The following is a 57,671-nucleotide window of genomic DNA, read 5'->3' on the forward strand; positions in this document are numbered from 1 at the left end:
CCCTAAGCCGAAGCGGCTCCTATCGCCCCGTCGATAGCAGCGCAAGGCCGGCCGGCGTGCCCGCGGCGCGATCCCGCCCGGACAGGGGCCCCTTGCCCGGAGTGTTGAAGCCGGTCGACACGATACAGTCGACGGTGCTCGCGATCGTCACGCCCTTGATGGCGCTGAATAATCCTATTTGCATTGGTTCCTCCGATGTGGAGCGACTCAAGTGTCAGACGAAATCCAACATTTCCAATGGTTTATTGTTGGATTTCTCCAACAGGCGATTAGCCGCCCGCCGATCGGCGCCGTCGTCGGCTTCTTAGGCGTCGGCCCAACCATTCGAATGCGCTCAATGCTTCAAGAACGATTTGAGCAAGGCGCCGCCGCTCGGGCCGCCGGCTCGGCGCCAGGCGCAAGCACTTGCCCCCTCCCTCACCCCACGCTACAGCCGCGATCAATCCGACATCGGGATTAACTTGTCGTCCGAGCCCTTCACGGGACCGGGCGGCGGGCCTATGTCCGGAACCGATCGATACAACGAACAGGTATTCCCGTGGCCAGAACCTCTCCCGTCGAGTTCATCCGGCAAGTCCAGGCCGAGACCAGGAAGGTTGCCTGGCCGTCACGGCGCCAGACGATCATGACCGCGGTGATGGTGATGATCATGACGCTGATCCTGGCGGTGTTCTTCTTCGTGATCGATTCGGGGTTCGAAGCGATCGTGAAGGCTCTCCTCGGCCTCGCGGCGAAATAAGGGTTCTTTGCAAGTGGCACGCTGGTACATCATCCACGCTTATTCGGGTTTCGAGGGCAAGGTCCGCGACGCGATCATGTCCGAGGCGACCCGCATGGGGCTCGAGCAACTGGTCGAGGCGATCGAGGTCCCGACCGAGACCGTGACCGAGGCGCGCCGCGGCAAGAAGGTGTCGGTCGAGCGCAAGTTCATGCCCGGCTACGTGCTCGCCAAGCTCTCGATGAATGACGACGTCTATCACCTCGTCAAGAACACCCCGAAGGTGACCGGCTTCCTCGGCCCGAACGGCAAGCCGCAGGCGATCAGCGACACCGAAGCCGCGCGGATGCTCAATTCGAAGGACGAAGCCGCCGCCAACGCGCCCAAGCAGCAGATCAAGGTCGACTATGAGATCGGCGACAGCGTCAAGGTGCTCGACGGCCCGTTCGCGAGCTTCACCGGCATCGTCGAGGAACTCGATTTCGACAAGGCCAAGGTCAAGGTGTCGGTGTCGATCTTCGGCCGAGCGACCCCCGTCGAACTGGATTTCGAGCAAGTCGAGCGAAGCAAGTAAGCCGGAGGCGCACAGGATTAGCTTCAGCTAATCCTGAGACGCCGAACGGCCGGCCGGCGGGAGCGCAAAGCGCACCCGTCCGACGAGAACGCGGGATTTACTCCCGCGTCGCACGGCCGCGCGAGGCAATCAGAACTTGAAGCTCACCTCGCCGCCGAACGTCCGCGGCGGGTTGAAGTTGGCATAGTCGCCAAGCACCACGTCATTGGCCCCCGAGCGGCGATAGATGTGCTGCTCGTTGAGCAGATTGCGGCTCCAGGCCGACACGGTGAACGCGTTGCCGTTGTTGCCGATCCGGATGTCGGCCAGCGCGATCCGGCCGTTGACGACGAAGCTCGGTTCCGTCTTCACGCTCTCCGACTGGAAGCTGTACTGCGAGTCGGCATAATTGGCGTCGAGGTGGAAGCGAAGCCGGGTGTCGCCACTGCCGACCGGCACGTCGTAATCGATGAAGCCCGACGCAGCGTTGCGCGGCGTGTAGACCACGTACACCTGGGTGAGCACGCCAAAGGTCGGCCCCGGGTTGGGGTTCGCGGTCCTGGGGATGTTGGTATAGGTGTACGCGTACGATGCCCCGAGCGTCAGGTTCTGGACCGGGCGGATCGTCAGGTCGGCTTCGAACCCGCGAATTTTCGAGATGCCCGGCGCATTGGCCGTATTCTCGGTATGCAGGTTGAAGTTGGGGTTCGGAATCGTCGTGCCCGGCAGGAACTGGTTGGTATCGACATTGTCGAAGTCGATCTGCGTTCCCGACCGGTCCATGATATAGGCCGCCAGATTGAGGCGCACCTTGCGGTCGAGGAATTCGGTCTTCGCGCCGATTTCATACGCCTTGACCGATTCAGGCCCGAACGCGCCGAAGTTCGACGAGCGGTCGTTCGCGCCGCCTGCGCGGAAACCGCTCGAATACTTCGCGTAGAGGTCGATCCCGGGCGCCGGATCGAACGCCAGCGTGACCAGCGGATCGAAGCGGCCCTGATCATAGTTGAACAGGTAGTTGGTCGGGATATTGGAGACCAGGTACAGGACGCCGTTGCGCTTGTCCTTGGTGTAACGGCCACCGACCGTCAGGTGCAGCGCATCGTTCGCCCAGTCGGGCGAGTAGGTGAACTGGCCGAACACCGCGTAGCTCCGCGCCTTTGCGAAGCTGGCGCGCTGGAGGAAGCGCGAGCCATATTCCCAGCCCTGGTTGGCCGAGGTGATCGGGCCGGTCACGGTCGGGCTCAGGATGGTGTAGCCCGTGCCGTCGACGTTCCATCGGTTCGACGACGGCGTTGCGGCCGATTCGCGGGCCTGCTCGGTGAAGTAATAAAGCCCCGCGACGTAGCTGAACTGCGGGACGCTGCCGACCGCCTGGAATTCCTGACTGAACTGGCTCTGGTAGAGGTCCGACAGGCTGTACCGGCTGAACAGCCCGTTGGGCGAGAACGCTACTCGCTCCGGCCCGCCCGAATTGTCCCACTGGTTGGTCGAGACTCGGCGCCACGCGGTGATCGAGCGCAGCTCGAGCTCGGGGGCGACCTTGTACGAGAGCTTGGCGCTGAACCCCTCGGTCTGGTCGACGCTATATTGCTGCGGCACGCCGACATCGGCGACGTCCTGGCGGTTCGCGTGAACCTTCACCAGCGGCGGCAGCGGCGCGATGCACGTCGTCGCCGACACCGTGCTCGAAATGCAGGTCGTCGAACCTGCCGGAGCGCCGGGGAAGATGATCCGGCCGGTGGTCGTGTCGACCACCCCGACCGGGCGGTTGAGCGGGTTGTAGTTGACGAGCTGGCTGAAGAACGGCGTGTTCTCGTCCTTGGCCTTGTCGTACGAGAAATCGGCGGTGAAGCCCTCGGACGGGGTCCAGCGCGCCGAGGCCCGGCCGCCGACGCGGTTATACGCGTTCCAGCCGACCGCCGAAGCGAGCGGATCCCTGGTCGTCGCGCCCTGGTGCTGGATCACGCCGTCGAGCTTGACCGCGATATTGGCGAATGCCGGCAGGTTGAGGTGCAGCTGGCCGTCATAGGCGCCTTCATTGCCGAAGCCCGCGGTCGCGCTGCCGCCCCACACGCCGGTCGGTGCCTTGGTCACGATGCTGACCGCACCGCCTTCGGTGTTGCGGCCGAACAACGTGCCCTGCGGCCCGCGCAGCACTTCGATCCGTTCGACGTCGAACAAAGCGGCGTTGAGCCCCTGCGACCGGCCGAGATAGACGCCGTCGAGATAGACGCCGACACCGGTGTCGCGCGCGGTCTGGTTCTGGTCGAACGGCACGATGCCGCGGATACCGACGGTCAACGCCGACTGGCGCGCTTCGAAGGTCGCGATGCGCAACGACGGCACCGTGCCGTCCGCCAGGTCGATGATGCTCTGGACGTGGCGGTCGGTCAGCATCACCGGGTCGAGCACCGACACGGCGATCGGCGTTTTTTGCAGGTTGGTTTCGACCTTGGTCGCGGTGATGACGATGTCGCTCAGGCCGGTCGACTGATCGTTGGCGGCCTGGGGCGCAGCCGGGCCCGGCGCCGCGGGACCGGCGGGTGCGGTTTGCGCGAGCGCGGGGGTCGCGGTGATCGCCAGAATCGCCCCGCCAAGCAGCAGGTGCGCGCGAGCGCGTCGTAGAGCGTGCATGTTGTCCCCATCTCCCCGGCAGCAAGCTTGAGCCGGCCTGCCGGTCGAATTGCCGACGATCGATCCGCGAATCGGGTCCCCCGAGCGGCCTCGTCGAGAGGCGGCCTAGGAGCGCGGCGCGACTCTTCGGCGTCGGTTGCGTGACTCCCCGATGACAGCGGCAATGCAGTTTTGTGGCGCCTATCGCCGACTGCCCGTTTCGGTGCACAAGCGCCCCGCCTTCAAACGATGCGAGACCCCGAGTCGATGCGCGAGCCGACCATCACCAGCCTTATCGAGGCGTTTCGCGAGCCCGCTTTGCTGGTCTGCGACGGTGTGGTCGGCACCAGCAACGCAGCGGCCCGCAGGCTGCTCGGCGACGATGTCGACGGCCGGGAGGTCGCCGCCGCGATTCCGCACCCGGCGGCGGTCGAGCGGCTGCTCGGCCGCGGCGAGGATGCCGCCGACGAAGCCGAACTGGTCGGGCTCGGCGAATCGCGCCGCCGCTGGCTGATGCGCACCGCGCCGCTCGATCGTGGCGTCATCTTCGTCCGCTTCCTCGATCGCAGCGAGGCGCACGCCGCCGAGCAGATGCGAGTCGATTTCGTCGCGAACGCCAGCCACGAATTACGCACCCCGCTTGCGACCTTGCTGGGTTACGCCGAGACGTTGCGCGAGAATGCCGATGCGCTCGACGTCGAGACTCGCGAGCGCTTCACCGGCGTCGTCCACGACGAGGCGCGCCGGATGCAGCGACTGGTGGAAGACCTCATCTCGCTATCGCGGATCGAGGCCGAGCGGTTCAGCCGCCCGCGCGACACGCTGTCGCTCCACGCGCTGGTGCGCGAGGCGCAGGAGGCGAGCGCCGGCCAGGCCGCCGAACGCGACAGCGATATCGAGGTCGTCGCGCCGCTCGACCTTCCCCCAATCGCCGGCGCGCGCAGCGAAATCCTCCAGCTGCTCGACAATCTGATCGGCAACGCGCTGCGCTACGGGCGCCCCGGAACGCCGGTCCGCATCGTGCTGGGCCACGAACGCGGAATGGTCCATCTCAGCGTTTCCGACGAGGGCGAGGGAATCGCCGCCGAGCATATCCCGCGGATCACCGAACGCTTCTATCGAGTCGATCCCGCGCGCAGCCGCGCATTGAACGGCACCGGGCTCGGCCTTGCGATCGTCAAGCACATCGTCGAGCGGCATCGCGGGCGGATGAAGATCGACAGCGAGCCCGGCAAGGGCAGCACATTCCATGTCTTCCTACCGGTGGCGAAGACGAGTCACGAGACTGTCACCGAACTGCCATAACGGCGCGGACGACGACAGCGATCGGAGCATGCGGGTGACCAAGGCAAGACTGCTTCTCGTCGAGGACGATCAGGCGCTGATCGAATTGCTCCGCTGGCATTTCGAGCGCGAGGGGTTCGAGGTCGTCCAGACCGCCGACGGCGAGGAAGCGCTGATGCTCGCCGAGGAGCGCCCGCCCGACGTCGTCATCCTCGACTGGATGATCGAGGGGATCCCCGGAATCGAGGTGTGCCGCCGGCTGCGGCGCCGGCCACAGACCGCCAATGTGCCGATCCTGATGCTGACCGCGCGCGGCGAGGAAGCCGACCGCGTGCGCGGGCTCGAGACCGGTGCCGACGACTACATCACCAAGCCGTTCAGCCCCAAGGAGGTGATCGCGCGAGTCGCCGCGGTGCTGCGCCGGGTCCGCCCCGCGCTCGCCGGCGAGACCTTGTCGTTCGCCGATGTCGAGATGGACACCACGGCGCACCGCGTGCGGCGCGGCGGGACGACGGTCCCGCTCGGTCCCACCGAGTTCCGGCTGCTCCGCCATTTCCTCGAGCATCCGCGCCACGTCTTTTCGCGCGAACGGCTGATCGCCGCGGTGTGGGAGCATGACAGCGAGATCGATGCACGCACCGTCGACGTCCATATCCGCCGGCTGCGCAAGGCGATGAACCAGGCCGGGCCGGACCTCATCCGCACCGTGCGCTCGGCCGGCTATTCGATCGACGAGGCCGGCTGACGCCCGCTTAATATCGCGCAAAATCAAGCTTATCCGTTGCGGGCGCGGAACAGACAGGCGCGATCGTCGTTTACGTTCGAATATTCGAGCGTAAAGCGGGGGACATGACGGACGCGGAACACCCGGGAGGCGGCAGCAAGTTCGAGCTGCTGGTCCAAAGCGTTACCGATTACGCGATCTACATGCTCGACCCGACCGGACGGGTGACGAGCTGGAATCCCGGCGCGCGCCGCTTCAAGGGGTACGAAGCCGACGAGATTATCGGCGAGCATTTCTCGCGCTTCTACACGCCGGAAGAGCGCGCCAAGGGAATCCCCAAGATCGCGCTCGAGACCGCCGAGCGCGAAGGGCGGTTCGAAGCCGACGGCTGGCGCGTGCGCAAGGACGGCACGCGATTCTGGGCCAACGTCGTGATCGACCCGGTCCGCGATCCCGCGGGCAACCTGGTCGGGTTCGCCAAGATCACCCGCGACCTGACGCACCGCAAGGCCGCGGAGGAAGAGCTTCGCCAAAGCGAGGAACGCTTCCGCCTGCTGGTCCAGAGCGTGACCGATTACGCGATCTACATGCTCGACCCCGATGGGCATGTCAGCAGCTGGAACGCGGGCGCCGAGCGCTTCAAGGGCTACACCACCGACGAAATCCTGGGCGAACATTTCTCGCGCTTCTATTCGGAGGAGGACCGCGCCGCCGGCATTCCCTGGAAGGCGCTCGAGACCGCCCGGCGCGAAGGCCGGTTCGAGGCCGAGGGCTGGCGGATGCGCAAGGACGGCTCGCGCTTCTGGGCGAGCGTCATCATCGACCCGATCCGCAACGACGACGGCGAGTTGCTCGGCTTCGCCAAGGTCACCCGCGACCTGACCGAAAAGCGCGCCGCCGAGGAAGAGCTTCGCCAGTCGCAAAAGATGGAAGCCGTCGGCCAGCTTACGGGTGGCCTCGCGCACGATTTCAACAACCTCCTGACCGGCATCAGCGGCAGCCTGGAGATGATGCAGGTGCGGATGGCGCAAGGCCGCACCGCCGAATTCGACCGCTATTTCATGGCGGCACAGGGGGCGGTGAAGCGCGCCGCGGCGCTCACCCACCGCCTCCTCGCTTTCTCGCGGCGCCAGACGCTCGACCCCCAGCCGACCAACGCCAACCGGCTGATCAGCGACCTCGAAGACCTCGTCCGCCGCACCGTCGGGCCGGCGATCGAAGTCGAGGTGGTCGGCGCAAGCGGGTTATGGCCGACTTTGGTCGATCCCAACCAGCTCGAAAACGCCATTCTCAACCTCTGCATCAACGGGCGCGACGCGATGCCCGACGGCGGCAAGCTGACGATCGAGACCGCCAACAAATGGCTCGACGAGCGCGCCGCGCGCAAGCACGACATCCCGGTCGGCCAATATATCTCGGTCTGCGTCACCGACACCGGCACCGGTATGACACCCGATGTCGCGGCCAAGGCGTTCGACCCGTTCTTCACCACCAAGCCGATGGGCGAAGGCACCGGGCTCGGCCTGTCAATGATCTACGGCTTCGCGCGGCAATCGGGCGGGCAGGTCCGCATTTATACCGAGCTCGGCCAGGGCACGACGATGTGCCTGTACCTGCCGCGCCACACCGAGGAAGCGCCGGCGGAAGACGAGCCGATCCTGTCGCCGCCGGTCGAGGCGGCGGGGGACGGCGAAGTCGTGCTGGTGATCGACGACGAGCCGACGATCCGCATGCTGATCGCCGAGGTGCTCGCCGAATCAGGCTATGCGGTGATCGAGGCGCCCGACGGCCATGCCGGCTTGCGCGTGCTCGAATCGAACGCGCGGATCGACTTGCTGATCACCGATGTCGGGCTGCCCGAGGGGCTCAACGGCCGCCAGGTCGCCGACGCCGCACGCGTCAACCGCCCCGACCTCAAGATCCTGTTCATCACCGGCTATGCCGAAAACGCCGTGGTCGGCAACGCCCGGCTCGAAAAGGGCATGTTCGTCATGACCAAGCCGTTTCAGATGGACATCCTGGCAGCGCGGATTCGCGAGATCATCGAGTATTGAGGCGAAGACGCACGCGATCAGCGCCAGCTAATCGCGAGACGCCGAACGCCCGGCCCGCGGGTCGGCAAATCCGATCCCGTCCGACGAAGACGCGGGATTTATTCCCGCGTCGAGGGATCGGGCCCACCACTAACCGGGGCCTCGTGGGTTCAGTCGGCGACCCAAACCCGGACCGCACGTTTTCTGATTTCCCCACGGAACGTGCATTCCTTAGACCGCCAGAATTCCGCAATCCTCCCAACTGTGGTCGAAGCTCGTGCTAGTTCTGGAATTGCTGTGAGCGGGATTGCCAACTCCTCTTTGCATGATGCGCAAGAAATCGACATCTGAACGGCGCCCGTCCGGCCGGCGGGCCGCGTAGCGGACCCGTCCGACGAACGCGGCTTGGCCGCCTTCGGCCACTTGAGCCCGATCTTGTTCAACCGCGCCTGCGCAAACGCGAGCGCCGCCGCCCAGGCATGCGCGAACGCCGGATGATGCGCACGGCGATGCTGGATCGTGCCGTAGCGAAGCCCGACCTCGCGCGCGGCGAGCCGCACGTTGCCGGTGCAGCGTAGGGCTTTCAGAAACGCTTGGTTCTGGAGCGCCTAGGTGCGAGTCAGGGGACGAGTCATGGCCAAGCAGTCTGCCTTGAAATCCTACATTTCAAGGCAGACGCCGCACAGGATTAGCGGCCGCTAATCCTGAGACGGCGAAAGCCCGGCCGGCGAGCCACCAGGCTCGACCGACGAGCGCGGGATTTACTCCCGCGCCGGGCTCGATTGAGGCAGGACGACGCGGAGTGAATCCGCGTCGTCGGACGGGTTCGCTGCGCGACCCGCCGGCGGGCCGGGCATCGTTTCACGAATAGCTGGCGCTATTCGTGTGCGATTTCGACCCACACCGGCACATGGTCGCTGGTCTTCTCCCACCCCCGCACCCGCCGCTCGACCCCCGCATCCTGCAGCTGCCCCGCGATCGCCGGGCTGAGCAGCACGTGATCGATCCGAAGCCCCGCATTTCGCGCGAAGGCGTTCCGGAAATAGTCGAAGAAGGTGTAGATCGTCTCGTCGGGGTGGATCGTGCGCAGCGCGTCGGTCCAGCCCTGGCGGGTCAACCGGAAGAACGCCTCGCGCACTTCGGGCGCGAACAGCGCGTCGTCGAGCCAGCGTTCGGGCTTGTAGACGTCGCGCTCGGTCGGCATCACGTTGAAATCGCCGGCGATGACGACCGGGGCGCCGGTGTCGATCAATCCTTGCGCGTGCGCGATCAGGCGGTCGAACCAGCGCAATTTATACTCGAACTTGGGCCCCGGGCGCGGGTTGCCGTTGGGCAGATAGAGGCACGCGATCAGCACGCCGTTGACCGCAGCCTCGATATAGCGGCTGTGGCTGTCTTGCGCGTCGCCGGGCAGCCCGCGGCGAGTCTCGTGGATCGCGCCGACGCGGCTGAGGATCGCAACGCCGTTCCAGCTCTTTTGCCCGTGCCAGATCGCGTCATAGCCGAGCTCGCGGATCGCGGCTTCGGGAAAACGCTCGTCGGGCGCCTTCAATTCCTGGAGGCAGACGATATCGGGCTGGTCCTCGGCGAGCCAGCGCGTGAGCACCGGGAGCCGCCCGTTGACGCCGTTGACGTTGTAGGTCGCAATCCGCATGCCCGCTCAACCCGCGCGCGGGGCGGTTGTTTCCGCAGGCGCACCCTTGCCGCATCGCCGCTTGCCCAACCTCTTGCAATCCCTACCCGAATCGGGTCTCTTGCCCATGGGCCGGTGCCGCGAGTCGCGAAAACAACGGGGAGTCGCGCGTGCATCGGAAACGCATTTACATCGTCGCAACCGCCGGCATCCTCGCCATCGGCGGGGCAGCAATGGCGCAAGAGACGACAAGTTACACTTATGACGCGCTCGGCCGCCTGACCGGCAGCACGATTAGCGGCGGTCCGAACGACACGCGCAAGACCGGCACCTGTTTCGACGCCGCGGGCAACCGCACGCGGTACGATGTCGCGACGAGCGCCCCAGCGGCATGTCCGACACCCACCCCAACGCCCACGCCCTAGGCGGCGGTTTTTCTGAATTGTTGGAATCGTTGGATCAGGGGGCAGGGGTGCCAAAGAACACACATTCAAGAATAGCCGACAAGGTAGCGTGTGCGGCGCTTTGCATCGCGGCGGCTGCGCCGGCCGAGGCTCAGGATATCGTTCCTCCCAAGGTCGATCTGTCAACGCCAGGCGGGGTAAACATATCGGACGGCTATTTCGGGGGGCAGGTAACCGACCTGGCAATCGGAACGCTGACCTTGCAGCGGTTTTCGCTCCCGCCATCCAAACTGCCAATCGACGATCCCTATTTTGGGTCGGGCATTACAAACAATTTTGACATCTATGTCGCGCCGAACCCCGTAAAGGCGATAGGGCAACCCTATCCGAGAGCGGCGCAATATCACCCAATTGTGCATCTCGGCGCGGGCGCAAGCGGGGTGTATTACCAGTCTGGGCCGACCAGTACGGCGATCTCGAGCTTTAGTATCGAAGCGCAAAACGGCATTCTTGCCATGGTGGGCGGCGCGTACGTTTTTACCGACAGCAGCGGCACGATCTACACGTTCAACCCAGCGGTCCAGGCCGGCGGCGGGTCAGGCATTTATTCTCAGCGGATCGACAACATCCTCTATCCGGATGGCCGCCGCGAAACGTTCAGTTACAATGCCAGCAAGCAGCTGAAGATGGTCAGCGACTCGGCCGGTTACGCGATTATTTTCGACTATAATTCGGATGGCGACGTCGCCGCCGCGTGCGGTTTCAATCTGTCGCAGGATTATGTCACAGCGTCATCGACCTGTTCCGGGGCGCTGATCAAGACGACCTATACCTACACATCGAAATTGCTGACTGGCGTCATCGACGTTTTGGGCCAGACGACGACGTATGCCCGCACCGGCACCACGTACGGTTCGCCGATAAGTTGCATCACGCCGCCCGGATACATGACATGCAAGGTCGCCAATGCCGGTGTCCAGCGGATCACTACGCAGACGATGGCCGACGGGAGCGTGTGGCAACTCGACTACGACGTCATCTGCGCTCCCGACCCGGACTTTCCCGAAGCTTCGAACGATGGCTCGTGCGCGGTCGACATGACCGATCCGAACGGCAAAGTGTCGCATTACGGGTTCACCAAATCGTCGCCGGGGTCGGTCATCGACGCGAACGGCAAGACGACCACGTACAGGTGGATGGGGTCTAACCTCCAGGATCCCAATTACGACCAGACTCCCAACGGCCCCTATATGATTGAGGCCGATTTTCCCGAAGGCGACAAGTATCTCGCGGAATATAATGGGGCATGGAACGCGATCAGCAAAGCCACGCGGATAGCCAAACCCGGCAGCGGTCTCGCCGACCTGGTCGAAACATGGGGCTATGGCCCATGCTATTCGCCCGGCACCTTGCAGAATTGCGGCAAGCCGATCTGGAAGAAGGATGCCAAGGGCAACCAGGCTGATTATGCCTATACCACTTTCGGGGCGATCCAGTCGGAGATGTTGCCGGCCCCAAGCACCGGCGCGGCGCGGCCGCTCAAGCTCTACACCTACGTGCAGAAGTACGCCTACATCAAGAACTCGGGCGGATCGCTGGTCGCGGCGGCGACGCAGATCTGGGTGCCCGACACGATGACCGAATGCCAGACCGTGGCTGGCAGCGGCAACAGCACTCCGACGTGCGACGCCGTCGCACCGCAACGTGTGACGAGCTACGAATATGGCGCGAACGGCACGGCCAACAACCTGCTGGTGCGGGGCATGGTGGTGACGGCGAACGGCACCAGCCTCAGAACCTGCATGAGTTACGACGCACGCGGGCGAAAGATCAGTACCACCGCACCCCGCGCCGGCCTGGCGGTGTGCCCGTGAGCGGCCGGTTGCTCCGCGCGCTTGCCGCTTTGGTCGTGATAGCCGCGCCGCTGGCGGCGCACGCGCAATCATCGGCGTCGGATTACACCGCGGCGGTGCGCTACGACGACATGAACCGGGCCGTGGGGACGATCGCGCCTGACCCCGACGGGAGTGGGCCGCTGCATTATGCAGCGACGCGCACGACATATGATATCGACGGCCGGGCGACTCGGGTCGAGACCGGCGAGCTGGCGGCGTGGCAGCCGGAAAGCGTAGCGCCATCGGCATGGAGCGGGTTCACCGTCTTCAGCCAGGTCGATACCGGGTATGACGCGCTCGACCGCAAGGTGAAGGTGACGCTCTCGTCGGGCGGCACGGCGTACAGCGTCACGCAGTACAGCTATGACGCGGTGGGGCGCTCGGATTGCACTGCGGTGCGCATGAACCCGGCGACGTGGAGCGCGCTTCCCGCTTCGGCCTGTACGCTGGCGACCACCAGCACTACCTATGGCCCCGACCGCATCTCCAGAAACGTCTACGACGATGCCGGGCAAGTGCTCAGGGTGGTCAAGGCGTATGGCATCACGCCGGCCAACGGCTTTGCCAATCTGCAGCAGGATTACGTCACCTACACCTATAGCGACAACCGCAAGCCCCTGACCGTCAAGGACGCCGACGGCAACGTGGCGCAATACACCTATGACGGGTTCGACCGGCAGGTGCAGTGGAACTTTCCCGACAAGGTGACCACCGGCGCCGTCAGCACGACGGATTATGAGGCGTATGCCTACGATGCCAACGGCAATCGCACGAGTCTGCGCAAGCGGGACGGGCGGACGTTCGGCTATACCTATGACAACCTCAATCGCGTCACCGTCAAGACCGTCCCGGGCACCTGCGTGTCGGGCTACGCCTGCACGACGCCGCCGTCCTCGGCGGTACGCAATGTCTATTACGGTTACGACCTGCGCGGTCAGCAGCTCTACGCGCGGTTCGACAGCGCCACGGGGAGCGACACGGTCGACAGCGCGTGGGACGGGTTCGGACGGCTGACGTCGCAGACGGTGGTAATGGGCGGGGCCAGCCGGACGGTGAGCTATCAATATGACGCCGACGGTAACCGCGCCCGCGTAACGTATCCGGACAGCGTCTACTTCAGCTATGCGTATGACGGGCTCGACCGGATGAGCGGGGTGAGCCTGTCGGGCACCACCGCGGTCGCGGCGATGACCTACGACGCGCAGGCTCGTCCCTCGAGCGAGACCCGTAATAACGTGTCGACGACGTTCGGCTACGACGCGGTGTCACGGCTGGCGAGCCTGGCGGACGATCTCCCCGGCACCACCGGTGACGTGACGAGCACTTTTGCGTACAATCCTGCAAGCCAGCTCACCAGCAAGACTCGCTCGAACAACGCTTACGCATTCACCGGCTATGTCAGCGTCAGCCGATCATACGGCATCAACGGGCTCAACCAGTACACCGCCGCGGGCAGCGCAACGTTCGGCTACGACTCGAACGGCAACCTCGTGTCGGACGGGACCAGCGGGTTCACCTACGATGCCGAGAACCGGCTGGTGGCGACCGCAAGCGGGGCGACTTTGACCTATGATCCAGCGGGGCGGCTGTACTCGGTCGCCACCACCAGCGGCACCGAGAGCTACGCTTATGCCGGCGACCAACGGATCGCCGAGTACACCGCCGCCGGCATGACCGCGCGCTACGTGTTCGGGGGCGGCGAAGACAACCCGCTGATCTGGTACGACGGCGCCACCACCACCGCCCCCCGTGCGCTCCAGGGCGACGCGCAAGGCTCGATCGTGTCGGTGGTGGACGCCAGCGGCACGATCCTCGCCTATAACTCTTACGACGAGTACGGCATCCCCGGTGCGGGCAACCTCGGACGGTTCCAGTACACTGGCCAGGTGTGGTTGCCGCAGGTCGGGCTCTATTATTACAAGGCGCGCATCTACTCGCCCACGCTCGGCCGGTTCCTTCAGACTGATCCGATCGGGTACGCCGATCAGAACGACCTCTACTCGTACGCAGGCAACGATCCGGTTGACGGGAGTGATCCAACGGGACTCGAGACGGATACGACGGAGACGCACTCCGGGCCAGACTGCGCGGGCGCAACCGGCAGCATTAGCTGCCATGGATCGGCGAGCCAAGGAGGGGGTGGAATCTGGTCTAGGGGCGCTTCGTCTAATCAAACCGCGCCATCCAGCGGGACAGGGCGTACTGCCCCAGGGAGAGGCTCTACATTTTCTGAATGGGATAAATACCTCGGGGGCAAGGTCAAAGCAGCAGGAGATGCTATAAGTCCGTTTAAGCTTATAGATCGCGTTATAGGCTGGTTTGCAGACGAAGATCCAGCGAATGTCCAAAAGGACATTGACTACGCGGTTATGCATCCATTGCAGGTAATCGGTGAGGTCGCGCCCGCGTTTCCGGTAACAGCAGGCGCTTCAACGTTTGTTAGCTTTGGGCAGGAAGCGAATTCATTTTCCCACGCTTTCCGACATGTTGAAGACATGGGCTTGGACGCGGGAAGAGTGGGCGCCGCTATACTTCGCGATTTGAGAGGCGTCAGCGTCCCGTACGGAAGGGCGGTTACTCGAGCTTTGACCGTAGAGGGACAGCAATTATATTATCGCGTTTTTCGGCGCTCTAGGAATTTAATAAATGTCGGACGAATCACTGGTAAGTAACAAAAGTCTCAGATATTCATTGATAAGCTGCCTACTTTTACGTTGCGGCAGTAACAATAATACGATCTTAGAAAGGCTATCATTATGCGATTTTGAATCTTTGCCAGATGGCGGCATGGGTAGCTTCATAGTAGTCGGTCTATGCAATAAAGGTAGATCGAGGTTGAAAGCAGAAGCTGTCTACATTGACAGTGACGGCGTAGAAGTGAATATCGGACTCTACGTTGATGGCGACGGATTTCCTCGAGATGTCGACTTCTGGAAGGTAGATTTTAATCCTCTTGCTAAATTTCCAACTGACAATGAGCTAATCGATATAAAGTGCTACTAGAATAGCGTTTTTCTGAATAAGAAAGAATTACGGAATTACCAAGACAGTTCGCTAAATGCCCTAATTGCAGGCGCCGCTCTTTGACATTCTGAATATCCTTCAACGGCAACCGCACGAGCTTGCGCAAGCGCGACGGGCGGACGTTCGGCTACACGTACGACGCGCTCGACCGCGTAACGATCAAGACCGTGCCGGGCGCCTGCGTGTCGGGCTATGCCTGCACCACGCCGCCGGCGAGCGCGGTGCGCGACGTCTATTACGGGTACGACGCGCGCGGGCAGCAACTCTAGAATTACGGTGACAGTTTACTAAATGCACCAAATTCTCGTTCACTGCGGCGGCACCGATGCACCGGCATAAGGATCATACGGCGCCCCGCGCGCTTCAGGGCGACGAGCGCGGGTCGATCGTGTCGGTGGCGGATAGCACAGGCGCGCTGATCGCGATCAACTCTTACGACGAATACGGCATCCCGGGCGCGGGCAATGTAGGGCGCTACGGCTACACCGGCCAACAATGGGTGCCCCAGCTCGGTCTGTGGTATTACAAGGCGCGGTTCTACTCGCCCACGCTAGGGCGGTTCCTGCAGACCGATCCGATCGGTTATGCGGATCAGAACAACCTCTACGCGTATGTCGGCAACGATCCGATGGATGGGACGGACGCGAGTGGGAGCTGCACGGTCGTACACGTTATTTGTGAAGTCGCGCTCGAGGCTGGACAAACGACTGCAACACCGACTTCTCGTAACGTACCGGTCACGCTTCCGCATCCAGGCGCATCATCGAAAACTCGGGGCACTACCACTACCATAGATCATGCGGACGGCACGATCGAGATTCGCACTGGAACACCGGCATATAGAGATAACAATCCGGGAAACCTGGTGCCCAGCGATAACACTGCAGCTAACGGTGCAATTGGAGTGGATAAGACTAGAAATGGTCCAAGAGCCGTCTTTGAATACACCGCAGTTGGTAGGGCCGCACTGAACTCGTTATTACGCTCAAGAAGCGTTGGTAATCGAACAATACTCGAAGAGATGTCAAGATACGCCCCGATGGCGCAAGATAATCCGCGAGACTACGCGAATCAAATAGCACGTAGTCTCGGTGCCTCAGTAGACACCAAAATATCTAATTTAACCGCAGGTCAGCGAGATATCATGGCAGATGCTATAACGACGAGAGAAGGGGCAACAGGTACCACCGTAACTATAAGGAAGTAGGCTATTGTTATGAAATATATCGTATATTTGTCTAAGATAATTGCCTTTGCAACATTCTTGAGCACTCCAGTGCACGCATATCCAATTATCAAGAAAAATATAATTGCTATCGAAGGTAACCTAAGATCCAGAATAACTTTTGGCCCGCCAGGATTTGGCGAGTCTCCACGAACAGATACTAAGATAACAATTTTTTATATTGAGCTTGCGCGGCCAATCTCGCGAAAAGCTCTAAATTTGCCACCAACTTCCGTTGCGAAAATCTCGTACAAAGCTGTCCAAGTGTGGTGCGGTAGCGGTTTTGATCGCTGCTGGAATTTTCTAAAGTTAAACGTTAATAAAAAGGTTATCGTAAGTGGCGTTGTGCAATATGCGGCTGAGGCTAATGATGTCTACCCGGTGAACTTAACGATTTCGGCAATCGAACGGCAATAACGTTTAACTACGGTGACAGCGAAATTACGGGAAAACGGTGACGGAAAACGGTGACGGAAAACGGTGACGGAAAACGAAAACGGTGAACGGTGACAGTGCACTAATTCCTCGTTGACTCCGCCTTGCGCCGTGTCACTCTCGTGCATGGCTCGCCTTGGTCGCGCGATCTTCTCCGGCCTACCCCACCACGTCACGCAACGTGGCAACGGCCGCGCGCAGACGTTTTTTGTCGATGCCGACTATGCGCTGTATCGCGATCTTCTGACCGAGCACTGCACCGCGGCAGAGGTCGCCGTCTGGGGGTGGGTATTGATGCCCAACCATGTCCACCTCGGTCCTGGTCCCTTCCGACGGGGACGGCCTCCGCCGCTCGCTGGCAGCGGTGCATCGCCGGTATGCGGGCCATGTCCACGGACGGCTCAAGCGGACGGGGCATTTCTGGCAAGGACGGTTCGGTTGCGTCGCGCTGGACGAAGATCACGCAACGGCCGCGCTGCGCTATGTCGCGATGAACCCCGTGCGCGCGGGACTCAGCGAGCGGGCCGCCGATTGGCGATGGTCGAGCGTGCACGCCTGGCTCGACCCCGACCATGGCGACGGCTTGACCGACACCGCGCCGGTCGTCGCGCGGCATCCGGACATCGCGGCCATGCTGGCGGCGGGTGAAGAGCACACCGCATTCGACCGGTTGCGCCGCGCAGAAACGATCGGAAGACCTGTCGGCGATGCCGCCTTCGTTGCCCGCCTCGAGCAACGCGCCGGCCGCCAGCTGGCGCCCGCGCGTCGAGGGCGAAAACCCAAGGCGGCGGAGGAAATTAGTGCACTGTCACCGTAATTCCCGAGGAAATTAGTGCACTGTCACCGTAATTCGTTAAGTCGAGGTCCGCTGGCGGAGCAGCATGCGGATCAGTTTGCATCATCTATTGGAAGAGCGATCGGGGCGCCGAGTAATGAAATAGACTATATGCAGGGCGGCGTAGGCGATCGGCCAAACACGCCAGCCCAAGCCGTGAGATAAGCATTATGTACTTTATCGCCCGATTAACTTATTTACTGGTTGCCTTTGGTCAAACGCTGCTCAGTCCGGCTGCAGGGATAGATTTTAGTACCAAACGATCAGTCTGCTCCTCGCTGAACTTGGCGGTTAACGGAGTGCGAGCTATTTATTTCAAAGATGATATCGTGTCGGTCAAAGCCAGACTTATAAACAAGTCTTCGGAAGTTCTATTGGTCTTTTCCGAACCGGTGATGTCGAGCGGTAAAACCTTTACGGTTGGAGTTTTTGATTATAGAGGACGGCTTGTTGGTCCAAAGTACACTTATGACCCGATTATTTTTCCCCAAGACGCTACGAGCTATGACCATCTGCTTCGCATTTTACCTGGAAGCAGCCAAGAGTTAGAATGGTCAAGTCGAGCCAATTTGGTTTTCCCCAAAAGGGGGAGATACCTTCTTAGCTTCGGGTATGTTAGTCCGATTCGACAAAGGGCCTTTCCCGAAGAACTGAATGTGTTAACTGATGCTTGCGCTGTCGGATCAATTCAGTTCGATGTTGAATTACGGTGAGGGGTTGTGATGAAAAGTAGGACGAAAACCTTAGGCACCGTATTGTCTGTGTTTGGCGTATTAACGTCACTAATAGCATTATACGTGAAGTTGTACTTTTACGGCGGCTCAGATTATTCAAATATAAGTTAAATCGGCCTTTTGGTTTATCATATTTGCTGGACCGCTAGCACTATTTTTTGCTCTTTATGGCAAAACTAAACTTTCAATTCTTATGCTCGTATTACAGTTTGGCATAATTGGTTACGCATCTATTCGAGACTTATAAATAGTCGCTTGCTAATGTCGTGGACGGTTTGCCGATTTGCAGGTCGAGCGGCACTGTCAGGAATTACGGAATTACGGGAATTACGGTGACAGTTTAGAATTACGGTGACAGTTTACTAAATGCACCAAATTCTCGTTCACTGCGGCGGCACCGATGCACCGGCATAAGGATCATACGGCGCTGCGGGGGTGGCGGCGACCGGGGGCTCCGCGGCGGGCACCGGCGGCGGTGCGGCATAGGTTTGCGTGGCGGCCCCGTCCGATCCCGCCACTCCAGTGATCCCGCCGACGATGCTCGACGCACCGAACAGCACGAAGCATCCAGCGATCACCGTGACGCCATAGCGAAAGCTCACCCGCCCGCTCAGCATCAGGAACCCGACCGACGCCACCGCGATCACCGCGACCGTCGTCGCCACCGTGCCGAGCAATGTCCCCTGCACCCACGCCGCCGCCGCGACCAGCGCGCTCGATCCGTCGGGATCGGCGAGCGCGGATGGATAAGCGGGGACCATGCGCATTACTACCCCGCTTCGCGGCGCGGCACACCATGCTTGTGCACCGCATGCTTGTGCACCGTCCGAGGCTGCGCTATGGGCCGCGCCTTCCAAAGCTATCGCGATGGATTCGTGCGGGAGCCCCGGATCACGTCCGGGGCGTCTGGACCGCTAAACTTGAAACCGGGCGTGGCGCTGTGGCGCTAGGCCCCGTCAACAGAGTGAGACAAGGCCACCATGGCAAAGAAGATTACCGGCTATATCAAGCTGCAGGTGCCCGCCGGCGCCGCCAATCCGTCGCCGCCGATCGGTCCGGCGCTGGGCCAGCGCGGCGTCAACATCATGGAATTCTGCAAGGCGTTCAACGCTTCGACCGGCGACCTGGAAAAGGGCGCGCCGATCCCGACCGTCATCACGGTCTATGCGGATCGCTCGTTCTCGTTCGAGACCAAGACCCCGCCGGCGAGCTTCCTGATCAAGAAGGCGGCGAACCTCAAGTCGGGCTCGAAGGAGCCGGGCAAGGTGTCCGCGGGCCGCATCAAGCGCTCAGCGCTGACCGCGATCGCCGAGACCAAGATGAAGGACCTGAACGCCAACGATATCGAAGCGGCGACCCGCATCATCGAAGGCTCCGCCCGCGCGATGGGCCTCGAAGTGGTGGAGGGCTAGACATGGCATTCGTCAGCAAGAAGCAGAAGGCCGTGAGCATCGACCGCGAAAAGCTCCACGGCGTCGACGAAGCGATCGCGCTCGCCAAGGCCAACGCGACCGCGAAGTTCGACGAGACGATCGAAATCGCGATGAACCTCGGCGTCGATCCTCGCCACGCCGACCAGATGGTTCGCGGCGTCGTGACGCTGCCCAAGGGCACCGGCAAGACCGTCCGGGTCGGCGTTTTCGCGAAGGGCGCCAAGGCCGATGAAGCCAGGGCTGCTGGCGCCGACGTGGTCGGTGCCGAAGACCTGATGGAAATCGTCCAGGGCGGCACGATCGATTTCGACCGCTGCATCGCGACCCCGGATATGATGGGCGTCGTCGGTCGGTTGGGTAAGGTGCTGGGTCCGAAGGGCCTGATGCCGAACCCGAAGCTGGGCACGGTGACGATGGACGTCGCCGGAGCGGTCAAGGCGGCCAAGGGCGGCCAGATCGAATACCGCGTCGAAAAGGCCGGGATCATCCACTCGGGGATCGGCAAGGCGTCGTTCCCGGCGGAAGATCTGCGCGCGAACTTCGATGCGCTGGTCGACGCGGTGGTTCGGGCCAAGCCGTCAGGCGCGAAGGGCAAGTATGTCCGCAAGCTCGCGATCTCCTCGACCATGGGGCCGGGGCTCAAGATCGATACGGCGGAGGTCGCCGGCGCCTGAGCGGCACGCAGTCAGCGTAGCTGGCTGCGAGACCGCGAATGGCCGGCCAGCGCGAGCAAAGCTCGCGTCCGACGGGGCGGAATTACTTCTGCCCCGGCCCCTCGAACAGCAAGGGCCGGGCTAGCCCCCCGGCCCTTTTGCTTTTACCGGTTCGTGAGAATTCGCCGCTAGATCGGGTCCTGAGATGCGGGACTTCATCACCTTCGCGACGCCCGCACTGATGCTCGGGCTGCTCTACTGCCTCTACCGCGCGGCGACATTGTTCGCGGCTTGGCGCCCGGCGGCCGCAGTGGTGTGGGGCAGCGACTACACCGATGCCGAGCGGCGGGACGATTTCTGGGGTTTCGGGACGCTGCGCGGCTGGCGGATCACCGACGGCGACCACCAGCGACTGATCGAGGAAACCGTCCACTACCAAGACGCCGATGGCGAGGCGCACGTCACGGAGGTCAAGCGCTACGTTCGCGCCGGGTGGCGGCCGTCGGGCGCGCATATCGTGTGGTACGACACCGCCGATCCCGACCGCGCGACCGCGCTTGGGCCGGGTTACTGGCTGCTGAGCGCGGGCGGTCTGGCGGTCGCGCTGGTCATGCTGATCAGCACCGCGATGCAGCACCCCGCCTGACGGGGGCGGCTCACGCCTCGGCCAACGCCGGAAAGTCCGCGCTCAGGCTAAGCTCGCGGTCGGCCTCGATCGCGTCCAACCGCTCGCGCAGCTTCGCCACCGCGATGTCATAGGCAAACTTGCCGAGGACGAGGTGGCGTGGTGGCCGGTCGCGCTCGACCGCGGTGATGATCGCCTCGCCCGCGCGCACCGGGTCGCCGGGCTGCTCGCCGCTATATCCGCTGGTCGTCGCCATCCGCTTCGCCGCGGTCTCGGCATAATCGGCGATCTTGCTCTCGTTCTGATGGAGCGAGCGCCCCGCCCAATCGGTGCGGAACGGCCCCGGCTCGACGCACATGACCCCGATGCCGAGCGGGGCGACCTCGGCCTCGAGTGAGTCCGAGAATCCTTCGACCGCGTGCTTGGTGCCCGAATAATAGCCCGAAGCGGGGAAGCCGATCAGCCCGCCGATCGAGCTGATGTTGATGATATTGCCGCTTCGCTTCGCGCGCATCAGCGGCAGCACCGCGCGAGTCATCGCGAACAACCCGAACACGTTGGCGTCGTATTGGTCGCGGATTTCCCGCTCGTCACCCTCCTCGACCGAGCTCTGATAGCCATAGCCGGCATTGTTGACGAGTACGTCGATCCGACCGAAGCGATCCTTGGCAGCCGCGACCGCAGCGTCGATCTGCGCCTGGTCGGTGACGTCGAGGTCGAGCGCCAGCGCCCGGTCTGGGGCGATCTCGACGAGATCGGCCACCCGGCCCCTGCCGCGCGCGGTGACGACGGCGCGCCAGCCGCGGTCGAGCACCAGCTTGGCGAGCTCGCGCCCGAACCCGGTCGAGCAACCGGTGATGAACCAGACGGAATCGGCGGGGAGAGTCATGCAGGCACCTGTGACTGGAGGAACGCGAAAGATGGGGGCCGGGGATCGGGCGGCAAGCTTTCCAACGCACCAGAAATGGCGTAGGGGCCACGCCATTCCTATCTTTGTCGCCGAACGCGCTCCGCTCATCGTGCCGGGGCGCCGGCCGCCTATTTTTCGAGACTTGCTTTGCCCTTTTCCCATCTCCCCCCCGTTCTGGCCGAGGCGATCACCGCCAAGGGCTATCCGTCGCTGACTCAAGTCCAGGCGCAGGTCAGCGAGCCGGAGGCGCAGGGTCGCGACCTGCTTGTCTCGGCGCAGACGGGCACGGGCAAGACTGTCGCGTTCGGTCTGTCGATGGCAGAGGAGCTGCTCCATAAGGGCCAGACGCCGCCTTCACCGGGCGCGCCGCTGGCGCTGATGGTCGCGCCGACGCGCGAGCTCGCGCTTCAGGTCGCCAAGGAATTGAGCTGGCTCTACGCCAAGGCCGGTGCGCGCATCGCGACGTGCGTCGGCGGGATGGACCCCAGCCGCGAGCGCCGCGCACTATCGCATGGCGCGCACATCGTCGTCGGCACGCCGGGGCGGCTACGCGACCATACCGAGCGCGGTGCGCTCGACCTGTCGGCGATCAAGGTCGCGGTGCTCGACGAAGCCGACGAGATGCTCGACATGGGCTTTCGCGACGATTTGGAGACGCTGCTCGACGCGACCCCGCAGGAGCGGCGCACGCTGCTGTTCTCCGCCACGATGCCGCGCCCGATCGTCGCGCTCGCCAAGAAGTATCAGCGCGACGCGCTGCGAATTTCTACCGTCGGCGAGGACCGCGGTCATGGCGACATCGCGTACCAGGCGATCGCGGTCGCGCCGGCCGATATCGAACATGCGGTGATCAACCTGCTGCGTTTCCACGAGGCCGAGACGGCGATGCTGTTCTGCGCGACTCGCGACAATGTCCGGCACCTCCACGCCAGCCTGGTCGAGCGCGGATTCGCGGCAGTAGCACTGTCGGGCGAGCATTCGCAAAGCGAGCGCAACCACGCGCTTCAAGCTCTGCGCGACCGCCGAGCGCGCGTCTGTGTCGCGACCGACGTCGCGGCGCGCGGGATCGACTTGCCGTCCTTGAGCCTCGTCGTTCATGTCGAACTGCCGCGCGATGCCGAGACGCTGCAGCATCGCTCCGGCCGCACGGGCCGCGCGGGCAAAAAGGGCACGGCGGTGCTGATCGTCCCCTATCCGCGGCGCAAGCGGGTCGAGATGATGCTGCGCGGCGCGCGGATCGACGTCGCCTGGGTGCCGGTGCCGACCGCCGACGACATCCGCCTCAAGGATCGCGAACGGCTCGTCGAAACGCTCAAGCAGCCGATCGAGCCCGACGCCGACGATTGGGTGATCGGCGAGGAATTGCTCAAATCGAAGTCGCCGCAGGAGATCGCGGCGGCGTTGGTCCATGCGCACCGCGCGTCGCTGCCGCAACCCGAGGAGATGATCGATCGCGTGCCGCAAGGGCCCAACGCGCACCATCGCGCCGGGTTCGACGACACCGTCTGGTTCCGCATGAATATCGGCCGCCGCCAGAACGCCGACCCGCGCTGGATCCTGCCGTTAATCTGTCGTCGTGGCGGGATCACCAAGAACGAGGTCGGCGCGATCCGCATCCAGGCCAACGAAACGGGTTTCCAGATCCCGCGCGCGATCGCCCACCGCTTCGCGCAAGCCGTGCTCAAGAGCGCGGGTGCCGACGGCGAGGACGATAGCGGCGTGCGGATCGAACCGGTCGACGGCGCCGCCGCGCCCGTGGCGCCGGCACGCGCCACGCTGCACCGCGCCGCGTCGAACGACCAGCGCGCACCCACGCCGCGTCGTCAGGGACCGCCGCCGGGGCGCCACAACGCCAACCGCCCGAACAAGCCGCATCGCGGCCAAGGTAAGCCGACGCGGCGCCCGCAATCATAGAGCGATGGGAAGCCCGCCTCCCAATGCCTCCCCGGCGAAAGCCGGGGTCCAGTTACGAGCAGCCCGATGCTGGACCCCGGCTTTCGCCGGGGAGACGTGGAACGGCAAGCTTCGAGGTTACACCAGGCGGCCATGAGCGCGCTTAACCCGTCCCGCCGCATTCTGGTCGATGCCGACGCTTGCCCGGTCAAGGACGAGATCTACAAGGTCGCGTGGCGGCTCGAGGTGCCGGTGACGATCGTCAGCAATTCGCCGATCCGGGTCCCCGCGCACCCGCTGATCGACCGCGTCGTGGTGAGCGACGGGTTCGATGCCGCCGACGACTGGATCGCCGAACGCGCCGCGCCCGGCGCGGTGGTGGTGACTGCGGACATTTTGCTCGCGGATCGCTGCCTGAAAGCCGGGGCGTCGGTGCTGTCGCCAGTCGGCAAGCCGTTCGCCACCAGCTCGATCGGCAGCGCGATCGCCACGCGTGCGATCATGGCCGATCTGCGCGCCGGCGGGGAGCAGCTCGGCGGGCCGTCGGCGTTCTCGAAGAGCGACCGGTCGCGATTCCTCCAGGCGCTCGACACGATGCTGGTGAGGCTAAAATAGCCCTTCTCCCCCTCGGGGGATGAAAAATCTGCGCGGTTAGTGCCCGTTCCTAACATAGGATGTAGAGCGTTGATCTGGATCAAGTGCATGGGCCGGTTCGGCCTCAACCGAATTCGCGTGTCATGCCCCGCTATCATTTCAACATTCACGACGGGACAGACGTCCCGGACCTGGAAGGGGTCAAGCTAGCAGACCTGGCTGCCGCTCGCATCCACGCGACTCGCTACGCCAGCGATCTCCTGCGCGACCAGCAGGCTACGTTCTGGAACGGCAACGAGTGGCGGATGAGCGTCACCGACGAGCACGGCTTGATTCTGTTCAGCCTCACTTTCCTCGCGACCGACGCGCCCGTGCTGGGCCGAGACTAGGCTCCGCCGGCCGCCCGCGCGGGTTCACTGGGGCTAGCTCGGTCCGTTATCGGCGTCGCACGCGCCCTTGAGCGTCAGTATATATTGAGTGACCAGCGCGACGCCCTCCTTATGCACCAGCGACCTGCCCAGCTCGGGCATCATCGCGCCGGGATCGGTGCTCGCCAGGCGATAGGGGAGGATTGAGCCATCGGGGTGCCCTGGCACCACGTCGAACGGCCGATTGCCGGTCCCCCTGCCCGCGGCAACCGGGGGCTTGCACAGTCCGCGCACGCGCGGATCGGCGGTGCCGGCGTCGAGCCACAGCCCGCTGGTCCGCGCCGCGCCGGTCGCGCTGTGGCAATGGCTGCAATTGATGTCGAGATAGGCGCGGGCGCGGGCGGCGGTGTCGGTGCGCGAATCCTCCCAATTGCCGTTCTGCGGAACGCGGCTCTCGGGTAGGCCCTTCAGATACCCCATCGCGACCAGCCGCTGGAGCTGGTTGATCTCGCCGCCCTCGCCCGGAAACGTGCGGTTGAGGTGCCGCGCCTTCAGCCCGATCGGGTCGATGCTGCGGGTCCGGAAATCCTGCACGTGACAGCCGGCGCACTGGTTCTGGTTGGGAACCGAATAGATGAAATCGGTGCGATTGCTGCCGTCGACGAAGGTCAGCGGCACGTCGGCGCCGGTCCGCTCGAGCGCGGCATCGGTCCCGTCGGCATTCCACACATAGGGGAACGCAACCCACCCTGCGGTGCGTCGGACGAGCAAGCGAGTCTCGATCAAACGGACGTGATGGAGATCGAGGCCGCTGACGCCGCTCTGGTAGGTGGCGGGGATCATCTTGATGACGGTGCCGCTGGTTTGCGGCGGCGCGTCGTTCGCGGGGACCGTGTAATAGAAGGTCTTGGTGACGATCGTCCCCACCGGAAAGTCGAACGCCTTTGCAGGGTCATAGGTCGCCGCAACACCCTTGGGCATCCACACCGTCCGCCATTTCTGCGCATAGTCGCTGAACAGCGGGCTGTTGAGCTCGTACGTCACCATTCCGGCGTGCGGCGCGATGCGACCGTTCGCGACGGTGAACAGCCCCCAGTCGGACAGCTTTTCCGGATTGCCCGACGCGATAAAATTGACGCTGTCGCGCTGGTGGAGGCAACCCGCGACGAACAGCAATGCCGCGAGCAACCCGATCAGCCGCGCGCTCATCTTGACCCCATCATTTTTCCTTGGTCATGCTGGCGGGCAGCTTGACCTCGGCCAGCCGGGCCTTGGGCGCGCAATTCACCGACGTGTCGATCCGCGCGCCCGCGAATTTGTGCGGACCGTCGGCATTGAGCAACTTGGCGTCGCCGTTCTGGACGCAGATGCCCGCGTCGGGAACCTTGGGATCGACGAACCCGTCCCACAGCACCGCCGGCAACGCCCCGCCGCCGAGCGCCTTCAACGGCACGAACTGCGGCGGAGGGTTGGTGCCGCCGCCCTTGAAGCGGTTGCCCGTGACATAGACGTTTTGCGGGAACGGATCGTACGCCGTCGAGACGCCCTTCTTGGTGTCGAATCCGGTCGAGAAATAGCTTGAGATGATGACGTTGGCGGTTTGGTTGTCGGCCACGTCATTGTCGAAAATCTCGACATCGTCATTCGAGTTGACGATGATCCCCGATCCCGGCGGTACCGAGCTCACCGCGCTGCCCGCCGCGCCGAAATTGGCGTGATTGTTCGCCGAAACCTTGTTCTTGAACACGCGAGTCTTGCTGCCCGGCACCGGCAAATTGGGCATGTTGAATACCAGGATACCGCCGGTATTGCCGGTCGCGGTGTTGCCGTAGACGTCGGCGACGCTCGAATTCTCGATCTCGATCCCGGCGACGTTGCCCTCCGCGCGATTGTTGCGGACGACGATGTTGGTCGATTGCCCGACATAGATGCCGGCGTCGGACGCGCCCTTCACCACCGCGCCCTCGATCAGCACGTTGGTGACTTGCACCGGATAGAGGCCATAAGCGCCGTTCGATGTCTTCCCGCCGCCGGTCCATTCGGCGCGCACTCGGCGGATGACGGTGTTCTTGACCCCGTTGACCTTGAGCGCGTCGCCCTTGGTATCCTCGAACGCCAAATCCTCGATGGTGAAGTCGTCGCCGGTAACCAGCATCCCCTCCGCGCCCGACGTCTGCTTGGCGAAGGACAGGATCGTCTTGTCCATCCCCGCGCCCTTGATCGTGACGCCGTCGGCAGTGAGGCTCAGGCTCTTCGACAGCGCATATTTGCCGGCGGGGATCGTGATGACGTCGCCCGCCTTGGCGTCGAGCAATTGCTGCTGGAGGTGCTTTTCGAAATCGGGATCGACCGTGAAGCCGTTGGCGTCGGTCTTCGGCCCGCCGCACCCGCCGAGCAGCGCCAGCGTCGCGCACGCAGCCAGCCATCCCGTTCTGGTCATCATCCTCTCCCTTATTTACACGAGTGATAGCACGGTGCGCGCGAGGCGAAAGGTTGACTTCGCGGCACGCTCGTATATTGGCGCGCCTTCGCTCGCACCGGCTCGTCCGGGGCAAGCGTTACCGTCCGAGACAGCAGGTGCGGGTTTCCCGCTTAATCTCCTGCCTAGACGGGGAATGGAATTTACCGCTCGCGCCTCGGCGCGTCGGACTGCCGCTTTCCAATGCGGCCAGGCGCCATGCCCCTTATCGACGGAAATCTGGCCTTGCGGCTCTCGCAAGGTCGCTTTGAACCGAGCTCGTTTCGGCGAGCTCAGAACGTGGAGAATGGCATGGATCGTGCTCAAAAGGCCGCGGCCGTCGCCGATCTCAAGCAGACCTTCTCCGAGGTTGGCGTGGTGGTCATCACCCGCAACCTCGGCCTCAGCGTCGCTCAGTCGACTCAGCTGCGGACGAAGATGCGTGAGGCCGGCGCGACCTATAAGGTCTCGAAGAACAAGCTTGCCAAGATCGCGCTCGACGGCACCGACTATCTCTCGCTGGGCGACATGCTCACCGGGCCGGTCGGTCTCGCCACTTCGGTGGACCCTGTCGCTGCGGCCAAGGTGGTCGTGGATTTCGCGAAGACCAACGACAAGTTGGAAATCGTCGGCGGGGCAATGGGTGCGACGGCTCTCAACGTCGAAGGCGTGAAGGCACTCGCGACGCTTCCGTCGCTTGATGAACTGCGCGGCAAGATCGTCGGCCTGATTCAGGCGCCGGCATCGAAGCTCGCGTCGCTCACTCAGGCTCCGGCGGCCCAGCTTGCCCGCGTGTTCGGTGCGTATGGGGCCAAGGAAGCAGCGTAATCTTTCGAGTTGAACTGAACTTTATGGGCCAGAGCGCCCGCATGGAGAATATACATGGCAGACCTGAACGCGCTGGTTGACCAGCTGAGCGAACTGACCGTCCTCGAGGCAGCGGAGCTTTCGAAGCTCCTCGAAGAGAAGTGGGGCGTTTCGGCCGCCGCTCCGGTGGCGGTTGCCGCTGCCGGTGGCGCCGGCGGTGGCGCTGCCCCGGCCGCCGAAGAGAAGACCGAGTTCGACGTCATCCTGACCGGCGACGGCGGCAAGAAGATCAACGTCATCAAGGAAGTCCGCGCCCTCACCGGTCTCGGCCTGACCGAGGCGAAGACTTTGGTCGAGTCGGCTCCGAAGGCCGTCAAGGAAGGCGTGAGCAAGGACGAGGCCGAGAAGGTCAAGAAGCAGCTCGAAGAAGCCGGCGCGACCGTCGAGCTCAAGTGATTTTACGGCAATCGGCGTAAAATCATCCCGGCGCAGGCCGGGACCCAGAGCAAAAGATCAGGGCGGCCCCACCTGGGCCGCCCTTTTCTTATGCCCCCGATGCCCTTAACCACGCCTTCAGGGGGACTACCGAATTGACCGGCGAAACCGCGCCGAAGCGGCTGGGATATATTCCCGCGATCGACGGGCTGCGCGCGGCCGCGGTGCTGTCGGTCGTGGCCTATCACTTGCGCCCCGGTCTGCTGCCCGGCGGGTTCGCGGGCGTCGACATCTTTTTCGCCATTTCCGGGTTCGTCGTGACCGCGTCGATGCTCGGGCGGCGGTTCGATCGCCTTGGCCAGATGCTGTCGTTTTTCTACGCGCGGCGGCTGACCCGGATCATGCCGGCCTTGCTCGCGATGCTGCTCGTCGCGATTCTCGTCAACCAGTTGCTGATCCCCGAAGCCTGGCTCAGCCGCGCGGTGCCGCAGACCGCGCGGTCCGCGTTCTTCGGGCTCTCCAACATCATCCTCGCGACCGACACCGACGGTTATTTTGGCGTGCAGGCGGGGTTCAATCCCTTCACGCACACTTGGTCTTTGGGGGTGGAGGAGCAATTCTATCTGTTCTTCCCGCTGTTGCTGTTCTGGCATCAGCGTCTCGACAGCGCGAAGCTCGACGCCGGCCGTGCGGTGCGGCTGATCGGATGGGTCAGCCTCGCGTCGTTCGCGGTTTGCGGCATACTGGGCGCGATCGACCGCAAGTTCGCTTTCTACCTGATCGTCAGCCGCTTCTGGGAATTGGGGCTGGGCATGATGTTCTGCCTGACGGCCGAGCGATGGCGGCCCTGGATCGCGGGCTGGACGATGCAGCGACGCGCCGCGCTGGCGGGAGTGAGCATCGCGCTGGTCGTGCTGGCGCTGGCGCTCCACGACGGTGGCGGGTTCCCGTTCCCGATGGCGCTCCTCCCGGTGATTGGAACGCTCGGGCTGATCGCGAGCATCGTCGCGACCCCGGAAGGGCCAGCCGCCCGGTTGCTCGGAAGCCGGGCCCCGGTTGCGATCGGATTGCTCTCCTATTCGATCTATCTGTGGCACTGGCCGGTGTTCGTGATGTTCCGCTGGACCGTCGGGCTCGAGCGCGGCGCATACCAGCTTGCCGCGCTCGCGATCGCATTCGCGCTGGCGACGCTCTCCTATCTTGCCGTCGAACGACCGATCCGCCGCGGCGCGAAGCTGGCCGCCCGGCCGCCCCGGCGCACCGTCGCGCGAATGGCGGTGGCGACGGTGGCGTGCGCCGCGATCGGCTTTGCGATGCTGGCACGCGGCGACCTCCTGTCGATCAGCGTCACGCGCGACCACGCCACTTGGTACCCCGATGCCGAACGCCCGCTCGACCCCGCGCGCACGCATTGCACGCTAAACGCGACCCGCGAGCGCCGCGGCGGCGGTGATGTGGAGGTGTGGACGCCGCGCGGCTGCACGATGCCGGCCGCCGGCTTTCGAATGTTCGCGATCGGCGATTCACATAACACCGCCTATCTCCCCGATTATCGCCAGATCGCCGCCGAGCTCGGCGCGCCGGTGCGAAGCTATTTCCATCCCGGCTGCCCTTATTTGCGGCTGATCCAGCCGAAGGACGTCGGGCAGCATTGCGCCGAATTCTACCAGGCGTTCGGTGACGACCTGCGCCGGCTGGGCCGTCCCGGCGACGTCGTATTCCTGCCTGGGCTGCGGCTGACCCGGCTCATGAACCAATACGGTCCGGACCCGACGCACGACACGCCGGTCGACAATTCGGTATCCTCCAAGGCGCTCGCAGAGGCACGCGCGACGCTCACCGCGCTGCAGGCTGCCAGATTCCGCGTGGTGATCGAAGCGCCCAAACCGATCTTCCCCGCGCCGCCGTTCCGATGCGCCGACTGGTACGACCGCGATAACCCGATCTGTGCCGGCGGCATGGCGATCGCGCGCGGGCGAATTGCAGCGATGCGCGGTCAAGTGATGGTGGCGATGGCCGGCCTTGCGCGGGCGTATCCGGCGCTCAGTATATGGGATCCGTTCCCGATCCTCTGCCCCGGCGATCCGTGTCGCGCGGTCGCCGCCGATGGACGGTCGATGTTCTTCGACGGCGACCATCTGAGCGGCTACGGCAATGACTTGCTGTATCCGTCGATGCGCGACGCCATCGTCGCGGCGCGACGCTAGGCCACCTTCCGCTCCGCCACCTCGGCGTGCATGCGCGGATTGCCATCCAGGCGGAACGGCGCCATCTTCGCGCCCTCGCCGCGGTCGATCCCAATCATGTGCGCAGCGGTGGCGACGCCCGGCGCGCCGACATTCTCACCCCAGCGATATTCGGCCTTCATCGCCAGGACCGGGACGAACCACGGTCGGCCCTCGATCGTCATGACGTTGATCTGCTCGCGCGGGAGCTGGGCGATGCCCGACAGCACGATCTCGCCGCCCGGCGCGAGCTCGAACGGCGGCACCGCCGGCTGATCGACCGCGGCCGCGAAGATTTGCTGCAGATCCTGCACCTGGCGCGCGCTGGCGCTCAACATGTACATCGAGACGCGGATATCGCGCGCGGCGATCGTGCCGGTGTTGCGCACCGTCACGCGGTAATCGACGGCCGCACCGGTCAGGTTGGTGCCGGCGCGGCGCGGGACCAGCGTCACCTCGATCCGCGGTGCGTTCTCCTCGAGGGCGCGGCGGCGGGCGGGAATGGTGATATGCCCGCTCGGCGCCGGTAGCGGGCCAGGCTCGGGCGGCGCTTCGGCAGCGACCGGCTCGGGCGTCTCCTCGACGATATCCTCGTCGCGGTTGCGGCGACGGCCGAACAGGAACCAGGCCGCGGCCAACAGCGCGAGCATTGCGACGACGATCGCGACGGTCGTACTGGACGACCAGCCCGCCGCGACAGGCTGGGGCGTCGCGGACTCGGTCGCCGCAGGAGTCGGCGTCGCGGTGGCCGTCACGTTGGGCGTTTCGCTTGTGACGGGCGGCGCAGGGGTGGCGGAAGCTTGCGGCGCAGGCGAAACACTCGCCGTCGGCGCAGGCGTCGTCTGGCTCGCCGGCGCGGTCGCCGTCGCGCGGCGGGTCGGCGTTGCGGAAGGCGTATTAGCCGGCGTCGGCGCGCTGGTCGCCCGCGGAGTCGGGGTCGACAGCGGAACCACGATCGGCGTCGGCGTCGGGATCGGCCGGTTGAACGGCGCGACGACCGGGCCCGATGTCGGCGCTGCCTGCGGCGTCGCGCGCGGCGACGGCGGCAGGTTGAAGTTGATCCCCGGGTTGGTCTGCGGCGCGGCCGTGTTCGACTGCGCCGCCGCCACCGCCGGCAGCATCGCCACCACCGCGAGCCACACGCCCGCGCACGTCATCCCCAACGAAGCCTTCATCCCGATCACGTCTAACGTCTTCTACCTGAACGCGCGCCAACCGCAGCGCGGCGTGCCTATACGCTGTTTCAGCGGGGCTGAAACAGATGCGGTGCCGACCCGCTCCCCCGCCCGGCCGCCCAATCAGTTTATCCTATGGGTGGTCGGGGGGGAGCGGGCCGGCACCGCCAATAACCGCCCCTAGCGTATCAGTTGCGACGGCGTAAGCGGCACGACCGGCAGCCACACCATGCTCGGCGTCTTTCCACCACGCATGATCGTCACCGTCGCCTTCTGGTAATCGCCTTTTTGCGCATAGAAGATGTTGGGCACGTATTTCTGCGGGTTGCGGTCGTAGAGCGGGAACAGGCTCGACTGGACCTGAATCATGATCCGATGCCCCGGCTCGAACACGTGGTTTACCGCGGGCAGCGTAAACTTGTACTCCTGCACCTGGTTGGCCGGGATCGGCGACGGATTGCTGAAGCTGTTGCGATAACGGCCGCGGAAGATATCGAGGCTGATCGCCAGTTGATATCCGCCCATCTTGGGATCGCTCGCGTTCTCGGCTGGGAACACATCGATCACCTTGACGACGAAGTCGCCGTCGGTGCCCGTCGTCTTGGCGAACAGATCGGCCATCGGGACGCCCGACACGCGCACCGCCTTGTCGAGCACCGGGGTTTCATAGGTCATCACGTCGGGGCGACCATCGTACGAGCGCTGGTCCTGGACCAGCCAGTCGCCCCAGCGCCCGTCGTTGAAATTGACCGGGCGCGGCAGATGCGGGACCGGCTTGGCGGGATCAGAGACGTAGCTGTCGCCGCCCGGCGCCTGGCTGTCGAATCCGAGCCCGCCATCGCCGCCGAGATAGATCGGCGTCAGCGGTGATGCGCAGCCTTGTTGGCACGCCAGCGGCCAGTCGCTGAAGCGGTCCCAGTGGTTTTCGCCGGTATTGTAGATCGTCGCCGCGGGCGGCGTCACCGGCGGGCCGTCCTTCAGATAGTAATTGAACAGCGGCAGGATCATGTCCTCGCGATATTGCGCGGCGGTGTCGCCGTTCCACTGGAACGGGCCGAGGCTGCGGCCCTCGCGGTTGATCTGGCTGTGGCGCCACGGCCCCATGACGATGAAATTGTTGCTCGTCTGGCCGGCGCCGCGTAGCGCCTCATAGCTGTGGATCGCGCCCCACATGTCCTCCTGGTCCCACAGCCCCTGCTCCCAGATCGTCGGGACGTTGGACGGGTTCTTCGCCAGCAGCTTGTCGAGCGCCTGCCCCGACCAGAATTCGTCATAGGCCGGATGCATCGACATCCGCGTCCAGAACGGCAGCTGGTCGTATCCCGACTTCTTCGCCCAATCGCCCGCCGATCCGGTGCGGAAATTGTCGTAATCGTCATACCCGCCGGTCGGCGGCGCCTTGCCGTTGCCCTTGTATCCGGTCTGTGCGCCGATCCACGCGATGTTGGCGAGGCGGAACGCGCCGTAATGGAACCAGTCGTCGCCCATCCAGCCGTCGACCATCGGGCTTTGCGGCGCCGCGACCTTGAGCGCCGGGTGCGGGTTGAGCAGCGCCATCACGACGGTGAAGCCCTCGTACGACGACCCGATCATCCCGACCTTGCCGTTCGATTGCGGCAAGTTCGCCTTGTTCACCAGCCAGTCGATCGTGTCGTAGGCGTCGGTGGTGTGATCGACCTTGGTCGGGTTGAGCGGCCCGGCCACCGGACGCGTAGTGACGTAGCCGCCTTCGGACCCGTATTTCCCGCGAATGTCTTGATAGACGCGGATATAGCCGTTGCGCACGAACATCTCGTCGGCGAGCGGCAGCGTCGCGAGCATCGATGCGCTGTCCGTACGATGCGCGCGGCCGGCGGCGTTGTACGGCGTGCGGGTCAGCACGATCGGCGCATTGATCGCGCCCTTGGGAATGACGATGACGGTGTAGAGCTTGGTCCCGTCGCGCATCGGGATCATCACCTCGCGCTTGATGTAATCGGCGTTGGCGTCGACCGGCGGCGTGAACTTGGCGGGGATGTCGGTGTCGCCCCGCGGCCATAACGGCGCGGTCTGCGGCGCATCCTGCGCGATCGCGGGTACGACCAGAGCGACGGCCAGAGCGAGGGACGGCAACAACGCCAGCTTCTTCAACATGCCGATGCGACTCCGGGCAAGGAAAGGATGCCGTCTCCTAAGACGCTATGGCGGGCTTGCGCAATGCCGGACACGACGACGCCCGCCCCGCATGGGCGGGACGGGCGCGCTGTCGCCTGACCAGGGAGCGGATCAGGCGCGAACGGGTTCGCCGTGGAGCTCGGCGCCGACATTGTCGTGCATTGCCGCGCGCGACAATTCGATCGGCTCGAGCCCCTCGCCTTCCTCGGGCGTCACGCCAACGGTGAACGATGCCGAAGTGCGGCCCTCGCTGCCGTCGGCGAGCGTGTAGCGCGCATCGGCGACGACGATCGGACGGAACGACTCGGGCAGGTTTTCACCCATCTCCGACTTGAGCAAGGCCAGCGTCGCGTCGATGCGCTTGCCCTCGCCCGGCTGGATGGTGACCGGATCGGTGCTGGCATCGGCGGGCGGATCCACCAGCAGCCGCTCCATCTCGCTGCCGTCGGCGTCGCTCGACAGCAGGAAGGTCGAGATGCGGACGTCCTCTGCGGCAACCGAGCCCGAATTGCCCACGGTCAATTCGATCTCGACCAGCGCTTCGTCGACGTTGGTGCCGGCGCGGACCGGGCGCATCGCGAACTCGAGCCACGGACGTTCGGCAACCGGCGCGGCGGCGGCGGTCAGCTCGGCGACCTCGTCGGCCGGAACGCTGGCCACTTCGAGATCTTCGAGCGCGCCGACTGCGGGCTCGACATCCGCAACGGCCTCGCTGCGGCTGACATATTCAGGCTCCTCGCGCTCGATCGCGGCGACCGGCAGCGGCGCCGCCTCGACCATCGGGGCAGCAGCGACTGGCTCGACATACGCTCCGTCGACATAGTCGGACTCGTCATAGGCGTCGGTGCGACGGCGGCGAAGCGCGAAGGCGCCCACCAATATGATCGCCAGCACGGCGAGGCCACCGGCGACCCACGCCCAAATCGGCACCGCGCTGGTCGATGCGGTGGATTGGGTGTTGGTAGCGGCCGCTTGCGAAGCTGGCGCGGGCGGCACGGCAGCCGGGGCAGCGACCGGTGCCGGCGGAGGCGCCGCGGCTTCGGGTGCGGACGGCGCGGCGGCGGGAGCCGAAGCGCTCGGTGCCGGCGCGGTGGCGCGGGCCGCAGCGCGCGTGACCGGGGTTCGTGTAGCTGTCCGCGTGGCCGTGCGGGTCGCGCTCGATCGAGTCGAGGCGCGCAGCGCGGGCGCCGCAGCGGGCTCGGCTGCGCTGCTCGTATCCGGATTGGACACGGTCGGAACGACCGGTGGGATCGTCACCGTCGCGGTGTTGGGCGGAGTCACCACGACCGGCGGGGTGGTCTGCGGCGTATCCTGCGCGAAGGCGGGGGTTGAGATGAGTGCGGTGGCGCACAATAACGGCGCGACGGCACGGGCGAGATGGGGGGCGAAAAGCTGTTTCATGACGCATCAACAATGATGGGAACCCGAAACTAGTTCCGCATTTCGCAACTGCGGAACGAGTGATGTGTGGCAGGTCACTTGCACAATGCATTGAATCACAAAGCAAACACACCGGAAAAATTTTCATTGACTTTTTTCGTGAGCCGCCAGCCCCGCGTTGACACTTTCCAACACCGCCCCTATATCGCCGCCTCCACCACAGCTTTCGGGAAATGACGCGGCGTCGCGCACCGTGTCGGCACGAATGGAAGGCTGGGGTTCATACGACGCCGAGAAGCTGCCTGTCCTGTTCCGAACGTGAGCTGGATGTGCGGCCTTTTCGCGTCGTCTGCGTGCCTGGTCCCGGGGTTCCGGGGCACGAATTTGCGGGCGGCAGCCCGCTAACATCGAGGGCAATACCTTACATGGCGACCAAGGCGATCGAAGGCGCTGTCAAGCAGCGTCGCAGCGAAGGCACCGCGAAGCGGCGCATCCGCAAGGTGTTCGGCAATATCCACGAAGTCGTGCAGATGCCGAACCTGATCGAGGTTCAACGCGAATCGTACGAGCAGTTCCTGCGCTCCGATCCCTCGATCGGCTATGTCTCGGGGCTCGAAAAGACGCTGCGCAGCGTGTTCCCAATCCGCGATTTCGCCGGCACCGCCGAGCTCGATATCAAGAAGAACGACGGCTATGTCCTCGAGCCGCCGAAGTTCGATACCGACGAGTGCCGCCAGCGCGGCATCACCTATGCCGCGCCGATGCGCGTGACGCTGACGCTCGCGACTTTCGAGGTCGACGCCGAGACCGAGGCCAAGTCGCTCATCGATATCAAGGAGCAGGACGTCTACATGGGCGACATGCCGCTCATGACGCAGAACGGCACCTTCATCATCAACGGCACCGAGCGCGTGATCGTCAGCCAGATGCACCGCTCGCCGGGCGTGCTGTTCGACCATGACCGCGGCAAGACCCACGCTTCGGGCAAGTTCCTTTTCGCCGCGCGCGTGATCCCGTATCGCGGCTCGTGGCTCGATTTCGAGTTCGACGCCAAGGACATCGTCAACGTCCGTATCGACCGCAAGCGCAAGCTGCCGGTGACTGCGCTGCTGTACGCGCTGGGGCTGACGTCGGAGGACATCCTCAACCAGTTCTACAACCGCGTGACTTATGTCCGCGGCCAGGGTGGCTGGCAGATCCCGTTCGCCGCGGAGAATTGGCGCGGGGTCAAGCCGACCTACGACATCGTCGATGCGAAGTCGGGCGAGGTGATCTTCGCCGCCGGCACCAAGATCACGCCGCGTTCGGCCAACAAGGCGGCCAAGGACGGGCTCGAGACGCTGTTGATCCCGACCGAGGAAATCTTCGGCCGCTTCTCGGCGTACGATCTCATCAACGAGAAGACTGGCGAAATCTATGTCGAGGCGGGTGACGAAATCTCCGCCGAGAATCTCGAAAAGCTCGACCAGGCCGGGATCGACCGGGTCGAACTGCTCGACATCGATTACGTCACGACCGGTCCGTGGATCCGCAACACGCTCAAGGCCGACAAGGCGGAGGAGCGCGAGCAGGCGCTGTCCGACATCTATCGCGTGATGCGCCCCGGCGAACCGCCGACGCTCGAGACCGCGGAGTCGCTATTCGCTGGCCTGTTCTTCGATCCCGACCGCTACGACCTGTCGGCGGTCGGCCGCGTCAAGCTCAACATGCGCCTCGACTTGGATGCCGAGGACACCGTCACGACGCTCCGCACCGAGGACATCCTCGCGGTGGTCAAGACGCTAGTCGACCTCAAGGACGGCAAGGGCGAGATCGACGATATCGACAATCTCGGCAACCGCCGCGTGCGCTCGGTCGGCGAGCTGCTCGAGAACCAGTATCGCGTCGGGCTGTTGCGCATGGAGCGCGCGGTCAAGGAGCGCATGTCGTCGGTCGACCTGACTACGGTCATGCCCAACGATTTGATCAACGCGAAGCCTGCGGTCGCCGCGGTGCGCGAGTTCTTCGGCTCGTCGCAGCTGTCGCAGTTCATGGATCAGACGAACCCGCTCTCCGAAGTGACGCACAAGCGTCGCGTCTCGGCGCTCGGGCCGGGCGGCCTCACGCGCGAGCGCGCGGGCTTCGAGGTCCGCGACGTCCATCCGACGCACTATGGCCGCATCTGCCCGATCGAAACGCCGGAAGGCCCGAACATCGGCCTGATCAACAGCCTCGCCTCGTTCAGCCGCGTGAACAAATACGGCTTCATCGAGACGCCGTACCGCAAGGTCGTCGACCACAAGGTGACCGACGAGGTCGTCTATCTGTCGGCGATGGAAGAGGCCAAGCACACGATTGCGCAGGCCAACGCCGAGCTCAACAAGGACGGTGGCTTCACCGAGGAATTGGTCTCGTCGCGTCAGGCGGGCGAGTTCCTGATGGCGCTCCCCGACAATATCACGCTGATGGACGTCAGCCCCAAGCAGCTCGTCTCCGTCGCCGCGTCGCTGATCCCGTTCCTCGAGAACGACGACGCCAACCGCGCGTTGATGGGATCGAACATGCAGCGCCAGGCGGTGCCGCTGGTCCAGGCCGAGGCGCCGTTCGTCGGCACCGGCATGGAAGAGACGGTCGCGCGCGATTCGGGTGCGGCGATCGCCGCCAAGCGTTCGGGCATCGTCGACCAGGTCGACGCCACCCGCATCGTCGTCCGCGCCACCGGCACGGTCGAGGCCGGCCAGTCGGGCGTCGACATCTACACGCTGATGAAGTTCCAGCGATCGAACCAGAACACCTGCATCAACCAGCGTCCGCTGGTGAAGGTGGGCGACGTGGTCAATGTCGGCGACGTCATCGCCGACGGCCCGTCGACCGAGTTCGGCGAGCTCGCGCTCGGCCGCAACGCGCTCGTCGCGTTCATGCCGTGGAACGGGTATAATTATGAGGATTCGATCCTCATCAGCGAGCGTATCGTCAAGGACGACGTCTTCACCTCGATCCATATCGAGGAATTCGAGGTGATGGCGCGCGACACCAAGCTCGGGCCGGAGGACATCACTCGCGATATCCCGAACGTCGGCGAGGAAGCGCTCCGCAACCTCGACGAGGCGGGCATCGTTTATATCGGCGCCGAGGTCGAGCCGGGCGATATCCTCGCCGGCAAGATCACGCCGAAGGGCGAGTCGCCGATGACGCCGGAGGAAAAGCTCCTTCGCGCGATCTTCGGCGAGAAGGCGTCGGACGTTCGCGACACCTCGCTGCGGCTGCCCCCGGGCGTCGCCGGCACGGTGGTCGAGGTCCGCGTGTTCAACCGCCACGGCATCGACAAGGACGAGCGCGCGATGGCGATCGAGCGCGAGGAGATCGAGCGCCTGAAGAAGGATTCGGACGACGAGCGCACGATCCTCAACCGCGCGACCTGGTCGCGCCTCAAGGAAATGCTTCTCGGCCAAACCGCGACCGCGGTGCCGAAGGGCGGACCCAAGAAGGGTGCGGTGATCGATCAGGACATGCTCGACAGCGTCGACCGCCACGAATGGTGGAAGTTCGCGGTCGCCGACGACCGAGTCCAGTCGGATCTGGAAGCGGTCAAGGCGCAGTATGAGGGCGCGGTAAAGGTCATCAAGGACAAGTTCGACGACCGCCGCGAAAAGCTCGAGCGCGGCGACGAGCTGCCGCCGGGCGTGCTCAAGATGGTCAAGGTGTTCGTTGCGGTGAAGCGCAAGCTGCAGCCGGGCGACAAGATGGCGGGCCGTCACGGCAACAAGGGCGTGATCAGCCGCATCCTGCCGGTCGAGGACATGCCGTTCCTCGCCGACGGGACGCCGGTCGACCTGGTGCTCAACCCGCTCGGCGTGCCGAGCCGGATGAACGTCGGGCAGATCTTCGAAACGCATCTCGGCTGGGCCGCGCGTCAGCTCGGCCAGCAGATCGGGCATGCGCTCGAGGATTGGCGCGAAGCCAATCCCAACCCCAAGGCAGGCGCGATGCCCGCCGCGGTCAAGGATCGGCTCAAGGCGATCTATGGCGAGCATTACGCCGACGAGATCGATGCCCGATCGGGCGACGAGATCGTGGAGCTCGCGCAGAACCTGAAGCCCGGCGTCCCGATGGGCACTCCGGTGTTCGACGGCGCGCACGAAGCCGACGTTTCGGCGATGCTGACGCTCGCGGGGCTCGATACGTCGGGCCAGTCCGACCTGTTCGATGGCCGCACGGGCGATCAGTTCGACCGCAAGGTGACCGTGGGCATCATCTACATGCTCAAGCTCCACCACCTGGTCGACGACAAGATCCACGCGCGTTCGATCGGGCCCTACTCGCTCGTCACCCAGCAGCCGCTGGGCGGCAAGGCGCAGTTCGGCGGGCAACGGTTCGGCGAAATGGAGGTCTGGGCCCTCCAGGCTTACGGCGCCGCCTACACCTTGCAGGAAATGCTGACGGTGAAGTCCGACGACGTGGTGGGCCGCACCAAGGTCTACGAGGCGATCGTCAAGGGCGACGACACGTTCGAGGCCGGCATTCCCGAGAGCTTCAACGTGCTCGTCAAGGAAATGCGCAGCCTGGGTCTCAACGTCGAGCTCAAGAACGACGAGCCCGGCGTGGACTCGGACGGCGTCGCGATCGCGGCGGAATAGGAATGGCAGTGCGGCAAGTCGCTGGCGATGATTACGAGTTTATCATCGCCGGCGACATCGATCGTGGCGGGCAATTCATCGAAGCTTGGAAAAATGGCAATCCCGACGGCGAAAATACGGCTTACCTGTTCACTGCGTATGAAAGTGACAAGATGTCGTTTTGGTGTGCCGACGAGGTTCCGCTTCAACTAGTCGAAGAGATGATCGCCATAGCGATGGAACGCCACCACGCCGAGAACAATTACAATTTTCTTCTTCGGAAGGGCTAAAAAATGAACGAACTGACCAACTTCGCGAACCCGGTGGTAAAACCGGAGACCTTCGACCAGATCCAGATCGGCATCGCCTCCCCGGACCGTATCCGCTCGTGGTCGTTCGGCGAGATCAAGAAGCCCGAGACGATCAACTATCGCACGTTCAAGCCCGAGCGTGACGGCCTGTTCTGCGCGCGCATCTTCGGTCCGATCAAGGACTATGAATGCCTGTGCGGCAAGTACAAGCGCATGAAGTACAAGGGCATCGTCTGCGAAAAGTGCGGCGTCGAAGTCACGGTCTCGAAGGTTCGCCGCGAGCGGATGGGCCATATCGAGCTCGCCGCTCCCGTGGCGCACATCTGGTTCCTGAAGTCGCTGCCGAGCCGCATCGGGCTGCTGCTCGACATGCAGCTCAAGCAGCTCGAGCGCGTGCTCTACTTCGAGGCCTACATCGTGATCGAGCCGGGCGTGACTCCGCTCGAGCGCTATCAGCTGCTGACCGAGGACGAGCTCCTCGAAGCGCAGGACGAATATGGTGAGGACGCCTTCACCGCCGGGATCGGCGCAGAGGCCGTGCGCATCATGCTCGAACAGCTCGACCTGGTCGGCGAGCGCGAGGCGCTGCTCCAGGAACTCGCGACCACCAAGTCCGAGCTCAAGCCCAAGAAGATCATCAAGCGCTTGAAGGTCGTCGAGAGCTTCATCGATTCGGGCAACCGCCCCGAATGGATGATCCTCGAAGTCGTGCCGGTCATCCCGCCCGAGCTTCGCCCGCTGGTGCCGCTCGACGGCGGCCGCTTCGCGACGTCGGACTTGAACGACCTGTACCGCCGCGTGATCAACCGCAACAACCGCTTGAAGCGGCTGATGGAGCTGCGCGCGCCGGATATCATCGTCCGCAATGAAAAGCGCATGCTGCAGGAAGCGGTCGACGCGCTGTTCGACAACGGCCGCCGTGGCCGCACGATCACCGGCGCCAACAAGCGTCCGCTCAAGTCGCTGTCCGACATGCTCAAGGGCAAGCAGGGCCGCTTCCGCCAGAACCTGCTCGGCAAGCGAGTCGACTATTCGGGCCGGTCGGTGATCGTCACCGGTCCGGAACTCAAGCTGCACCAGTGCGGCTTGCCCAAGAAGATGGCGCTCGAGCTGTTCAAGCCGTTCATCTACGCCCGCCTCGACGCCAAGGGTCTATCGATGACCCTCAAGCAGGCCAAGAAGTGGGTTGAGAAGGAGCGCAAGGAAGTCTGGGACATCCTCGACGAGGTGATCCGCGAGCACCCGGTCCTGCTCAACCGCGCGCCGACGCTCCACCGCCTCGGGATCCAGGCGTTCGAGCCGGTGCTGATCGAGGGCAAGGCGATCCAGCTTCATCCTTTGGTCTGCTCGGCGTTCAACGCCGACTTCGACGGCGACCAGATGGCCGTGCACGTCCCGCTGAGCCTCGAGGCGCAGCTGGAAGCGCGCGTCCTGATGATGTCGACCAACAACATCCTGTCGCCGGCCAACGGCAAGCCGATCATCGTGCCGTCGCAGGACATGGTGCTGGGTCTGTATTACCTGTCGATGATGAAGGAAGGCGAGCCCGGCGAGGGCATGATGATTTCCGACATGTCGGAAGTGCATCAGGCGCTCAATGCCGGCGCCGTCACGCTCCACACCAAAATCATCAGCCGCGTGCCGCAGACCGATGAAAAGGGCGTGCAGCACATGAAGCGCTACGAGACGACGCCGGGCCGCATGCTGCTCGGCGAGACGCTCCCGCAGAGCCACAAGGTGCCGTTCGAAACCGTCAACCGCCTCCTCACCAAGAAGGACGTCGGCGACGTGATCGACGAGGTCTATCGTCACACCGGCCAGAAGGAGACCGTGCTGTTCGCCGACGCGATCATGGCGCTCGGCTTCCGCCACGCGTTCAAGGCGGGCATCTCGTTCGGCAAGGACGACATGATCATCGCCCCGGACAAAGACAAATTGGTCGACGAGACTCGCGATCAGGTGAAGGACTTCGAGCAGCAGTATCAGGACGGCCTGATCACGCAGCAGGAGAAGTACAACAAGGTGATCGACGCCTGGTCGCGTTGCGGTGACCAGGTCGCCAACTCGATGATGAACGAGATCAAGGCTGTCCGCCACTATGAGGACGGTCCGATGAAGGGCCGCGAGAAGGACATCAACTCGATCTACATGATGGCGCACTCGGGCGCCCGCGGTTCGCAGGCGCAGATCAAGCAGCTCGCCGGTATGCGCGGGCTGATGGCCAAGCCGTCGGGCGAGATCATCGAGACCCCGATCATCTCGAACTTCAAGGAAGGCCTGACCGTCCTTGAATATTTCAACTCGACCCACGGCGCCCGCAAGGGCCTCGCGGACACCGCGTTGAAGACGGCGAACTCGGGCTATTTGACGCGCCGCCTGGTCGACGTGTCGCAGGACTGCGTCGTCATGGAAGAGGATTGCGGCACCGACCGCATGCTCGAAATGCGCGCGATCGTTCAGGGCGGCACCGTGATCGCCTCGCTCGGCGAGCGCATCCTCGGCCGCACCACGGCGGAGGACGTTGTCGATGCCAAGACCGGCAAGGTCGTCATCCCATCGGGCACTTTGCTCGACGAGGCGATGATCACGACGATCGAAGGCATCGGCATCCAGGGGATGAAGATCCGTTCGCCGCTGGTTTGCGAAGCCAAGATCGGCGTGTGCGGCAAGTGCTACGGGCGCGACCTCGCGCGGGGTACCCCGGTGAATATCGGCGAAGCGGTCGGCGTGATCGCGGCGCAGTCGATCGGCGAGCCGGGCACCCAGCTGACGATGCGGACCTTCCACATCGGCGGTGCGGCGCAGCTCAACGAAACCTCGAACCTGGAGGCGCATGCCGACGGTACGGTCGAGTTCCGCGATCTGCGCATCATCGTCGATCAGCGCGGCCGGCGCGTGGTTCTCTCCCGCTCGGGCGAGATCGCGATCAAGGACATGGACGGCCGCGAGCTCGCGGTCGATCGTATCCCCTACGGCGCGTACGTGATGTTCGACGACGGGCACATCGTGTCCAAGGGCGACCGCATGGCCGAGTGGGATCCGTTCACCATGCCGGTGATCACCGAAACCGGCGGCACGGTGAAGTATCAGGACCTGACCGAAGGCAAGACGATGACGGAGGTCACCGACGAAGCCACCGGCATCGCCCAGCGCGTGGTGATCGAATATCGCGCGACGACCAAGACGAAGGAGGATCTGCGTCCGCGCCTGACCCTGCTCGACGAGGCGTCGGGCGAGGCCGCGCGCTACATGCTCGCGCCCGGCGCGGTGCTGTCGGTCGATGACGGTGCCACCGTCCAGGCCGGCGACGTCGTCGCGCGTGTCGCTCGTGAATCGGCCAAGACTCGCGACATCACCGGCGGTCTGCCGCGCGTCGCCGAGCTTTTCGAAGCGCGCAAGCCCAAGGAAAACGCGATCATCGCGAAGGTCTCGGGTCGCGTGATCTTCGGCAAGGACTACAAGGCCAAGCGCAAGATCGGCATCCAGCCCGAGGACGGCGGCGAGGTCGTGGAGTATCTGATCCCCAAGTCGAAGGTGATCGACGTTCAGGAAGGCGACTACGTCAAGCGTGGCGACAACCTGATCGGCGGCTCGCCCGATCCGCACGACATCCTCGAGGTGCTCGGGATCGAGCCGCTCGCGGAATACCTCGTGTCGGAAATCCAGGAAGTCTATCGACTCCAGGGCGTGAAGATCAACGACAAGCACATCGAGGTGATCGTTCGCCAGATGCTGCAGAAGGTCGAGATCACCGACGGCGGCGACACCACCCTACTGGCGGGCGAGCAGGTCGATCGTTCGGAAATGGACGAGATCAACGAGAAGCTCGAGAAGAAGCAGAAGAAGGCGGAAGGCAAGCCCGTCCTGCTCGGCATCACCAAGGCGTCGCTGCAGACTCGCAGCTTCATCTCGGCGGCGTCGTTCCAGGAGACCACCCGCGTGCTGACGCAGGCGGCGGTCGAGGGCAAGAAGGACACACTGATCGGGCTCAAGGAGAATGTCATCGTCGGCCGTCTCATCCCGGCCGGTACCGGCGCGGGCATGAACCGGCTGCGCGTGGCGGCGTCCGGCCGCGATGCCGCGCTTCGAGTCCAGCAACGTGCGCTTGCCGAGGCGCTGATCGCGCCGAACACCGCGCAGGAGGAGCACGAAGCCGAACTCGCCCGCTCGCCGCGCGACGCGGCGGGCACCGGCGACGACGCGCTGGCGGCGGTGACGCCGAGCGGCCACGGCACCGACGCCGATGCCGGCGAGTATCTGAACGAGGCCGAGTGATCGGCTGACCGTTCTGGCCATAGTCTGACGGGAAGAGCCGCCGTCCGGGGATGCCCGGGCGGCGGTTTTTCTGTCGGTCGCGAATTCAAGGGCGTCCTTCGTCGACGGCCCTTGCCCCGCGTCGCGCGCGATGGGAGAAGCGGCGCATCCAACCGATATCGAGGGACCGCGATGAAACCCCATATGCTGCTCGCCGCGACCGCGCTCGCGAGCCTTCTTGTCACGGCGTCGGCCAGCCCGGCGCGGCAAGCGGTCGCCCTCGCGCGCGCGAATCCGTTGCTCGCGCCGAGCGCCCTGCCCTTCCAGGCGCCGCCGTTCGACCGGATACGCGACAGCGACTATCAGCCGGCGCTCGATCGCGGCATGGCGATCCAGCTCGCCGAGATGGCGAAAATCGCCGACAACCCCGCCGCGCCGACTTTTGCCAATACGATCGTGCCGATGGAGCAATCGGGCCGCACGCTCGAACGCGCGCAGCTTGCTTTCTCGGCGGTCGCCGGCGCCAACACCAACGACACGATCCAGAAGGTCGAGGCCGACGAAGCGCCGAAGTTCGCAGCCCACAGCGACGCGATCTTCCTCAACCCCAAGCTGTTCGCGCGAGTCAACGCGATCTACGCCAAGCGCAAATCGCTGGGGCTGACCCAGGAGCAGGCGATGCTGCTCGAGGTCTATCACCAGCAGTTCGTCCATGCCGGCGCCAATTTGAACGACGCCGACAAGGTCAGGCTGCGCGACCTCAACAAGCAGATCTCTTCGCTCGAGACCAAATTCCAGCAGACCTTGCTCGCGGCCGCCAAGGCCGGCGCGCTGGTGGTCGACGACAAGGCCAAGCTCGCCGGGCTGTCCGACGCCGAGATCGCCGCCGCGGCGCAGGCGGCGAAGGATCGCGGGCTGACCGGCAAATGGGTCCTGCCGCTCCAGAACACCACGCTCCAGCCCGCGCTCGGTTCGCTGACCGACCGCGCCACGCGCGAGGCGCTGTTCAGGGCGAGCTGGACGCGCGCCACGAAGGGCGACGCCTACGACACGCGCGCGATCATCTCGCAGATCGCGATGCTCCGGGCGCAAAAGGCCAAGTTGCTCGGCTTCCCGAGCTGGGCCGATTACGTCCTCGAAAATCAGATGGCCAAGACCCCGCAGGCTGCCGAAGCGTTCATGGCGAAGCTCGTCCCCGCGACCGCCGCCGCCGAGCGGCGCGAAGTCGCCGAGGTCAACGCCGCGATCAAGGCGAGCGGCGGCGATTTCGACGTGCGCCCGTGGGACTGGGACTTGTATTCCGAAAAGGTTCGCAAGGCGAAATACGACCTCGATGAAGCCGAGGTGAAGCCCTATTTCGAAATCGACCGCGTGCTCAAGGACGGCGTGTTCTATGCTGCCAACCAGCTCTACGGCCTGACCTTCAAGGAGCGGCACGACATCCCGGTCTACCAGCCGGACGTGCGCACCTTCGACGTCATCGACGCGAACGGGAAACCGCTCGGGCTGATGTATTTCGATTACTGGAAGCGCGACAACAAGGCGGGCGGCGCGTGGATGTCGAACCTCGTCAACCAGTCGTACCTGCTCGGCACCAAGCCGGTGATCTATAACGTCGCGAACTTCACCAAGCCCGCTGCCGGGCAGCCGGCGCTGATCAGCTTCGACGACGTGACGACGATGTTCCACGAATTCGGCCACGCGCTGCACGGCCTGTTCGCCGCGCAAACCTATCCGACGCTGTCGGGGACAAGCGTTGCGCGCGACTTCGTCGAATTCCCGTCGCAGTTCAACGAGCATTGGGCGCTCGATCCCAAGGTGCTCGCGCATTACGCGGTCGATTACCGGACCGGCGCGCCGATGCCGCAAGCGCTGGTCGACAAGATCAAGCGGGCGTCGAAGTTCAACCAGGGCTACGCGATGGGCGAGCTGATCGCCGCGGCCGAGCTCGACATGAAGTGGCACGCGCTGCCCGCCGGTGCTCCCCTACAGGATGCCGACACGTTCGAGGCCGACGCGCTCGCCAGGATGGGGCTCGACATCACGCACGTGCCGCCGCGCTATCGGTCGAGCTATTTCCTGCACATCTGGTCGAACGGCTATTCGGCCGGATATTACGCCTATCTCTGGACCCAGATGCTCGACGACGATGCCTATGCCTGGTTCATGGCGCATGGCGGGCTCACGCGCGCCAACGGCCAGCGTTTCCGCGACATGATCCTGTCGAAGGGGCATACGATGGATTACGGCCCGATGTTCAAGGCCTTCTATGGCAAGGACCCCGATATCGGCCCGCTGCTCGAAGATCGCGGTTTCCCCGGCGGCCAGTAACGCCGGCTTGGCGACACGCGCCGGGCGTCGGCAATGAACACGGTGTACGACGTCGCGCCGGGCGACCTTGCGCGATTTCGCGATGTCTCATTGCGGCGCGCCGATCGGCTTCCCATCTGCCGGCTGCGGACGTTTCGCCGCCGTAACACGGGGATATCATGGCTACCGACCTTCACACGCTGACCGCGCCGGTCTTCATTCGCGCGCTGACCAACCTCGACAAGATCCTCGACAAGGGCCGGGCGTTCGCCGCCGACAAGGGAAGCGACGAACAGGAGCTGCTCGACGCGCGGCTGATCGGCGACATGGGCAATCTGATCTCGCAGATCCAGCGCGCCAGCGATTCGGCCAAGGGCTGCATGGTTCGCCTCGGCGGGGCCGAGAACGTCGTCATGGAGGACAACGAAGCGAGCTTCGACGACCTCAAGGCGCGGATCGCCAGGACGATCGACTTCGTCAAATCGGTGCCCGCCGATGCGATCAACGGCAAGGAAGATGCCGAAGTCGTGCTGACCTTTCCCAATGGCGAGCTCAAGTTCGACGGGCGCTCGTACGTGCTCGGCTTCGTCCATCCGAACTTCTATTTCCACGTGACGACCGCCTACGCGCTGCTCCGCATGAAAGGCGTGCCGATCGGCAAGATCGATTTCCTCGGCGGGGTCTAACCTTTGGCGCTACCAGCCCGCTCCCACCCGACCGCCCATAGGATATCGTAGTCGGGTGGGGGAGCGGCCGGTGCCGTCATCCGCGTGAGCGGATCGAGTTAGCGTACCATCTCGACGATCCGCGTCGCGAGCCGGTCGGCTTCGGCGCGATCGTGGGTGACCATCAGGATCGGCAGCCCGAGCTCGTCGCGCACGGCCAGCACCGCGCGCTCGACCTCGTCGGCGCGCGCGCGGTCGAGCGAGGCGGTCGGCTCGTCGAGCAACAGGAAGGCGGGGTCGCGGAGCAGCGCCCGGCCGATCGCCACGCGCTTCGCCTCGCCCCCCGACAAGGTGCGCGGCCAGCGATCCATCAGGTGCGCGATGTCGAGCAAGTGCGCGACCGCGTCGATCATCGTCTCGCGCGCGCCAGCGTAGCGCAGGTTCGCGGCGACTCGGAGGTGCGGGAACAGCCGCGGCTCCTGAAAGACATAGCCGGCGCGACGGCGCTCGGGCGGCAAGTCGGTCGCGGCGTCGAACAACGTCACGCCGGCGACGCGGATATGCCCGCGGTCGGGGCGCAACAGCCCGGCGACCATGTTGAGCACGCTCGTCTTGCCGACGCCCGACGGGCCGAACAGCACGGTCACACCGTCCCCGGCGTCGAGTTGGAGCGCCACCTCGATCTCGCCGAGCCGCTTGGCGACGTCGAGGTCAAACGCCATGGATCATCCGCGCGCGCATCCGCCGCGCGAGCAGCTCCGACGCGATCAGCGCGACGAGCGCGATCGCGACCGACAATGCCGACAGGCGGAGCGCGATCGCGTCGCCATCCGGGCGTTGCAGCGCCGCGTAGATCGCCAGCGGCAGCGTCTGCGTCTGCCCCGGCACGTTCGACACAAAGGTGATCGTCGCGCCGAACTCGCCGAGCGAGCGCGCGAAGCCGAGCACGGTGCCAGCGAGCACGCCGGGCAAGCTCAACGGCAGCGTAATCGTCCGGAACACGCGCCAAGGACTCGCGCCGAGCGTTCGCGCCGCGCCCTCCAGCCGTGCGTCGACCGCCTCGATCGACAACCGGATCGCGCGCACCATCAGCGGCAACGCCATCACCCCCGCCGCGATCGCAGCGCCCGTCCAGCGGAACAGCACACGGCCGCCGATCATGCCGAGCGGGCCGGAAGGGGCGAAAGCGAGCAGCAGCATCCAGCCGGTAACGACCGGGGGCACGACAAGCGGGAGGTAGACGATCGCTTCGATCAGGATCTTGCCGGGAATGCGCGATCGGGCGAGGAACCAGGCGATTGCGAAGGCGACGGGGAGCGTTGCCAGCGTCGCGACGAGACCGACCTTGAGCGACAGCAGGACGACGGACCATTCGGCGGGGGTCAATGCCGCGCTCCCAATTTACCGTCACCCTGAACTCGTTTCAGGGTCCATCGCGCCACTGGCGCGCGCATCGTTTGTTGCACGATGGATGCTGAAACGAGTTCAGCATGACGAAATGAGTGGTTCACCGCCGCGGCGCCGTGAAGCCGAACCGCGCGAACACCGCTCGGCCCGCGCTCGACAGAAGGAAACGCCGGAAGCCCTCGGCTTGCGGATTGGTCGAGCGGGTCAGTCGCGCCACCGGATAGACGATCGGCGGATGGCTCGCGGCCGGGAAAACGCCGGCGACACGCACCCGTGAAGACGCCTTGGCGTCCGTTAAATAGACGATCCCAAACGGGGCCGCGCCGCGCTCGACCAGCGCCAGCGCCGCGCGGACGTTCTCGGCGCGCACGACATGCGGTGCGATCGTCGTCCAAGCGCCGAGCTTTTCGAGCGCCGCCTTGCCGTATTCCCCCGCAGGCACACTGTCGGGATCGGCCATTGCCAACGGCCCCCCGCCGAGCACCCGCGCCAGCCGCGCCCCGTTGAGCGGAATTGCGGTATGGCGCCCCGCCGGCTCGACCACCACGAGCCGGTTCCCGACCAGATCGGCACGCGTTCCGGCCGCGACCAGCCGCTTCGTCGCGAGCGCGTCCATCCATTCCTCATCCGCCGATACGAACAGGTCGGCGGGCGCCCCCGCCTCGATCTGCCGCGCCAACGCCGAGGACGCCGCGAACGAGATCACTGGGCGCGGATGGCCGGCCCTGGCCCAGGCGTCGGCGGCGGCATCGAGCGATTCCTGGAGGCTGGCGGCGGCAAGCACGAGCGGCGCCGATGGCGGGGGCGCGGCGCCGATTGCGAGCAGCGTCAGACCGGTGAGAATGAAGCGGCGAAAGCTGCTGGCGAACATTGGTCGCGCATACACCGCCACCGCGACGCACGACACCAACATCTTCGCCTCCCGGCGAAAGCCGGGGTCCAGTTGCGGGAAGCTGTGAGGTAGAGAATTGCGTCGCCATCGAAGCGGCTCGATACTGGACCCCGGCGTTCGCCGGCGAGGCGTGAGTTGAGTACCTAATCGCCCTACCCCGCCCGCGCGTGCATCCTTCCCGTTCGCTGCAATTTCCCCCACCCGACGCTCGGCCCGCGCAGCGCTTGCGTGATCGCCTTCAGCACGACGTAATACATGATCTGCCGATACCCGATGCGCTGCGGGATCAGCAGCCATAGCAGCCGCCATTTCTCGCGCCGTTCGAGCGCGAAGGCGACCACCGCGGACAGCAGATCGATCGTGGTGAATACCAGCCAATAGAGCAGCATCTTGTCGACATCGGTCTGGGTCTGCGCCCAGCCATGTTCCTCGATCGACAGCCAGGTGGTGATGAAGCTGACGATCAGCGCGAGGTCAATGATCGGGCTGATCGCGGCGAGCACGATCTGGAACAGGATCGCTTGCGGCACGCCGATCCACGCCAGTCCCGGCGGGCGGCCGGTGGCGACGATCCGGCCATGCTTCCACAGGCATTGCAGCGTGCCGTAGGCCCAGCGGAAACGTTGCTTGGCGAGGCCGCGGAAACTCTCGGGGCTCTCGGTCCAGGCGACGGCATATTGGTCGTACGTCACGTGCCACCCGGCGCGCTGGATCGCGATCGTCAGATCCTGATCCTCGGCGAGCGTATCGTGCGGGTAGCCGCCGACCTCCCGGATCGCCGCCAGCCGCCAAGCCCCGACCGCGCCGGGCACGACCATCATTGCACCCAATCCGGCGAGCGCGCGGCGTTCGAGGTTCTGCGCCGTGACGTATTCGAGCGCTTGCCAGCGTGTGACCAGATTCACCCGGTTGCCGACCTTGGCGTTGCCGGCCACGGCACCGAGCCTGCGATCGGCGAACCACCGCGCGAGCCGCGCGATGGTGGTCGGCTCGAACTGCGTATCGGCATCCAGCGCGATGACGATCTCGCCGTTCGCCAGGTCGAGGCCCCGGTTGAGCGCGCGCGCCTTGCCGCCATTTTCGAGCGTCACCAGCCGGACGCGCGGATCGTGGGCGAACGCGCTTGCCATGATCGCGCTGGTGCGGTCGCTCGACCCGTCGTCGATCACGATCACTTCGATCCTCACCTCGGTCGAGGCGAGCACGGTCCGCACCGACCGCTCGATCACCGCTTCCTCGTTGAACGCCGGGATCATTACCGTGACGAAGCGGCCGGGGTCGATCGCGGGAAATACCGTCCGCCCCTCGCGCCGCGCCTGGATCAAGGCGAGCGCCGACAGGATCACCGCGCGCAGGATGCCGATCGAGATCGCGAACACGAACACCCAGCCGAGCGTCGTGACAATCGCGCCGATCGTGCCGAACAGGAACAGGTCGACCTCCGCCGCGGTGCGGTCGCTCGGCGAGATCGGCGGCATCGCGACGTCGCGTGAGATGCCCGCGAGCTTGGAGACGGGGACGAAGGTGTACCCCAGGCTGCGCAACCGCTCGATGATGACCGGCAACGCGGCCACCGTCTGCGCGCGGTCGCCGCCAGCGTCGTGGAGCAGCACGATATTGTGGCTGCATTGCGCCTCGCTGCCGGTCGCGCAGTCCTGGTTCACCCTGGTCACGCCGTTGATGACGTTGTCGATGATCGCTTGCACCCCGGGGCGCTGCCAATCCTCGGCATCGACGTGCAGCCCGACCGAGATATAGCCGCGATTCTGCGCCTGGAGCGCCGGGGCGAGTTCGTCGGCGGTGCTCGGCTCGGCGTCGCCGAAATAGGGGGCGCGGAACAGCTTGAGCGATCGACCGGTGAACGCCTGGAACAGCCGCTGCGTCGCGTTGAGCTGAACCTCGGTCTCGGTGTCCGACGCGCCAGCGAGATTGGGGTGGGTATAGGTGTGGTTGCCGACCTCATGCCCTTCGGCGACCATGCGTGCGAGCAGCCCGCGCTGAGTCAGCGCGTTCTCGCCGACGATGAAAAAGGTCCCGGTGACGCCCTCGCGCTTGAGGATGTCGAGGATCTGCGGGGTCCATTGCGGGTCGGGGCCGTCGTCGAAGGTCAATGCGACCTGCTTGTTCGCCGCACCGGTGCGCCGGATGACGTATTGACTGGGGAGCGCCGTTACCGTTGCTGCAGCAATACTGCCGTCGCGCGCCGTCGCGATCGTCCGTTGCCCGTCGGCGGGTGTCGCGACGATCTTGAGGATTTCGCCCGCGCCCTCGATGTCGACGTCGGTGCCGGTCGGGATCGTGCCGATCACCGACGCGGCGGGCAGCGCCGGATAGGACCGCCCGAAGATCGCCCATAGGCTGGGATCCTCGGCACCGAGCCGCCACAGCGCCACCCCGCCGATGCCGGCGCGGCGCAGGAACTGGATCTGGTTATAGGCGGATGCCGCGTCGAGGAACCAGACGATGTGGTTCTTGCCTTCCTCGTCGGCATAGGCGAACCCCGAATTGCCGCTGGCGCGGTCGAACACGGGCATCGCGTCCGAATCGCGCGCCGCTTGCCAGGCTTCCTCGACAGTCATCGGATCGGCGCCGCCGGGATACCAATCGTAGCCGTAATTGCCGATCGTCACGACCAGCTTGGAGGCGGGAACGCCGCGCGCCGCGTCGGAGACGACTCGCGCGAACCACGCCTGTGACGCGACGGGGCCGGGCGCGCTCGATTGCTCGTGCTCGTCATACGCCATCAGGAACACGCGATCGACGATCTTCGCGTAGGCGGGGAGGTTCCACGACGGATCACCGAGCACCGCCGCCATCGCGATCACCCAGCCATGCCGGTCGAACCGGATGTTGGCCTCGGTGAGGAACGCGCGGTAATCGGCCTGGGCCGAGGGCGGCAATTCCTCGAAGTCGAAGAACGCGCCACCGGCGTGGTTTGCCGCCAGCCACGGCTCGATCCGGTCGAGCAACGCCGCGCGCTGGCGCGGATCGTGGAGCAACGCCGCAATTCCCGCCCCGTCCCATTTGCCCTGCAGCGCGTTCTGGAACATCGGCAGGATCAGCGGCCGCCGCGTCGCAGCGTTGAGCACCGCGCGCCCTGCCGTGTCGGGAAACACCGTGATCTTGTGGTTAGCCCCTGTGATCGACACCCAGCCGGGGATCACCCAGTCGAGATCGTTGACGTGGCGCCGCAGCGATTCGACCGATTGCTCGTCCCACGGCACGTGGAACGCGATCGCCAGCGGTACGTTGCCCGCTTCCTTTGCCGACCGCGACCGAGTCTCGCCAGTCAGCCGCCGCGCATACCAGTCGACCGTCCGCCTGGTCCGATCGAGCACGGTGTCGCGCGGCGGCGCGAGCTTCTTGAACGCCGCGCGCTCGCTGTTGACCGGCAACAGCGGCTGAACCGGAACGAGGCCGATCGAGGCCGCGAACACCGCGCCGGACAGGATCAGCAGTCCCACGAACGCCAGCACGCCGAACGCGAACCGCCGCCGCCGCCGGCCCGATGGGTCAAAGAATACGGGAGCGCCGGGAACTTTCATCGCGCCGGGTGGTGGCACCGTACGACTGGCGCTTCAAGCAGCGCCGTCATTCCGCTCAGGCCGCCGCGCGGGCAGCGGTCGCGCCGGCATAGGCCGCGAAGAGATCGTCGAAATGCGCGTCCATCGTGCGGACCGCTCCCGCACGCGCGGTAGCGCGTGCGCGGTGTGCGGCGGGATTGTCGGCCAGGAAGTCGGCCAGCGCGCGAGTCATGTCGCGGACATCGCACGCGGCGTAGCGCGCGCCGCAGCCGGCGCGGAAATGGTCCGCCGCGCCGCCGCGATCCGGCAGGATCAGCGGCAGGCCGCTCGCCGCGCCCTCCGCCGCGACCATGCAGAAGGTCTCCGCCTCGCAGCCATGGATCAGCGTGTCGGCGCTCGCCAGCACGTGCGCGAGCGTGGCGCGATCGCCGAGCGCAGGCGCGACATGGATGTGCGGCGACCCCATCGTCGCCCGCGCCACCCGCGCGCGGTCGCGCCCCGCACCGACCAGCAGCAACCCGACCGCCTGGGCCGACCCCGCCGCGAGCACCGCTTCGCATACCAGCGGCCAGCGCTTTTCGGCCGCCATCCGTCCCAGCCCGATCAGCAAGGTCGCGTCGGGGGGCAAATCGCATTGGGCGAGCAATTCGGCCCGCAGCGCCTCGTCGCGCAGATCGGGCGAAAATACCCCCGGCTCGACCCCCATCGGGATCGTCCGCGCCTTTATCACGCCACCGCCATGGAGTCGCCGGGTGAGATCGTCGCTCGCGCTCACCACGAAATCGAACTGGCGGTCGAGCCGGCGCAGGTGCCGCCAGTACCAGCCCAGTTGGCGGTCGATCGTCGGGATCGAGAAAAGCCCCTGCAGCCAGCGGTACGGATAGGCCGACAGGAAATCGCTGTGCATGATCAGCGCGCGCGGCGCGCTCCCCCGCCAGCGGCCGACCATCGATGCACTTGTCCAGGGTGACGCGACCTCCACCAGATCGGGGCGCCATGTGTCGAGCGTGGCGTGCAAGCGATCCTGATCGTCGAAATAATGATAGTTGCGGTCGAGCGGGAATTCGGGTGCCGCGATCGTCGCGATGATCGCACCGGGGGCGACCTCGTCGATCCGGTCCTCCTTGCCCGGCGCGAGGATGACGATCTCGTGCCCGGCGGCGGGGCCCGCCTGGAGCTTGCGCTCGACATAGGTGCGCACCCCGCCGCCCGCCGGCGTGTAGAACGCGCAGACGTCGACAATCCGCATCAGCGCGGCTCCACCGACAGCGCTTCGCGCGACAGATCGGCCAGCGCCAGGACCGCGCCGATCAGCACTTGCCCGGCGAAGATCATCCCCGCGACGAGCGCCACCGTCTCGGCGACGTTGGGCACCGACCGCAGCATCTCCGCGGCGAGCCCGGCGAACACCAGATCCTTGTTGGGGAGGAACGGCAGGCGCGTGATGAACTGGCGCGCGGCGGCGAGCAGCAGCCACCAGCCGAGCGACACGTCGGGCACCACCATCGCCCACAGCAATCCGACCATCAGCGTCATCGCCAGCGAGCGCGCCATATGGATCGCGCCGATCCGCCAGAACTGGTCGCGCGACACCGCGAGCAAGCGGCGGCGGAACAGCATCACCGCGAGCGAGGAGCCGATCAGGATCACCCCCGACCACAGGATCGACGACCGCATCGTCCCGAATTCGAGCGGACCCGGCAACGCGATCGCCGCGAGCAGCAAAGCGATCGTGACGATATTGCCGACCAGCGCCGACAGCACCGCGACGTCGCGCACCGCGCCGAACGGCGAGCCCGGAATCCGCGCGTGGCGCCGCGCCCACAGATAGAATTGCAGCTCGCCCGAATAGCCGAACAGCAATTCGTTCGAGGCCGACTTGCGGAACAGCGCACCCAGCCCGGACCAGGGCAAGCGCCACAGCCCGCGAAAGATCAGGAAATCGGCGACCGGCTGGATCGACAGGAACACCGCGAGCGCTGCCCAGAAGGCCGGCGACGACGGCGTCATCTGCCACAAAGCGGCCAGGTCGCGCCGCCCCAGCGCATGCGCGACGGCGACGATGATCGCGATGGAGAGCAAGGGCCCCGCCCAGCGAAGCCAGGGCGCCGCGACGCGATCCCCCGCGTCCCTGGCCCAATCGGCAACCGCAGCGGCCTCCATTCCGCGCGCGGCACGTGTCATGTCGCTCATCCGGTCGCTACCTTAGCCTCTGTCCCCGTTCGATAAATCCGCCGGCATCCCCACGGCCGGCAACAATTCTCGGTACCGGGCAAAACGCGCCCCGCGCGACAGACTGGCGATCGTCCGCGCGATACTGTCGGTCAGTGCCGTTACATTGGTGTCTCCAGGATGAACGGCGAGGCGCATCCAGGGTTTTCTGGGCAGAGCGGCGCGCGCCAGCGCGGCGACGGCGAGCGACGAGGCGATCCGCCAGCGGCTGCGGCTCGCCCAGGTGATCACCGGTCCCTTCGCGACGACTTCACCGGTCGCGGGGCGCCATACGCGCATGTGATCCTCGGCCAGCGCAAAGCCTTCGTCGGCGAGCGCCGCTCTCGCGCCGTCGCCATAGAGCCAGGCGGGCGCGATGAACCCCACCGGCGCGCGCCCGATGACGTCCTCGATCAGCTTGCGCCCGTCGGCCATGCGCGCACGGGCGGCGGCGTGGTCGAGCCCGAGGAACTCGCCCTCGCCCGCGGTCATCCGGGTCGCCTTGAACTTCGCCAGCGCGCCCGAATGGTCGCTCCTGTCGAGGTGGAACCAGCCATGGACGAACATGTCGATCCCGGCGTCCGACCAGCCGCGCAAACGGCTGGCGAACGGCGTGCCCGCGCGGATCGGCGCATCGCCCCAATGATCGGGCACCACCAGCATCGCGTAACGCGGCGAGTCCATCCCGCGCGACACGAGGTCGGCCAGCCGATCCACCGCGCTCTCGAACTTGGGCGAGACGTCGTGGATCGATACCAGCAGCGAGGGTTCGGGACGGGCCATATGCGCGCGCCGCTAGGCCCGTCGCGGCCTCATCGCAAGCTCCAATGCGCACGTCGCCCAAACGCGAAGCGGCGGACTCGCGATTGCGAGCCCGCCGCGTCTGTCATCCATGAGCTCGTCGAAACGAGCGCCGGATTACCGGTAGCGCCAGCCGTTGCCATTGCGATAGCGATGCTGCCAGTAGCGGCTGCCGTCCCAATAGCCCTGGTTCGGGTAATAGTTGCCGATCACCAGCCGCACGCCAGGCGCAGCGACGACGGCGCCGCGATCGTATCCGCGGTCATACCCGCGATTTGGCATGCAGCGGTTGTGCCAGCCGCGGTGATAGCCGCGGCCGCAGCCTTCGCGCGCCTGGGCGGGGATGGCGGCGACGGTCACCAGCGCAGCGCCGGCCGTCAGCGCGGCAGTCAGAAACTTGTTCATAACGCACCTCTCTAATTGTTACAGGGGCAGTCCAATCGGGACGAAACACAAACGCGAGCCGCGCCGACCCGTTCCCAATTGTCGATACCCAAGCGCAACAACGTTCGAGTGGCGAAAACTCTCCACGCGGCTGCATTTTTTCCGGTCGGGTCGGACCGCCTAGCGGTCGTCGCAAGGTACATCGTCGGCCAGCCGTGCCGATCACCGTGGCGGGTTCACTGCGGCGAACGCCTTGACCAATGTAACATTACCACATATCGGCGCGACAGAGCGAAGCGTGTTCACAAGAGAAACTCGACCGTCGGCATGCAAGACAGCGTTGCGATAACCCGCACGAGGCAAGGGGCCGCGCCCGCTGCTGCGCGCGACGCTCGCTTGCGCGTGCGACGGATCGCGATCCTGGTCGTCGCGCTGCTTGCCTTCGTCTGGCAAGGCTTCGTCACCCAGACCCACGAACATTTTCAGCCTGCGGCCGTTTCGACGCTGCAGATCGCCAAGGCCGGTCATTACCAGGCGACGGGGGGTCAACCCTCGCGCGACGACCCGGCCAATTGCCCGATCTGCCAGGACATTGCGCACGCCGGGGCGTACATCACACCGACGCCGCCCGCCGCGGTGTTGGCGACCGAGGCCGCCGCGCCTTCGCATGTCGTCCCACTGTCGTTCGCACTGACCGTACGCGAGCGATCCCACGCCTGGAAGAGCCGTGCTCCACCGATCCAACTCCAAGCCTGAATAACAACCGCGAGCAGGTGCGCAAAGCGCCGCGCGCTCGCGTCATCGGCGATTCGGTCAGCGAATCCGCCACAAGGTTCCGGAGTTGTCGAAATGCGATATCTTTACCTGCTGAGCGCGGCTGCGGCTGCGCTTATCCCTGCCGCCGCCGGCGCGCAGGATGCCCCCACACCCCCTGCAACCGCGGCGAATACGCCCGCGCCGCCGCCGGCGAACAACAACCAAAGCGGCGACATCGTGGTCACGGCAAGCCGGCTCGACCATGCGCGCGACGCGATCCTGCCCTCCCTGGGGGCGAGCGACTATACGATGGACCGCACGCTGCTCGAAAAGCAGCC

The 57,671-nt window shown here is 65.0% G+C and carries 49 protein-coding genes and 1 tRNA gene (2 of these 50 running past the window's edge); 32 read left to right on the plus strand and 18 right to left on the minus strand.

Features of this window, described 5'->3' with window-relative positions; all coding sequences use genetic code 11:
- Window positions 1-4, minus strand: a tRNA-Trp gene (locus VH326_RS01095) (it extends 73 nt beyond the left edge of the window).
- A gap of 534 nt (window positions 5-538) precedes the next feature.
- Between VH326_RS01095 and secE the strand changes: the two genes are divergently transcribed.
- Both secE and nusG read left to right on the plus strand, forming a co-directional pair.
- A complete protein-coding gene (secE, locus tag VH326_RS01100) occupies window positions 539-739 on the plus strand; it encodes a preprotein translocase subunit SecE (protein ID WP_329629946.1) in 201 nt (66 codons plus the stop codon).
- Between the two features lie 13 nt (window positions 740-752).
- Window positions 753-1,292, plus strand: coding sequence for a transcription termination/antitermination protein NusG (gene nusG / locus VH326_RS01105; RefSeq protein WP_329629947.1), 540 nt, complete (start codon window positions 753-755; stop codon window positions 1,290-1,292).
- 129 nt (window positions 1,293-1,421) lie between these two features.
- On the opposite strand, the gene VH326_RS01110 is transcribed toward nusG, so the two are convergent.
- Window positions 1,422-3,908 (minus strand): TonB-dependent receptor, encoded by a 2,487-nt coding sequence (locus VH326_RS01110; RefSeq protein WP_329629948.1) that lies wholly within the window; start codon window positions 3,906-3,908, stop codon window positions 1,422-1,424.
- A gap of 246 nt (window positions 3,909-4,154) precedes the next feature.
- Here VH326_RS01110 and VH326_RS01115 point away from each other — a divergent pair, with 246 nt between their 5' ends.
- From VH326_RS01115 to VH326_RS01125, 3 genes are all read left to right on the plus strand, one after another.
- Window positions 4,155-5,192, plus strand: coding sequence for a sensor histidine kinase (locus tag VH326_RS01115; protein ID WP_329629949.1), 1,038 nt, complete (start codon window positions 4,155-4,157; stop codon window positions 5,190-5,192).
- A 28-nt stretch (window positions 5,193-5,220) separates the two neighbouring features.
- Window positions 5,221-5,916 carry a phosphate regulon transcriptional regulator PhoB gene (gene phoB / locus VH326_RS01120; RefSeq protein ID WP_414714232.1) on the plus strand — a complete coding sequence of 232 codons (696 nt, stop codon included), beginning with the start codon at window positions 5,221-5,223 and terminating at the stop codon, window positions 5,914-5,916.
- A 104-nt stretch (window positions 5,917-6,020) separates the two neighbouring features.
- Window positions 6,021-7,949: a PAS domain S-box protein gene (locus VH326_RS01125; protein ID WP_329629950.1), complete on the plus strand. Its 1,929-nt coding sequence runs from the start codon at window positions 6,021-6,023 to the stop codon at window positions 7,947-7,949.
- 856 nt (window positions 7,950-8,805) lie between these two features.
- On the opposite strand, the gene xth is transcribed toward VH326_RS01125, so the two are convergent.
- The gene (gene xth / locus VH326_RS01130; protein WP_329629951.1) at window positions 8,806-9,582 is read right to left on the minus strand and encodes an exodeoxyribonuclease III; all 777 of its coding nucleotides are present in this window, start codon (window positions 9,580-9,582) and stop codon (window positions 8,806-8,808) included.
- A gap of 149 nt (window positions 9,583-9,731) precedes the next feature.
- Between xth and VH326_RS01135 the strand changes: the two genes are divergently transcribed.
- From VH326_RS01135 to VH326_RS01170, 9 genes are all read left to right on the plus strand, one after another.
- Window positions 9,732-9,986, plus strand: coding sequence for a hypothetical protein (locus VH326_RS01135; protein ID WP_329629952.1), 255 nt, complete (start codon window positions 9,732-9,734; stop codon window positions 9,984-9,986).
- Window positions 9,987-10,033: 47 nt separating this feature from the next.
- A complete protein-coding gene (locus VH326_RS01140; protein ID WP_329629953.1) occupies window positions 10,034-11,839 on the plus strand; it encodes a hypothetical protein in 1,806 nt (601 codons plus the stop codon).
- A complete protein-coding gene (locus VH326_RS01145) occupies window positions 11,836-14,532 on the plus strand; it encodes an RHS repeat-associated core domain-containing protein (protein WP_329629954.1) in 2,697 nt (898 codons plus the stop codon). Before VH326_RS01140 ends, VH326_RS01145 begins: the two co-directional genes overlap by 4 nt.
- Window positions 14,507-14,863 carry a DUF6984 family protein gene (locus VH326_RS16015; RefSeq protein ID WP_414714233.1) on the plus strand — a complete coding sequence of 119 codons (357 nt, stop codon included), beginning with the start codon at window positions 14,507-14,509 and terminating at the stop codon, window positions 14,861-14,863. Before VH326_RS01145 ends, VH326_RS16015 begins: the two co-directional genes overlap by 26 nt.
- 119 nt (window positions 14,864-14,982) lie before the next feature.
- On the plus strand, window positions 14,983-15,153 hold the full coding sequence (locus VH326_RS01150) for a hypothetical protein (protein WP_414714234.1): 171 nt from the start codon (window positions 14,983-14,985) through the stop codon (window positions 15,151-15,153).
- 56 nt (window positions 15,154-15,209) lie between these two features.
- The gene (locus tag VH326_RS01155) at window positions 15,210-16,091 is read left to right on the plus strand and encodes an RHS repeat-associated core domain-containing protein (RefSeq protein WP_329629955.1); all 882 of its coding nucleotides are present in this window, start codon (window positions 15,210-15,212) and stop codon (window positions 16,089-16,091) included.
- A 9-nt stretch (window positions 16,092-16,100) separates the two neighbouring features.
- Entirely contained in the window at window positions 16,101-16,526 is a 426-nt protein-coding gene (locus VH326_RS01160; protein ID WP_329629956.1) for a hypothetical protein, read from the plus strand.
- Window positions 16,527-16,848: 322 nt separating this feature from the next.
- On the plus strand, window positions 16,849-17,361 hold the full coding sequence (locus VH326_RS01165; RefSeq protein ID WP_329629957.1) for a hypothetical protein: 513 nt from the start codon (window positions 16,849-16,851) through the stop codon (window positions 17,359-17,361).
- Window positions 17,362-17,549: 188 nt separating this feature from the next.
- On the plus strand, window positions 17,550-18,092 hold the full coding sequence (locus tag VH326_RS01170; protein WP_329629958.1) for a hypothetical protein: 543 nt from the start codon (window positions 17,550-17,552) through the stop codon (window positions 18,090-18,092).
- A 404-nt stretch (window positions 18,093-18,496) separates the two neighbouring features.
- Here VH326_RS01170 and VH326_RS01175 read toward each other — a convergent pair whose 3' ends face one another.
- The gene (locus tag VH326_RS01175; protein WP_414714235.1) at window positions 18,497-18,874 is read right to left on the minus strand and encodes a TrbC/VirB2 family protein; all 378 of its coding nucleotides are present in this window, start codon (window positions 18,872-18,874) and stop codon (window positions 18,497-18,499) included.
- Between the two features lie 219 nt (window positions 18,875-19,093).
- Between VH326_RS01175 and rplK the strand changes: the two genes are divergently transcribed.
- The 3 genes from rplK to VH326_RS01190 all read left to right on the plus strand — a co-directional run bounded on the left by rplK (window position 19,094) and on the right by VH326_RS01190 (window position 20,845).
- Window positions 19,094-19,525, plus strand: a complete 432-nt coding sequence (gene rplK, locus VH326_RS01180; RefSeq protein WP_329629959.1) for a 50S ribosomal protein L11 — start codon at window positions 19,094-19,096, stop codon at window positions 19,523-19,525.
- 2 nt (window positions 19,526-19,527) lie between these two features.
- Window positions 19,528-20,220, plus strand: a complete 693-nt coding sequence (gene rplA / locus VH326_RS01185; protein ID WP_329629960.1) for a 50S ribosomal protein L1 — start codon at window positions 19,528-19,530, stop codon at window positions 20,218-20,220.
- A 184-nt stretch (window positions 20,221-20,404) separates the two neighbouring features.
- Entirely contained in the window at window positions 20,405-20,845 is a 441-nt protein-coding gene (locus tag VH326_RS01190) for a DUF3592 domain-containing protein (RefSeq protein WP_329629961.1), read from the plus strand.
- Window positions 20,846-20,855: 10 nt separating this feature from the next.
- Here VH326_RS01190 and VH326_RS01195 read toward each other — a convergent pair whose 3' ends face one another.
- Window positions 20,856-21,713, minus strand: coding sequence for an oxidoreductase (locus VH326_RS01195; RefSeq protein ID WP_329629962.1), 858 nt, complete (start codon window positions 21,711-21,713; stop codon window positions 20,856-20,858).
- A gap of 168 nt (window positions 21,714-21,881) precedes the next feature.
- Between VH326_RS01195 and VH326_RS01200 the strand changes: the two genes are divergently transcribed.
- From VH326_RS01200 to VH326_RS01210, 3 genes are all read left to right on the plus strand, one after another.
- A complete protein-coding gene (locus VH326_RS01200) occupies window positions 21,882-23,648 on the plus strand; it encodes a DEAD/DEAH box helicase (RefSeq protein WP_329629963.1) in 1,767 nt (588 codons plus the stop codon).
- Window positions 23,649-23,780: 132 nt separating this feature from the next.
- Window positions 23,781-24,242 carry a YaiI/YqxD family protein gene (locus tag VH326_RS01205; protein WP_329629964.1) on the plus strand — a complete coding sequence of 154 codons (462 nt, stop codon included), beginning with the start codon at window positions 23,781-23,783 and terminating at the stop codon, window positions 24,240-24,242.
- Window positions 24,243-24,364: 122 nt separating this feature from the next.
- Window positions 24,365-24,610 (plus strand): DUF6894 family protein, encoded by a 246-nt coding sequence (locus tag VH326_RS01210; protein ID WP_329629965.1) that lies wholly within the window; start codon window positions 24,365-24,367, stop codon window positions 24,608-24,610.
- A gap of 33 nt (window positions 24,611-24,643) precedes the next feature.
- Here the strand turns inward: VH326_RS01210 and VH326_RS01215 are convergent, their stop codons facing one another.
- Window positions 24,644-25,798, minus strand: coding sequence for an SO2930 family diheme c-type cytochrome (locus VH326_RS01215; protein ID WP_329629966.1), 1,155 nt, complete (start codon window positions 25,796-25,798; stop codon window positions 24,644-24,646).
- Window positions 25,799-25,808: 10 nt separating this feature from the next.
- A complete protein-coding gene (locus VH326_RS01220; RefSeq protein ID WP_329629967.1) occupies window positions 25,809-27,029 on the minus strand; it encodes a parallel beta-helix domain-containing protein in 1,221 nt (406 codons plus the stop codon).
- A 330-nt stretch (window positions 27,030-27,359) separates the two neighbouring features.
- On the opposite strand from VH326_RS01220, the gene rplJ reads away from it, so the two are divergent.
- The 3 genes from rplJ to VH326_RS01235 all read left to right on the plus strand — a co-directional run bounded on the left by rplJ (window position 27,360) and on the right by VH326_RS01235 (window position 30,496).
- Window positions 27,360-27,875: a 50S ribosomal protein L10 gene (gene rplJ, locus VH326_RS01225; RefSeq protein WP_329629968.1), complete on the plus strand. Its 516-nt coding sequence runs from the start codon at window positions 27,360-27,362 to the stop codon at window positions 27,873-27,875.
- A 54-nt stretch (window positions 27,876-27,929) separates the two neighbouring features.
- Window positions 27,930-28,310, plus strand: a complete 381-nt coding sequence (gene rplL / locus VH326_RS01230) for a 50S ribosomal protein L7/L12 (protein ID WP_329629969.1) — start codon at window positions 27,930-27,932, stop codon at window positions 28,308-28,310.
- A gap of 134 nt (window positions 28,311-28,444) precedes the next feature.
- Window positions 28,445-30,496, plus strand: a complete 2,052-nt coding sequence (locus VH326_RS01235; RefSeq protein WP_329629970.1) for an acyltransferase family protein — start codon at window positions 28,445-28,447, stop codon at window positions 30,494-30,496.
- On the opposite strand, the gene VH326_RS01240 is transcribed toward VH326_RS01235, so the two are convergent.
- A complete protein-coding gene (locus VH326_RS01240) occupies window positions 30,493-31,269 on the minus strand; it encodes an LPXTG cell wall anchor domain-containing protein (protein ID WP_329629971.1) in 777 nt (258 codons plus the stop codon). The genes VH326_RS01235 and VH326_RS01240 overlap by 4 nt on opposite strands.
- On the opposite strand from VH326_RS01240, the gene VH326_RS01245 reads away from it, so the two are divergent.
- Window positions 31,259-31,873: a hypothetical protein gene (locus tag VH326_RS01245; protein WP_329629972.1), complete on the plus strand. Its 615-nt coding sequence runs from the start codon at window positions 31,259-31,261 to the stop codon at window positions 31,871-31,873. The genes VH326_RS01240 and VH326_RS01245 overlap by 11 nt on opposite strands.
- Here the strand turns inward: VH326_RS01245 and VH326_RS01250 are convergent.
- Together VH326_RS01250 and VH326_RS01255 are read right to left on the minus strand one after the other, a co-directional pair.
- The gene (locus VH326_RS01250) at window positions 31,870-33,822 is read right to left on the minus strand and encodes a CocE/NonD family hydrolase (protein WP_329629973.1); all 1,953 of its coding nucleotides are present in this window, start codon (window positions 33,820-33,822) and stop codon (window positions 31,870-31,872) included. The genes VH326_RS01245 and VH326_RS01250 overlap by 4 nt on opposite strands.
- Window positions 33,823-33,954: 132 nt before the next feature.
- Window positions 33,955-34,737 carry a hypothetical protein gene (locus tag VH326_RS01255; protein ID WP_329629974.1) on the minus strand — a complete coding sequence of 261 codons (783 nt, stop codon included), beginning with the start codon at window positions 34,735-34,737 and terminating at the stop codon, window positions 33,955-33,957.
- On the opposite strand from VH326_RS01255, the gene VH326_RS01260 reads away from it, so the two are divergent.
- The 6 genes from VH326_RS01260 to VH326_RS01285 all read left to right on the plus strand — a co-directional run bounded on the left by VH326_RS01260 (window position 34,724) and on the right by VH326_RS01285 (window position 47,379).
- Window positions 34,724-35,260 carry a hypothetical protein gene (locus VH326_RS01260; protein ID WP_329629975.1) on the plus strand — a complete coding sequence of 179 codons (537 nt, stop codon included), beginning with the start codon at window positions 34,724-34,726 and terminating at the stop codon, window positions 35,258-35,260. The two genes, VH326_RS01255 and VH326_RS01260, sit on opposite strands and share 14 nt — an antisense overlap.
- A 388-nt stretch (window positions 35,261-35,648) precedes the next feature.
- Complete coding sequence (gene rpoB / locus VH326_RS01265) at window positions 35,649-39,839, plus strand: DNA-directed RNA polymerase subunit beta (RefSeq protein ID WP_329629976.1); 4,191 nt, start codon at window positions 35,649-35,651, stop codon at window positions 39,837-39,839.
- An 8-nt stretch (window positions 39,840-39,847) separates the two neighbouring features.
- Complete coding sequence (locus VH326_RS01270; protein ID WP_329629977.1) at window positions 39,848-40,108, plus strand: hypothetical protein; 261 nt, start codon at window positions 39,848-39,850, stop codon at window positions 40,106-40,108.
- A 3-nt stretch (window positions 40,109-40,111) separates the two neighbouring features.
- Window positions 40,112-44,404 carry a DNA-directed RNA polymerase subunit beta' gene (gene rpoC, locus VH326_RS01275; RefSeq protein ID WP_329629978.1) on the plus strand — a complete coding sequence of 1,431 codons (4,293 nt, stop codon included), beginning with the start codon at window positions 40,112-40,114 and terminating at the stop codon, window positions 44,402-44,404.
- Window positions 44,405-44,575: 171 nt separating this feature from the next.
- Complete coding sequence (locus VH326_RS01280; protein WP_329629979.1) at window positions 44,576-46,714, plus strand: M3 family metallopeptidase; 2,139 nt, start codon at window positions 44,576-44,578, stop codon at window positions 46,712-46,714.
- A gap of 158 nt (window positions 46,715-46,872) precedes the next feature.
- The gene (locus tag VH326_RS01285; RefSeq protein WP_329629980.1) at window positions 46,873-47,379 is read left to right on the plus strand and encodes a DUF1993 domain-containing protein; all 507 of its coding nucleotides are present in this window, start codon (window positions 46,873-46,875) and stop codon (window positions 47,377-47,379) included.
- Between the two features lie 98 nt (window positions 47,380-47,477).
- Here the strand turns inward: VH326_RS01285 and VH326_RS01290 are convergent, their stop codons facing one another.
- From VH326_RS01290 to VH326_RS01325, 8 genes are all read right to left on the minus strand, one after another.
- Window positions 47,478-48,080 (minus strand): ATP-binding cassette domain-containing protein, encoded by a 603-nt coding sequence (locus VH326_RS01290; RefSeq protein ID WP_329629981.1) that lies wholly within the window; start codon window positions 48,078-48,080, stop codon window positions 47,478-47,480.
- Window positions 48,070-48,744 carry a molybdate ABC transporter permease subunit gene (gene modB / locus VH326_RS01295; RefSeq protein WP_329629982.1) on the minus strand — a complete coding sequence of 225 codons (675 nt, stop codon included), beginning with the start codon at window positions 48,742-48,744 and terminating at the stop codon, window positions 48,070-48,072. The genes VH326_RS01290 and modB overlap by 11 nt, the downstream gene beginning before the upstream one ends.
- Before the next feature lie 121 nt (window positions 48,745-48,865).
- Window positions 48,866-49,636, minus strand: a complete 771-nt coding sequence (gene modA, locus VH326_RS01300; protein ID WP_414714238.1) for a molybdate ABC transporter substrate-binding protein — start codon at window positions 49,634-49,636, stop codon at window positions 48,866-48,868.
- A gap of 173 nt (window positions 49,637-49,809) precedes the next feature.
- Window positions 49,810-53,202, minus strand: a complete 3,393-nt coding sequence (locus VH326_RS01305; protein WP_329629984.1) for a glycosyltransferase — start codon at window positions 53,200-53,202, stop codon at window positions 49,810-49,812.
- Window positions 53,203-53,257: 55 nt separating this feature from the next.
- On the minus strand, window positions 53,258-54,430 hold the full coding sequence (locus tag VH326_RS01310) for a glycosyltransferase (RefSeq protein ID WP_329629985.1): 1,173 nt from the start codon (window positions 54,428-54,430) through the stop codon (window positions 53,258-53,260).
- The gene (locus VH326_RS01315) at window positions 54,430-55,374 is read right to left on the minus strand and encodes a hypothetical protein (protein ID WP_329629986.1); all 945 of its coding nucleotides are present in this window, start codon (window positions 55,372-55,374) and stop codon (window positions 54,430-54,432) included. The genes VH326_RS01310 and VH326_RS01315 overlap by 1 nt, the downstream gene beginning before the upstream one ends.
- A gap of 12 nt (window positions 55,375-55,386) precedes the next feature.
- Window positions 55,387-56,175, minus strand: coding sequence for a DUF2334 domain-containing protein (locus VH326_RS01320; RefSeq protein ID WP_329629987.1), 789 nt, complete (start codon window positions 56,173-56,175; stop codon window positions 55,387-55,389).
- A gap of 135 nt (window positions 56,176-56,310) precedes the next feature.
- Window positions 56,311-56,598, minus strand: a complete 288-nt coding sequence (locus VH326_RS01325; protein ID WP_329629988.1) for a GCG_CRPN prefix-to-repeats domain-containing protein — start codon at window positions 56,596-56,598, stop codon at window positions 56,311-56,313.
- Window positions 56,599-56,979: 381 nt separating this feature from the next.
- Here VH326_RS01325 and VH326_RS01330 point away from each other — a divergent pair, with 381 nt between their 5' ends.
- Together VH326_RS01330 and VH326_RS01335 are read left to right on the plus strand one after the other, a co-directional pair.
- Entirely contained in the window at window positions 56,980-57,333 is a 354-nt protein-coding gene (locus VH326_RS01330) for a DUF2946 family protein (protein WP_329629989.1), read from the plus strand.
- A gap of 93 nt (window positions 57,334-57,426) precedes the next feature.
- Window positions 57,427-57,671, plus strand: the 5' end (the start) of a protein-coding gene (locus VH326_RS01335) for a TonB-dependent receptor (protein ID WP_329629990.1). The gene runs 1,927 nt beyond the window's last position; only the first 245 of its 2,172 coding nucleotides appear in the window; its start codon is at window positions 57,427-57,429; its stop codon lies beyond the right edge, outside the window.

Origin of the sequence: Sphingomonas sp., from assembly GCF_036269755.1 — a bacterium.
Classification (GTDB): Bacteria; Pseudomonadota; Alphaproteobacteria; order Sphingomonadales; family Sphingomonadaceae; genus Sphingomonas.

Coding starts and splice junctions, on each gene's coding strand:
- VH326_RS16015 (WP_414714233.1), top strand. CDS start 14,507: ATGTCGGACGAATCACTGGTAAGTAACAAAAGTCTCAGATATTCATTG.
- VH326_RS01320 (WP_329629987.1), bottom strand. CDS start 56,175: ATGGCCCGTCCCGAACCCTCGCTGCTGGTATCGATCCACGACGTCTCG.
- VH326_RS01290 (WP_329629981.1), bottom strand. CDS start 48,080: ATGGCGTTTGACCTCGACGTCGCCAAGCGGCTCGGCGAGATCGAGGTG.
- VH326_RS01260 (WP_329629975.1), top strand. CDS start 34,724: ATGATCGCCAGCACGGCGAGGCCACCGGCGACCCACGCCCAAATCGGC.
- phoB (WP_414714232.1), top strand. CDS start 5,221: ATGCGGGTGACCAAGGCAAGACTGCTTCTCGTCGAGGACGATCAGGCG.
- VH326_RS01125 (WP_329629950.1), top strand. CDS start 6,021: ATGACGGACGCGGAACACCCGGGAGGCGGCAGCAAGTTCGAGCTGCTG.
- VH326_RS01215 (WP_329629966.1), bottom strand. CDS start 25,798: ATGAGCGCGCGGCTGATCGGGTTGCTCGCGGCATTGCTGTTCGTCGCG.
- VH326_RS01115 (WP_329629949.1), top strand. CDS start 4,155: ATGCGCGAGCCGACCATCACCAGCCTTATCGAGGCGTTTCGCGAGCCC.
- VH326_RS01315 (WP_329629986.1), bottom strand. CDS start 55,374: ATGAGCGACATGACACGTGCCGCGCGCGGAATGGAGGCCGCTGCGGTT.
- VH326_RS01280 (WP_329629979.1), top strand. CDS start 44,576: ATGAAACCCCATATGCTGCTCGCCGCGACCGCGCTCGCGAGCCTTCTT.
- VH326_RS01285 (WP_329629980.1), top strand. CDS start 46,873: ATGGCTACCGACCTTCACACGCTGACCGCGCCGGTCTTCATTCGCGCG.
- rpoB (WP_329629976.1), top strand. CDS start 35,649: ATGGCGACCAAGGCGATCGAAGGCGCTGTCAAGCAGCGTCGCAGCGAA.
- rplL (WP_329629969.1), top strand. CDS start 27,930: ATGGCAGACCTGAACGCGCTGGTTGACCAGCTGAGCGAACTGACCGTC.
- VH326_RS01305 (WP_329629984.1), bottom strand. CDS start 53,202: ATGAAAGTTCCCGGCGCTCCCGTATTCTTTGACCCATCGGGCCGGCGG.
- VH326_RS01205 (WP_329629964.1), top strand. CDS start 23,781: ATGAGCGCGCTTAACCCGTCCCGCCGCATTCTGGTCGATGCCGACGCT.
- rplA (WP_329629960.1), top strand. CDS start 19,528: ATGGCATTCGTCAGCAAGAAGCAGAAGGCCGTGAGCATCGACCGCGAA.
- rplJ (WP_329629968.1), top strand. CDS start 27,360: ATGGATCGTGCTCAAAAGGCCGCGGCCGTCGCCGATCTCAAGCAGACC.
- VH326_RS01175 (WP_414714235.1), bottom strand. CDS start 18,874: ATGGTCCCCGCTTATCCATCCGCGCTCGCCGATCCCGACGGATCGAGC.
- VH326_RS01165 (WP_329629957.1), top strand. CDS start 16,849: ATGTCCACCTCGGTCCTGGTCCCTTCCGACGGGGACGGCCTCCGCCGC.
- rpoC (WP_329629978.1), top strand. CDS start 40,112: ATGAACGAACTGACCAACTTCGCGAACCCGGTGGTAAAACCGGAGACC.
- VH326_RS01195 (WP_329629962.1), bottom strand. CDS start 21,713: ATGACTCTCCCCGCCGATTCCGTCTGGTTCATCACCGGTTGCTCGACC.
- VH326_RS01190 (WP_329629961.1), top strand. CDS start 20,405: ATGCGGGACTTCATCACCTTCGCGACGCCCGCACTGATGCTCGGGCTG.
- VH326_RS01170 (WP_329629958.1), top strand. CDS start 17,550: ATGTACTTTATCGCCCGATTAACTTATTTACTGGTTGCCTTTGGTCAA.
- xth (WP_329629951.1), bottom strand. CDS start 9,582: ATGCGGATTGCGACCTACAACGTCAACGGCGTCAACGGGCGGCTCCCG.
- VH326_RS01220 (WP_329629967.1), bottom strand. CDS start 27,029: ATGACCAGAACGGGATGGCTGGCTGCGTGCGCGACGCTGGCGCTGCTC.
- rplK (WP_329629959.1), top strand. CDS start 19,094: ATGGCAAAGAAGATTACCGGCTATATCAAGCTGCAGGTGCCCGCCGGC.
- VH326_RS01325 (WP_329629988.1), bottom strand. CDS start 56,598: ATGAACAAGTTTCTGACTGCCGCGCTGACGGCCGGCGCTGCGCTGGTG.
- VH326_RS01310 (WP_329629985.1), bottom strand. CDS start 54,430: ATGCGGATTGTCGACGTCTGCGCGTTCTACACGCCGGCGGGCGGCGGG.
- VH326_RS01160 (WP_329629956.1), top strand. CDS start 16,101: ATGAAATATATCGTATATTTGTCTAAGATAATTGCCTTTGCAACATTC.
- modA (WP_414714238.1), bottom strand. CDS start 49,636: ATGTTCGCCAGCAGCTTTCGCCGCTTCATTCTCACCGGTCTGACGCTG.
- VH326_RS01155 (WP_329629955.1), top strand. CDS start 15,210: ATGCACCGGCATAAGGATCATACGGCGCCCCGCGCGCTTCAGGGCGAC.
- VH326_RS01210 (WP_329629965.1), top strand. CDS start 24,365: ATGCCCCGCTATCATTTCAACATTCACGACGGGACAGACGTCCCGGAC.
- VH326_RS01250 (WP_329629973.1), bottom strand. CDS start 33,822: ATGTTGAAGAAGCTGGCGTTGTTGCCGTCCCTCGCTCTGGCCGTCGCT.
- VH326_RS01110 (WP_329629948.1), bottom strand. CDS start 3,908: ATGCACGCTCTACGACGCGCTCGCGCGCACCTGCTGCTTGGCGGGGCG.